Below are 55,592 nucleotides of genomic sequence, written 5' to 3'. Positions count from 1 at the left end.
TACGCGCCTGGGGAACGCATCAGGCAGGACGAACTGGCCGACCTGCACGGCGCCAGCCGCCTGCCCGTACGCGACGCGCTCCGCATGCTCGAGTCCGAAGGCCTCGTGAACCTCGTGGCGAACACGGGCGCTTGGGTGGCACGAATCAGCATGGACGAGTGCGAGGAGATGTACCGCATGCGTGAGCGGCTGGAGCCGCTCCTTTTGAGCATGAACGTCCCGCGGCTCTCCGCGGATGACGCCGACGGTCTGGAGCGTCTGGCGGAAGCGATGGAGAACTCCACCGACGTAGAGCGGTTCCTTCGCCTCGATCGCGAGTTCCACCTATCTTGCCTTCAGGCGATAGAGACGAGCGTGCTCGGCTCTACCGTTCTGAACCTCTGGAATCGCACGCAGCAGTACCGCCGAGCGGCGACGCGCCTGTTCTACCTAGAGGACGACCGAAGCGTTCATTACGACCATCACCTCATCGTCAACGCAATCAGACTGAGCGATGCCGACGAGGCCGAGCAGGTGCTGGCACGACATATTCGACGAAGCCGGCTCGAACTCGCTCGTCACCCGGAGGTGTTCAAATGATCCCCGTACCGAACGCACCCCGGCATCGCGACCGAGCGATCGGCGGACCCACTCACCGCATCGATGTTCGCGCGGCGACTGAACTAGGACCGGAACACACCTACACGTCCAGCAAGAAGCGAGCTCTCTGCGCAGCCTGTCAGACGTACCCGCGCGACCATTGCGTCTGGTGCTTGGCGTGCCCGACCACCCATCTGCGTAGCTGTCTCGTGAACTACGCCTGGAGCCTGGCCATCTGACACCGACGCGTTGCAAGTTCGGGGCAAACAGACCAGTGGTCAGCGGCACCGTGCCCGACAACTTCCAGCGAACTGGGGCCGCGTGGGCGACGATTTCCACGCGGACGCGGAGCTTGACCAAGCCGTCATCCGCCGTCGATCGGTGGCCGCCATCTGCCTGGTGGTCAGGTGCATTCGTTGGATAGCACAGTCCCACCGGCAGCGAGTGGCCCCGGATGAATCGGGTTGACCTTCGTTCTGTTCTTCAATCGGAGATCACCCCGCTGATGGGGCATCGTACGGATCAACTTCCGCGGATTTCCGGCCTTCTCGCGACACACCTCGCCACAGCACGCCATGGCTATGTGTACACCTATGTGTATACCTTGTTGCTACGATGCGGGCATGCCGAAGTCGCGTGAGCACGGCCAGGGAGCCCTGTACTGGGTGGAGAGCCGGAAGATGTGGCGCGCGGTCGTCGACGTCGGTTTTGACCCTGAAACCGGCACGCGCCTACAGAAGGCGCGGATGTCCAAGACCAAGGACGGGGCCGTCAAGAAGCTGAACCTAATGCTCCGGGAGCGCGACTCGATGGGCATGGTTCTTGATCGCTCCACGCGCGTCAGCGACCTGGCTCAGGCCTGGCTCGATGACGTCGCCGGCCGCACGAAGCCGAAGACGCTGACCGGATATCGATCCAACCTCAAGGCAAGCATCCTCCCGGTCCTCGGTCATCGCATCGCCGCCGACCTCACCCCGTCGACGTGCGACGCATGCACGCCACCGTCCGAAAACGCGGCGCCGGAGACGCCACCGTCGCGAGCGCGCATCGCACACTGGTGAGCCTGCTCGAGCATGCGAGGGCGGAACGCATCATTGCCGAGAATGTCGCCGCACTCACCCCTCCCCGACGTACTCGCCCAGGGAAGGCCCGATCCTCGCTCACACGCGAGGAGGCTCGCAGGCTGCTCGGAGCGGGCGATCCGCGTTGGACGCTCGCGCTACTCACCGGACTGCGCAGCGGCGAGGCACGTGCACTCCGCTGGGAGGACATCGAGCTTGATCGGGGCATAGCGAGCTTGTCATGGTCACTCACTGACGCAACATTCGCCCACGGCTGTGATGGCAACTGCGGTAGGAAGCGTGCAGGCAACTGCCCGCAACGCCACATCGAGCTCGCGGCAGACCTCGAGTGGGTAGCACTCGAGGATCGGCACGTGCTGGTGCGCCCGAAGAACATGCAGCCCCGCGAGATTCCCCTCACCGGCTCGGCGATCAAGCAGCTGCGCGCTCATCGCGACGCGGATCTCGGTCCGAACTCGCATGGGCTGATCTGGCATCGTGCGAACGGCTCGCCGAAGACCAACACCGACGACAACACCGACCTGCGAACGGCGCTGGCTCGCGCAGGCATCGACCGACCAGACGCGACCACGCACTGGTTCCGTCATTCGTACGTCACCCTTTCCGAGCACGCTGGAATCCCGTGGGCAGCGTCCGCGGGTGTCAGCGGTCACGGCAGCCCGGAGGCATCAGACCCCTACCGTCACGTGCTCACCGCCGAGGGGAGGAGGGCTGTCGAGACCCTCGCAGCGTGGGTCGACTCGCACGACGGCGAGCCCGCGGCGATTGTGGCTGACCGTGGGATTTGAACCCTTATGGGATCACATTTCCACCGTGCGCCAACGTTGACTTTCTGCGTCATCCCGCGGATCCCGACCTTTCGAGGCTGCACAGCGATGCACTGCTTCTTTCGTCGGTTTTTCCCACGAACTCCCGGCCCTCACCCGCAGCGTCTCAATGCGGTGCGTGGTACTCGGTCTCGCCGCCCTTCCAGTAACCCTTCACGATGATCTGATCGGCGCCCAGGCCCCAGCGTTCGAGCAGGAGAGAACGGCCGGGCTTGACGATGGACTGCTCTGCGGCAATGAAGCCGAACACCGAACCCTCGGGGCGGTCCGCCGCCGTCAGGGCATCCAGCCGCCCGGCCAAGGCGGTACCGCCAGCTGCGTAGCCGCGATGCACGTACTCGACCACGACTCCGCCGGGTGCCTCGATCGCGAGCTCGTGCGAGGCGTTCGTCACCTCCACAACGATCCGGCCCACTGCGGCAGCATCCATCGCCTGGGCGAACCGGCGGATGGCCGGCACGGCGGTCTCATCGCCTGCGAGGACCCACGCGTCGGGCCTTCCGGTGAGCACCCTCGACCCGCGCGGACCGCCTATCCCGGCGATCACGCCGAGCGGAGCGGTGGCGGCCCAGGCCGCGGCGACACCGGCCGTTCCCGCGGCGGGGTCGCCGTGGATCGCGAACTCGAGCTCGAGCCAGTCGTCGCCCCACGAGAGCGGCGTGTACTCGCGGCTGGGCGCAGCGCGCAGCTCCTGGATGGAGTCGGGGTTCCCGTCGGGAAAGAAAACGCGGATGTGATCGTCCGCGCCGAGCGACGCGAAGCCCTGGAGGTCCCCACCCTGGAGGCGCACTCGCACGTATGAGGGCGTCAGCCACTCGCGTGCGACGAGAGCGGTCTTGCGGAAGCGCAGCTCGAGGCCGGTCGGCTCGAGCGAGAATGCGTTGATGGTCATGGAATCTCCTTGTTCGGTCATTCCCACAGCACGATCGGGCGGCCGGCGATCGCGGCCACGCGTGCGGGAGTGTCGTAGAGGTCGGTGAGACGGTCCTCGGTGATGACATCGGCGACCGTTCCGTGGTGCACCACGCGCCCGTCCCGCATCGCGACGATGTCGTCCGCGTACTGAGCGGCGACGTTGATGTCATGCAGCACCACGACCACCGTCATCCGCTGTTCATCGGCGAGGCGGCGCACGAGCTTCATCAGGGCGACGCCGTGCCGCGGGTCCAGGTTGTTGAGGGGCTCGTCGAGGAGCAGATGGTCGGTGTCCTGGGCGAGAGTCATCGCGACGAACGCGCGCTGGCGCTGACCACCCGAGAGCTCGTCGAGGAAGCGGCTCCGCACCGCGTCGAGGTCCAGCAGCTCGATCGCTCGGTCGACGTGCGCGCGATCATCGGGAGTGCGACCCGAGCCGCCGTGCGGGAATCGCCCGTAGGCGACGAGATCGTCGACGCTGAGTCGGATCGCGAGGTGGTTGTCCTGACGAAGGACCGCCAGGCGACGGGCGAGCTCTCTGGATTTCGTCGTCGTCACGTCGAGACCGTCGACCGTGATCACGCCCGACTCCGTGCCGATGAGTCGTCCGATCGCGGCGAGCAGTGTCGACTTGCCGGCGCCGTTCGGACCGATGATGGCGGTGACGCCGGGGCGGATCTCGAGCGTGACGTCGTCGACGGCCACGAGGGATCCGTGGCGTTTGATCACCGACTCGGTGCGGATCATCAGCGGGCCTTTCCGGTCAGAACAAGAACGATGAAGAAGATGCCACCGACGAACTCGATCACGATGGGCAACTCGGTGCCGAACCCCAGGGCGCGTGCGAGCAGAAGCTGCCCGCCGACGAGCGCGATGATCCCGATCGCGATCGAAGCGGGGACGCTGCGGAGATGCCGGTGACCCACGGCTCCGTAGGCGAGGTTCGCGACGATCAGCCCGAAGAACGTGACCGGGCCGACGAGCGCGGTTGATGCCGCGACCATCGCGCCGATCGCGACGACGACGTGCATCACCACGCGGCGGTGATCGACGCCCAGCGAGATGGCGGTGCGCTCGCCGAGCGAGAGGACATCGAGTTCGTGACGGATGGGCCAGAGCGAGACGAGGGCGACAGCGACCAGCAGTCCGGTCGGCAGCAGCAGCTCGCGGTCGACGGAGGTGAAGCTCGCGAACGTCAGATCCTGCAAGATGGCGAACGTATCGGGGTCCAGCAGACGCTGCAGGAAGGCAGTGAGCGAGCGGCACATCACTCCGAGCACAAGTCCTGCCAGCACGATGACGTGCAGATCGAGCCGGCGTTTCTGGAACAGCCACCAGTACAGCAGCACGATCGTGCCGGCCATCAGCGTCAGCTCGACCGCCCACGAGGCGAGCGGTGGTGCTGAGACGAGCATCACCGGGCCGATCGCGAACGCGACGAGCGTCTGGATGACGAGGAAGATGGCGTCGAACCCCATGATGCCCGGGGTGAGGATCCGGTTCGCGGTGATCGTCTGGAAGAGGACCGTCGCGGTGCCGACGGCGGCCGCGGCGATCATCATGCCGGCGATCGTGCGGGTGCGAAGGCCCAGCGCGTACTCCCACTTACCCGGCAAGTCGGTGAAGACGAACACGAGGATGATCGCGACCGCGATAGCGGCGAGCGTGATCAGCGCGCCCGTCGGGTGCCGCAGCTGACCGGCCGCGCGTCTGGCGCCGTCGATGAAGGCCGTGGTCATCGGGTCTCGCCGATCACCGCGGTGGGACGGCGGCGGCGGCCAGAGGGCGGTGCGTCCACCGCGGTCGCTGTGCCGAGAAGCAGCCACAGGAACACGGCCCCGCCGAGCACGCCCATCACGAGCGAGATCGGCAGCTCGAACGGGAAGCGCACGAGCCGTCCGATGATGTCGCACAGAAGCACGATCGAGGCGCCGAGGAGCGCGACCAACGGCACGGCGCGACGCATGTTGTCGCCGATGAGACGGCTGACGATGTTCGGCGCGATCAGGCCCAGGAACGGCAGCGCGCCGGTGACGACCATCAGAATGCCGGTGACCACGGCGATGATCGTGACGCCGAGACCCATCACTGCACGCGTGTCGAGTCCCAGCCCTCGGGCTGTGTCGTCGCCGAGTCCGGCCAGGGTGAAGCGGTCGGCGGCGATCCAGGCGATCAGCGCCGCGACGGCGGCGAAGTAGAGGATCTCGTAGCGCCCGCGCAAGATGCCGGAGAAGTCGCCGACGCCCCAGCTCAGCAGCTCCTGCAGCATCTCCCCGCGGTAGGCGATGAACATGGTGACCGCACCGATGACGCCTGCGTAGAGGATGCCGACGATAGGTACGAGCACGCTCGAACGGGCGGGGATCCGACGGGCCAGCAGAAGGAATCCGCACACGCCGACCAGCGCGCCGATCGCGGCGAAGATCGCTTTCGCCCACAGCTCCAGACCGGGCGTGAGCAGGAGCACCGCGAGCAGCGCCAGGCTCGCGGCATCCGTCGCCCCAGTCGTGCCGGGCTCCACGAAGCGATTGCGCACCAGCAGTTGCATGATGAGCCCCGTGATCGCGAAGGCAGCCCCTGCGAGGACGAGTGCCACCGTGCGGGGAATACGGCTGGCGAACAGGATGAAACTGTCGAGCTCGGCCACGCCGATGAACAGCGAGATCGTCGCAAGGGCGGCCACGAGGGCCGCGCCTGCGACGATCCACAGAGAGGGGGACAGGCGATTCAGTGCTCTGCGCTCCCGGCCTCCCGGTGATGCGGCATCCGCATCAGCCCGCGACGGCCGCGTGCACCGAGTCCAGGACGTTCTCGATGGCGGTGAGGCCGTTGATGACGATGTACAGCTCGCTCGCCGGGAGGTACACGATGTTGCCCTCCTGCGCCGCGGTGGTCTGCGCGACCAGTTCGTTGTCGAGAGTCTCCTCGGCGCTGGAGCCTTCGCCGGTGGCCGCACCCCGGTCGAACGCGAAGATCCAGTCGGGGTTCGCGGTGAGGATGAACTCGTTGGTGACGGTGTCGCCGTGCGGCGAGCCTTCAGCGCCGGGGAGCGCGGCGGCGACGACGGCCGGGGACCAGCCGAGCTCATCGAAGAAGTAGCCGAACCGGGACCCTTCGCCGAACGCGCCGAACTCGCCGCCCGAGACCGACAGCACCAGCGCGTTCCCCTCGGCTTCGCCCTGGATCGTCGAGATCTGCTCCTCGATGCCGGCGGTGAGCTCGGCGACCTCGTCCTCCTTGCCGAAGATCTCGCCGAGCTGCGCGGCGCGGTCAAGCCCTGCGGCCGGGTCGAAGGTACCGGCGTATGCGCCCGTGAGGTCGATGGTCGTAGAGATCTCCGAGAGCTCGTCGTACTGACCCGTGCTGCGCGCAGCCGTCACGATGAGCTCCGGCTCCAGCTCTGCCACGGCCTCGAAGTCGGGCTCGAAGAGCGTGCCGACCTTCGGCAGATCTGCGTACGCGGAGAGGTACTCAGGCAGCACGACGTCAGGGATACCCACCACGGCCTCACCTGCGCCGATGGCGTCCAGTGTGTCGAGGGTCGCGATATCGAACGTCACGACTGAGGCCGGGTTGGCCGTAACCACCACGTCCTCGCGTGCGACCTCGGTGTCCTCCTGGTACGACGACTCCCCGTCCTCCTCGACCAGCACGAGGGTGGGCTTGGCGTTCTCGACGACGACTGTGGTGGAGTCAGCCGTTTCGGCGGTTTCTCCAGAGGCAGCGGGTGTCGCACAGGCGGTCAGGGCGAGAGCCGTGACGCTCAGAGCGGTGGCGGGCAGAAGCAGGCGGAATCTCTTTGGCATGTAGGTAAGGCTACCCTAACCATTTCGTCGGTTACGTTCGATGTAGCAGCGGGCTCCTCCGGCGACCGAGTGGGATGAGTGTGAACGCTAGGCAGACAAGGGTTGCGAGGTCCGTGCACTTCGCGCGTTGCCCGGTCGCCTCCGGCGCCCACGAACGCCCGAGTGTTTCGGGACCGGTTCTCCACTTGTACGCAACCGCCGCTCCGCACCAGGATGGTCGACGCAGGAGGGGTGCGACTCCTGGGGTCTCTCTGATGCGAGGCACTGGCCCTCCTGAGCGTTCAAACGCGGCTTCCAATCCGATGAGAGCGCTGCCATCAACGAGGATCCGGTGAAGAGACGTGACGTCACGGCGGTGCTGCGCCAAAGTCGCAAGTTCGCTGACTCCATACACCGCACCCCGCCGCCGTTGACCGGAAGGTCCGCAGCTTGCCTGTGCGCGGCACTCAGACCGCTGAGCCGTCACCGGGCTCACCTATGAGGAAGGCGAGGAGTTCGGCGAGGTGCGACGACACGCGGGTCGAATCCAGCTGCGTGACCTGCATGTGACAGCTGATTCCGTCGGTGAGCACGATCTCATCAGGATGGGCCGCCCTAAGCGCCGGTGCGAGGCGCCGACCTCTCGCTCGTGGATGCGTGGCGAGAGGACTCCACCAGCGGCCACAGGGGCCAACGCTTCGGGCCTGACTGAAAGCCGAATCATAAAACGGACCCGTCCGCTCGACTCCACCCGTGCCGACCGCGGCCTCGGCACGGGACTGAACTGGAGGCGCGGCGCGGGTAGCGGTTGGTCGATGCCGTCTTTGTGGAAGCGTGCCCGTCGACTCGGGTCTGCTACATGGGCCTCGCGACTGTTGAACGCACACGGCCTGACGAGATCGTGTGGCCGACACGGGTCGTGCCGGCCACACCGCTCTCACTTCTGGCGCAGCGGTGCCAACGCGTCGGCCCAGGCGATGACCTGGTCGAACAGTGCGGTCACACCGGGAAGCTGATACTCGCCCGGCCTGAAGACGCTGAAGTTCTCAAAGTCGTGGATCAACGACAGCGACACCTGCGCGCGCACCGGCGCGAGCATCAACTCGATCGCCACGAGCCGCAGGTGCTCCACCGCGCGGGTGCCGCCCACGGCGCCGTAGGAGACGAAACCGACCGCCTTGTTGTTCCACTCGGCGAACAGGAAGTCGATTGCATTCTTCAGAACACCCGACGTGCTGTGGTTGTACTCCGGGGTGACGAAGATGTAGCCGTCGAACGACGCGATCTTCTCCGCCCATTCCTTAGTGTGATCGTTCTGGTACTGGTTCATCGCCGGCGGCATCGGCTCATCGAGATGTGGCAGCGGGAACTCCGCCAGGTCGACGAGTTCGAACTCGGCATCGATTCGCTCCTGCGCCAGGCCATATACCCAGTCAGCGACGGCCTTTCCGTTGCGGCCCGGACGTGTGCTGCCGAGGATGATTCCGATTCGGGTCATTGTGACGTACTCCTGTCGTGTGGCTCGCGCCGTCAATCGCCGGACGCGGATCGCGGGAACGATTCCGCTCCCGCGATGGTTACTCAGAGTGCGTAACGGGCATCGAAGCGGAATAGTCCCGCTGTGGGACACGCACTTTGAGATGCGTTGCGAACATGAAAGGACGTATCGCGCTATGACCATGAACTCCGCCGAACCGGCTGTGGTCGAGCTTCCGCCGCCCTGCGCCGAGTCGACCCACGAACTCGTTCGCGACATGATCACTCGTGTCGCAGACAAGTGGACGATGCTCGTGATCGCGACACTCGCGGAGGGTCCTGTGCGATTCACCGCATTGCTCGATGCCATCCCGGGGATCTCTCACCGCATGCTGACCCGCACGCTCCGCTCACTTCAGCGCGACGGCATGGTGCTGCGTACCGCGTACGCCGAAGTGCCGCCGCGGGTCGAGTACACATTGACCGCCCTGGGAGCCACGCTCATCGGTCCGGTCGTGGCGTTCGTTGACTGGGCGGAGCGCCACCAAGAACAGGTCAGGGCCCACCGCGACCAATTCGATCACGTCGCGCAATAGCGGCCGCGCCGATCGCGCGGGCGACGCCGCCGGGAATAGATCCCGGAACCTGCGCTTGCCCCAGGTCATGACAACTACCACCCCGCGCGAGGCGCGCTCAGCGCATGTCGCAATGATCGGCGTCGGCGAAAAGGGCGGAGCGATAGCGCGCCATCGCAGCAGCTGGACTTGACGTGTTGATCGCGAACAGCCGCGGTCCGCAGAGTCTGACGGGTATCGGTGGGATGGCGCACTTGCACCCCGCGACGCTCCAGGAGGCTGGTCAGGCCGAGATCGTGATCCTCACGGTGCCGTGGCGCGCCGTCGGCTCGGTCCTTGGTGCGATGCCGGAGTGGAACAACCGGATCCTCATTGATGCCACCAACGCCGTCGACTTCCTCTCCCCCTGCTCGCCGGATGCCACCGATCCGGCCAACCCGCTCGGTCCGATGGGGTTGAAGGCTGTCGAGCTTGGAGAACCAGCCTCGAGCGCGCTCGTCGCCGAACTCGCTCCCGGCGCCGGCGTGGTCAAGACCTTCAACCACGTCGAACCGGCAGCCGTCGGCCAGCCGAAGACCGATGCCGGCCGCCTGGTGGTCTTCCTCGCAGGAGACGATTCCGACGCCCGCAGCCAAGTCGCAGGTCTGCTGCACAGCATCGGCCTGTTCCCCGTCGACCTCGGCCGGCTCGCTGTCGGCGGCCCGCTCATCGCCTTTCCCGGAGGATCGCTGCTGGGCTGGACCTGGTCAAGCCGTAGGGATCGCGACCAGGTGAAACGGTGCGGACTCCGGATGTCCCGGGGCCCGCACCGTTCGTTTCTCGAACGTCACTCTGCGCGCGAGGCCTCGGCGACCAGCGCGGTGTCGACGAACTGCTCGAATCGCACGATGAGCCCTCCGCGCACGATGAAGTGATGCGCGACGCGAACGTCGAGTCCCTTACCCGTGGCTCGGTTCGCCGCGGTGTATCGCGCGAGCACCACGACGTTCTCGCCGTCGACGACGTAGGCGTCGTCGTGTGCAGTCCATCCGTCCCAGTCACGACCAAGGACCTCCATCACGTTCGACGTGACGCCCTCCGGAGTGCGGTACGTCCCGGCCAGCGGGAAGCCGGCCATCTCGGTCCACTCCACGTCGGGCGCCATCGTCGCCCGCAGCGCCTCGAGGTCGCCTGCCGCAGACGCGAGATACTGGCGACGGACCACGTCTCGCGGTGATGTCGACGTCGCGAAGTCGACGCTCTCGTTCAGCCCCATGTCATCTCCCCCTTCGCGACCTTCGGCCCGATCTGGGCAGCGATCCGCATTCCCGAGTCAGGGTACTTCTCAACGAGCTCGGCCGTCACGGTCGCGCCGTCTGCAGCGCGACCGACAATCGCTTCGAACGCGCTCAGGTAGTCGCGGGTGTAGGCGATCGCCGAGGCATCGCTCGCGGTTCCAGGCAGGCGGTGGCCGGCGACCACCAGTTCGGGATCGAGCGCGGCCATCTGGTCGAGCAGCGCCACCCACGCTGCACGCTTCTCAGGTGTGGCGGTGTCTGCGGTCCAGACATGCTCCTGTTGGAACAGCAGCACGCCACCGACAATCGCCCGGTCTTCCGCGTTCCAGAGGTAGTGACGGTCGGGCAGGATGTCGCTGCCCCCGCGCAGCTCGAGCCGCTGGCCTTCCAGCTCGAGGAAGCCCGTGGTCAACGGCGAGATCTCGACGCGGCGCGTCGGCAGGTTCGCACCCAATACCGCCCACGCTGCGAGCTTGCCGTCGAACGACGCCGCGATGTGTTCGATCACCAGCGGGGTGGCGACGACGGTCGCCTCGGGGAACGCGTCGACGATGGCCTCGAGGCCGAAGTAGAAGTCGGGGTCGGCATGGCTCACGAAGACGGTGGTCAGTCGCTTGCCGGAGTCGAGCACAGCGGCGACGAGACGGTGCCCATCGGCGCGCGTGAATCCCGCGTCCACGAGAAGCGCATCGGTCTCGCCCGTGACAAGCACTGCGGTCTTGTTCGGCGAACCGACGGGGAAGTCGAGGTCGAAGACCTCATAGCTGAGAGACATCTGGAACCCTTCCTGACGAAGCCCCCGGTGACGGAGGACGACCGCGTCGATCGCGGCACCGAATACAAGAAGGCTGAGCAGTCAGCTATTCCCGTCTTCGCAGATCGGTGATCCGTTCGGGTCACGGCATGACGGGAAGGGCCGCAGCGGCATTCTTGCTGATAGCGCGTATGACCTCGGCGAACAGGGCACGCTGGTCGTCGGTGAGGACGTCGAGGAGATGCTTCTCGATGCCGCGAGCGTGGATGATGCTCGCGCGCCTCACGATCTCGCTGCCAGGGAGCGTCAGTTCCACCAGCTGCACACGCCCGTCAGTCGGAGAGTTCCGACGAGAGACCAGGCCCCTCGCGATCGCGCGCTGTACCAACCTGGTCGCGCCCCCGGAAGTCAGCACGCGCAACTGCGCGATGTCGCGCACGGCGATCCCTCCATCGCCTGCGCGGGCGACGATCAGGAGGAGCTCGTAGAGGCCGTGTTCGATTCCGACCTCCGCCTCCAGAGCGGTCCCGAGGAGGAACTCCAATCTGTTCGCGGCGCCGAGAAGCCGTCCGAAGACCAGGATGCGCGGATCGTTCGCGGCATCCGCAGGGGTCTCGAAGAGCTCCTCAGGTTCCACACCCCCACACTACGCAGACAGGTGCGAGCGCAGCGCTAGAGCGGCGTCCTCCATCGCGCTCAGCTGGGCCGGTGTCAGTGCATCGACGAACGTCTCCTGAATCGCTCGCAGATGCGGCGCGGATGCGCGCCGAAAGGTCACGGCACCGTCCTGCGTCAGGACGACATCAGCTCCACGACTGTCGGTGGCGCACTCCTCGCGGCCGATCAGACCGCGCTTCTCCATTCGACCGAGATGGTGCGACAATCTGCTCCGCTCCCAGCCCACCTGCTCAGCGAGGGCCGAGGAGCGAATTCGTCGGTTGGGAGCTTCAGACAGCGCGAGCAGTACACCGTAGTCCCCAGTGGAGAGGCCCGACTCGTCCTGCAAGCGCGACTCCATCGTTCTGCGCACCTGCTCCGCCGTCTCGATGAAGACACGCCACGACCGCAGCTGATCCGCGGTCGGTGACCGTCTACGCCTGCTCTGCGGAGCGGATTCGTTCACAGCATCTCCTCTGATTGACATATCTACAATATCGTCGCATCATTGACACGTCAATTATTTCGGCGAGGAGCCTGATCATGCAATCGCAACCGTTGGAGTTCGGTCTGAACTCGTTCGGCGATGTGCCGTCGCGGAACGGTGAGCTTCTGAGCGATGCCGAGACGGTGAGGCTGCTCATCACCGAGGCGAGGCTCGCCGAGGCGGTGGGCTTGGACATCTTCAGCATCGGCGAGCACTACCGCACCGGTTTCGTCGATTCGGCGACGCCCGTACTCCTTGCCGCGATCGCCTCCGCGACAGAGAAGATCAAGCTCGGCACGGCGGTCACCGTGCTCAGCACGAACGATCCGGTAAGGCTCTACCACGAGTTCGCAACCTTGGATGCCGTCTCCCACGGCCGGGCGCAGCTCATCCTGGGCCGCGCGTCTGCCACCGACTCGTTCCCTCTCTTCGGCTACGACCTCGCCGACTACGAGGAGCTCTTCGAGGAGAAGCTCGAGCTGTTCATGATGCTTCAACACCAGGACACGGTGACCTGGTCGGGCAAGACGCGGGCACCCCTCGATGAGCGGCGCCTGCACCCGCGGATGCCACAGGGTGGCATTCCGACCTGGATCGGAGTGGGCGGAAGTCCCGGCTCCGTCATCCGCGCCGCAAAATACGGTCTGCCGCTCATGCTCGCGATCATCGGCGGCAAGCCCGAGCGCTTCGCCGGGCACGTCGACCTCTACTTCCGTGCACTGAGCGAGGCCGGTCAAGCGGCGCAGCCGGTGGGACTTCACTCGCTGGGGCTCGTCGCTGATACCGACGGCGAGGCAGCCGCGACATGGTGGGATGCGTGGCAGCCCGCCGTGGCTTCCCTCGGCAAGGAGCGCGGGTTCTACCCGCCCACGCGCGAACGGTACGAGCACGAACTCGGCGAAGGTGCCCTCTTCGTGGGATCCCCCGAGACGGTGGCGCAGAAGATCGCCCGCATGGTCCGAGCCCTGCGGCTGAGCCGCTTCGACCTGAAGTACGACATCGCCGGTCTGCCCGTCGACGCCCGGGCCCGCAGCATCGAACTCCTCGGAACCCAGGTCGTCCCCCGCGTCCACGAACTTCTCACACAGGAGCCTGCACATGTCTGATCTCGAATTCGGCCTCGACACATTCGGCGACGTCCCGGAAGACGACGCCGGGAACATCACCTCCTACGGACGCGCCATCAGACATGTCGTGGACGAGGCGATCCTCGCTGACCAGATCGGTGTCGACGTCTTCGCACTAGGCGAGCACCACCGCCCGGAATTCGCCGTGTCAAGCCCCGAAACGGTCCTGGCCGGCATCGCGACCCGCACATCGCGCATGCGCCTCGGATCGGGCGTCACCGTGCTCAGCTCCGACGACCCCGTGCGAGTTTTCCAGCGCTTCGCCACCCTAGACGCACTGTCGGACGGGCGCGCCGAGGTCATCCTCGGCCGCGGGTCGTTCACCGAGTCGTTTCCGCTCTTCGGGTACGACCTGCACGACTACGACGTACTCTTCGAGGAGAAGATCGAACTGTTCGCCGAGTTGCTCAAGGAGAAGCCTGTCACCTGGTCGGGAACCACCCGGGCGGCGCTCGAGAACGCGGACGTTTTTCCGAAGACGGATTCGGGTCACCTCAAGACATGGGTCGGGGTCGGCGGGTCCCCGCAGTCCGTCATCCGCAGCGCGAAGTACGGTCTGCCACTCATGCTGGCCATCATCGGCGGCGCCCCCGACCGCTTCGCTCCGTACGTCGACCTGTATCGCCGTGCAGCAGAGCAGTTCGGCACCACCGCGCACCCGGTGGGCATGCACTCACCCGGATTCATCGCCGACACCGACGAGGAGGCAAAGGAGATCTTCTACCCCCGTTTCAAGGTGATGCGGGATCGGATCGGCGCCCTGCGCGGATGGCCTCAGATCCGTCGCGAAGAGTTCGAGAACGACGTTCTGCACGGTTCGATGTACATCGGATCCCCCGAGACCGTCGCGCGGAGGATCGCCGCGGCGATCCGCGCTCTGGACGTCGGACGGTTCGACATGATCTACTCCGCCGGCACCCTACCGATGAGCGCCAGGCTGCGCACCGTCGAGCTCTACGGGACCAAGGTCATCCCGATGGTGCGCGACATCCTCGCCAGCTCCGACAAGGGGCCGCGCTGACATGGCCACTGATCCACACGCGGTCCGCACTATCGGAATCCTCGGCGCCGGGAAGGTCGGCACCGTGCTCGCACGCCTAGCAGTCGCCGCCGGCTACCGGGTCCTCATCGCCGCATCCGGCGATCCCGCGAAGATCGCACTGACCGTGGACGTGCTGGCGCCAGGTGCGACCGCGGCGACAATCGAACGAGCGGTCGCCGACGCCGATGTCGTCATCCTGGCCCTTCCGCTAGGCAAGTACACGACGATCCCGGCCGACGCACTGGCGGGGAAGCTCGTCATCGACGCGATGAACTACTGGTGGGAGGTCGACGGCATCCGCGACGATTTCACCGATCTGCGGACTTCAACCAGCGAACTAGTCCAATCACATCTGGCGGCCGCGCGGGTCGTCAAGGCGTTCAACCACATGGGCTACCACGACCTCGATGAAGGCCCCCTACCCGCAGGCTCGCCCGAGCGGAAGGCCATCGCAATCGCCGGAGACGACCCGGGAGACGTAGAGGCCACGAGTGGGATCGTCGACGCCTTCGGATTCGACCCCCTGCCCGCCGGGCGCCTCGCCGACGGTGTCGCACTTCAGCCCGGAAGCGAACTGTTCGGAGCGAACTTCACCGCCGTTCAGGTGGCGGAAACACTCCGTCAGTTCGGGACGTCCGATCTCGGAAGGCAGGTCACGCTCGCCCGAGAAGACGATCTGCGCGGTGCCACGCGGGTCTGAGCGACATGTTCGCCCATGCTTCGGACCCAGACGCCGCCGCCACCCCAGCAGCGCGATCGAGCCGCGGCGATGCGCAGCTGTCCTCGAGGCCGTCAACAGCTCATAGCGGACTGCTCTGCTCGCGCCCGAGGACGATCGCAACACTCGCTGCTTCGAACACAGTTCAGACGACTTCCCAGTCCCTCCAACGAGAAGCGACAAGTTCGTGCCCGCCGAGAACTCAATGCTCCCGGGTCGCTCGACGGAGGCGAGGACCGGTTGCACCGCGCCATCGTGGGCTACTTTGCGCCCGGGACGTTTTCGCTGGACCGCGTCGTCCAGCCAGAGCCGGACGCCGTCCTCGCTGTCGGCCTGCAGCGTGTAGGTGTCGGCCTGCCGAAAAGTGATGAGGCCGGTCAGGCGGAAGGACCAGCCGTCCACTTCGATGCTGCCGCCGGGGGACGCAGTCGACCAGTTGCGGTCGACGCTTCCCCCGGTCCCGCCGATGCCGGGGGCGAACAGTGCGGGCTTGCGGCGAGGGTCTTGTTCGGATGGTAGGTGGCTTGCAGACCGTTCAGGCCGCCGTTGTAGACGGTGCTCGAGTGGGCGGGAAGGACCCCGCACCCGGAGGCGGCGACCGGGTTGGCGACGGGCCGCCGGTCGGTGCCGTAGCGGGCTGCGGGCGCGGGCCCGTAAACGTCGGTGGCGCGGTCGGTGGCCGGGTCGTAGATCGTGGTGGTCTTGCGGCCCAGGCTGTTCGTCGCCGACAGCACCAGGTCTTTGGCGGCGTTCCTCTCTTGGGTGGCGGTCACGCCCATCGCGGACGCGGCGCTCCGCTGCCGCCAGGCAATGTCGTAGGTGACGGTGTCGGGTTGCCGGTCAGCCCGGCGACCTGCACGGTCGTCGCGGTGCCGTCGACGTGCCTCCGGAGCCGTGTGGGCCAGAGCGGATGCAGGGGGGGCAAGCCCGGCGTGCGGGTGTGGGCATGGGTGTGTTGGAACGACGGCCCAGTGGAGCAGAATCTCGACCGTCGCGAACGGTTGGAAGACCGTGTGGTCGACATCACCCGTCCCGGCGGATTCCCCACCGTCTGGCGCAGCGCTGTCCGCCACTGCTCGTAGGCTCAGGGACGGTGGGCGTCCATAGTGCACGACCTACCTCGGTAGAGAGGCGTCCCGGCCTCCGACTGCAGCTCGCGGATGTCGGATGCGAGATGGCGAAGTGTTCACCGACTCTCGGCGCGCCACGTTTGAGCGCCCGGTGACGCGCAGGCCTCTGTAGCGGCGAGCACTGCGGCTTCGAGCGCCTGCTCCATACCGCGTCCCGCCGCGATTGCTCCGGCGAGTGTGCCCGCGAAGCTGTCGCCCGCTCCGGTGGTATCTATCGCTGTGATGGCCGGTGGCTGCACGTGCAAGTTCCGCCAGGTCGCTCCGCGTGGTCCAAGCGTGGTCACCAGTGCGCCCTCAGCGAGCCCTACTGTGAGTGCTGCCGCTTCGATCTCGTTGACGATGACGATGTCAGCCATGCTGAGGGCCTCGACCGCGTCTTCCCGCCAGGGCGACGGGTTGAGGATGATGGTTGCACCAACGCGGGCCGCATACCGCATCGCGGAGAGCACCGTTTCATACGGGAGCTCGAACTGCACAACAACGACGTCGCCGGGTTCGAGACCGATCGTTGAGAGGTCCACCTGTGTCAGGCATGCGTTAGCGCCAGGAGAGGTAATGATCGAGTTGTCGCCGTCTTCGGAGACGATAACTACAGCCGCTCCAGTCTGTACTTCGCCGTGACGCGCAACATGCTCCGTGTTAACCCCACTGGCTTCGAGGTGACGGATGTAGCGGTCTCCGTCGTGGCCGACCGCAGAGACGAGCGAGACTCGTGCGCCTGCGGTGGCGGCCGCGACAGCTTGGTTGCTCCCCTTTCCGCCCGGCGCGGAGCCGCTCGACGTTGCAGAGACCGTTTCGCCGACTGCGGGGTGTTTCTTGACGTTGAGAATGGTGTCGATGTTGATACTGCCTACGACGACGACGCGGCTCACGCGAGCGCTCCTTTGAAGGTGTCGATGTAACGGTTTGCATCGACCCCGGTTACCACTTCGACGGTGCATTCGGCGTGGCTGGTGTAAGTGCCACCCGCGCCCAATCCGGTGCGAAAGTCGACGACGGTGCGGCCCCGTGTGAGCGGGTCTAGCAAAGAAACGGCCACCGGTGCCCGTCGAGTGTGGGTGCTATGGGGAAGGATCGCTGCGCACACAGCACCCGCATCGCCAATGGCTGCACCACCGATTTCCTGGACGCGGGATTCAGTGACGGTCGTTTGAGCGAGATACGACAACAGTGCGCCCGCGGTGGATGTCACTGGGGATGAGGCCGCCCTTAGTTGGTTGATCTCCTCGGCGGTGCAGGCGACTCTGTAGAACGGCTCCAGTCCATACATTGTGAGCAGGACGCCGCTTCGCAGCACGATGTCCGCCGCCTCCGGGTCGTGCCAGATGTTGAACTCGGCCGACGCGCTGGCGTTGCCTTGTCCTACGGCACCTCCCATGAAGATGATCCGCTCGATCCGCGGAACTACTTCTGGGTACATCAGCAGCAGGGTGGCGATGTTGGTCATCGGGGCGAGGGCGATGATCGTGATTGCGTGCTCGGCTGACATGATCACGTCGCGCAGAAGAACTACCGCATGCGCGTCGACGGCGCGGATACCTGGCTCCGGCAGGTCGATGTCTCCAACCCCATTCTCGCCGTGGATATAGCTGGCATCGCGGGGGACACCTAGCATGGGGCGACGCATTCCGGCCGCCACAGGCACGTCCTCCCGCTCCAATAGGGTCAGCAGGCCGAGCGTATTCGTCACCACCTGCTCCAGATCTACGTTCCCCGCGACGCATGAGATCGCGCGGACGTCGAGCGCCGGGTGTCGAACCGCGAGGAGGATGGCAAGTGCGTCGTCAACGCCGGTATCGACGTCGAGGATGACCGGGATGGGGTTACTCACTTGCCAGCACCGTCTCCGCGTATTCAATGAGGTCGTCGGCTGCCGCGTGCACCGTCATCGTGACGTTGCGAAGGCGGCTGTAGTCCATCGCGAACGGCGGTGTGATCGCGGTACTAAATGTCGTACCCACAATATGGGCGACATCAAGACCCCAGAAGGAGAGATGACCCGACACGCGAGGAATGACGCCGTCGGCACGCGTGACGCCGTCAACGGTCAGTGACACGCGAGCGGAACCATCGTGACAAGTTCGAAGCTGGAACCCGGCAATCCGCGCGTCAGGAGCGAGGTCAGCGGTGATACACACCTGTTCACGAAGATGGCTGTGCTCGAAGACGAGGCGTGAATCGACCACATAGAGCAAGTAGCCGCCTTGCACGTTCCCGCTGGACACGATGACGCCGTCCGCGGGGCCAGATCCCGTCGCGAATTCCGCCAGGACGTCGACATTCCGGTTAGATCCGGTGATTGCGCTGGCAAACGGAACATGCGATTGGCCCGGCCAAAGGGTGATGCGCTCCTCCGCGAAGAGGCCGATCGGACCGCGTTCAGCGATTAGGTCTCTGAGCGGCCGGTCGTCCAGCGGGAAAACGTCATTACGGCCGGCTTCCCTCCACCACTTCTGCTGGAGCTCCTGCAACTTCACCGGGTGCTCGGCCGCGAGGTCGTGCGCCTCGGAGAAGTCTTCAAGGGTGTTGTAGAGACGCCAGGTGTCGGTGTCGTAGCTCGCGCCCGGGGTGTGGCTCGTGACCGCCTTCCAGCCATCGCTCCAGATCGCCCGGTGCCCGAGGGTCTCCCAATACTGCGCGTTGCGCCCGGCCCTGGCTTCAGAATTCGTCAAGTTCAGAGCCACGCTTTCGCCATCCATATCGGACGAGGCGTCGACTCGCAGCAACTCGAGTAGCGTGGGCGCGAGGTCGACGACGTGGACGAATTGGTCGCGAATTCCCTGGGCGGCTTGGGGTGCGCCCGTCCAGGACAGCAGGAGTGGTGAACGGACTCCGCCGAGGTCGACAAACTGTTTGTAGAAGCGGAACGGAGTGTTGCCTGCCATGGCCCACCCTTCGGGATAGTGCGCGCCACTGGTGGCAGTGCCCAGTTCACTCAGCAGTGGCAGCTGTTCTTCCGCCTGGCGGCGAACACCGCTGTAAGGGGCGTTGGTGTCCACATCCCCGAACGGCCCGCCCTCCCTGCTCGCCCCGTTGTCGGAGAGAGCTAGAACGATCGTGTCGTCGAGCACACCCAGTTCGGCGAGAGCGTCCAGCACCCTGCCGATCTGGGCATCGGCATGTTCCAAGAAGCCGCTGAAAGCCGCCTGCAGCGCCGTGAACACAGTCTGTTCGTCGCCGGTGAGCGAGTCCCAAGCCGGAACGCCGTCCGGCCTGTCCGTCAACTCTGTGCCCGTCGGCACCAGCCCCATCGCGATCTGACGCTTCAGCCGATCCACACGGGTCTGGTCCCATCCCTTGGTGAAGACCGGAATGTACTTGTCGATGTACTCGCGGGGAGCCTGGAACGGGGCGTGGGTTGCGCCGAAGGCAAGCTGAAGGAAGAAGGGGGCTTCGCTGCGGTAGGTCACGTGGTCGCGAATGTAGGAGATCGCTTTGTTCGCCAGGTCCTCGCTGAGGTGATAGTTGTCGCTGGCAGGCAGGGTGACCGCATGGTTGTCTTCGAACAGTTCGGGCGCATATTGATCGGTGCACCCGTCGAGGAATCCGTAGTAGCGATCGAACCCGCGCGCTAGCGGCCAGTTGGTATATGGTCCCGCTGGTGTCACCTCGTGAAGCGGCGCAAGGTGCCACTTCCCGACCAGATACGAGCCGTAGCCTTCCGCACGAAGGATCTGCGGAAGGAGGGGCACATCTTGCCGGATGCTTCCCCGCGAGTTCGGGAAGCCCGTGTCAGTGTCGGCAAGGAAGCGCATACCGATTGCATGATGATTCCGTCCGCTGAGCATGGACGCGCGCGTGGGAGAGCACAGGGGCGTGACATGGAACTGATTGAATCGGACGCCCGTCTCGGCGAGGCCGTCGAGACATGGGGTGGAGATCTCCGAGCCGAAGCATCCGAGATCGCTCCACCCCATGTCATCAAGGACGACGATCAGCACATTCGTTCGGCGGTCCTGACTGCTCGACCGTGTCGGCCACCAGGGCTGCGAGTCCGCGATGGTGGTGCCAATCTTGCCCGGGGGGCTGCTGGTCGTTGTGTTCATGTACTGCTGTCCAAATCCGTGATGCGCGTGGCGTGTGGTTGTTACTTGGTGTTTTCGCCGGTGGCTAGCGTCTGCTCCGCGTGTGCCCCGTACCCGGCCTTAACCAGCTGGGTCGCAACAAATGCGACCACCGCGACCAGCACCATGTATAGCGAGACGGGCCAGGTACTTCCTCCAGCGGCCGTCGTCAGGGCCTGTGCGATCAGGGGTCCGAAGCCGCCGCCGATGACGGTGCCGATCTGGAATCCCAGCGACATCCCGGAGTAGCGCACCTCGGGAGAGAAGAACGACGCGAAGAGCGTTGCCTGTCCGGAGAAGAGCCACCCGACCAGCACACCGCCGACACCCACCGCGAGGAACAGGCCCCCAACTGTTTCGGTTCCGATCAGGAGGAACATCGGGAACGCCCACAGGGCGAGTCCCACCAGACCTATCGATACGACACGCTTCTGTCCGATTCGATCGCCGAGGGCACCGGCCAATGGCGTTGTGATCAGGTTAGTCACCGCCGCGAACACGTTGGCGAGCAGCACGACGGTGGGGTCCATCCCGAGGACACCGGAGGCGTACCCGAGGACGAAGACGCTCTGGATGAGCCCGAGGGTCGTGTCGCTGGTGTGGATGAGGATTGCGGTCACGATCTGGCCGGGGTAGCGACGGATCGCTTGCCAGACGGGGACCTTCACCTGAGCGCGACCTTCTTTCAACCTGTCGAACTCAGGCGTCTCCGTCACCTTCCAGCGGAGGAAGAGCCCGACGATGAGCAGTAGTGCGCTGGCGAGGAAGGGCAGGCGCCAGCCCCAGGCGACAAGTTGTTCCCGAGTGAGAGTGGCAGTCAGCAGAGCGACCACGCTGGAGGACAGGATGACGCCCACCGGCGCTCCGGCTTGGACGAGGCTCCCGTAGAGACCCGTCTTCTTGGCCGGCGCGTGCTCAACGGCCATGAGCGCGGCACCACCCCATTCACCGCCGATCCCGATTCCCTGGAGGATGCGAAGGAAGACCAGCAGAAGCGGTGCCGCCAGTCCGATCTGCGCATAGGTCGGCAGCAGTCCGATAAGGACCGTGACGATACCCGTGAGCATGAACGTGAACAGCAGAAGTGGCTTGCGGCCGATGCGGTCGCCGAAGTGGCCGATGATGATGCCGCCGAGCGGCCGGGCCATGAAGCCCAAGGTGAACGTGAGCAACGCAAGCAGCGAAGAAACCGCCGGAACATCGGTGGGGAAGAAAATCTCCCCGAACACGAGGGCAGCCATCGTGCCATACACGAAGAAGTCGTAATACTCGAGAATCGAGCCGATCGTGCTTGCAGCGACAGCGTTTCGGGCAGACTGCGCCCGTTGCCGGGTGACCCCGGTCAGAGTAGTAGAACCGTCCATTGTTCCTCCTTCAGCGGGTATTCGTCGGTGAACGGAATCGATTCTGGAATCGATTCTGGAACACTACTTCATCGACGCTGATTCGTCTACAGGCTTCCCGCGGCGTCAAGCTCGGGACCGGCACACGGTGGGCGAAGCGTCCGCGAGCGGCGCCTGGGTCGTCGTGCGAACGCGACCTGGCGGGCCGCGCTCAGCCACCTTCGATCCCGTCGGTGATCCCAAGACGAGCTAGAAGTCTCGAACCCTGGGACCCGTCCGCGGTCGCTCTGTATGACTGAGGCTCAGGCCACTGCGGAGGGTGCGGCGAGGACTTTCACCGGCTCACGGACGGTCCCGCGCTCCCGAAGCACTGGCGTGATGATCGGCGCCCGTGACGACACTCCCGAGAAGGCCTCGGTCAGCAGCAGCAAGATCTCGGCGCCGTTGGTGTCCGCATCAACTGCGACTGTTGTGATCGGTGGATAGGCCATGCCTGCCAGGCTCACTTCCTCGCAAGCAATCACCATGAGGTCGTTCGGTATCGCAAGGCGCCGCGTCTCAGCGGCGCGGATGAGACCAAGGGCCATCGGAACAGTTGCGGCAACGACGCCATGCGTCGCATCGAGATCCCTGCCGTCGAGCCAGTGGCCGGCAACCTCGAGCGCCTCGTCAAAGTCGTAGCTGCTCTTCACGACTGTCGGCTTCGCTCCCTGCCCACTCAACTCAACGCTCGCGCCAGCTATCAGGGCGGCGGCTAGTGGACTGTAGTCCGAGTTGACGAGCAAGGTGATGTCGCTGCTGCCCGCCTCGAGCAGTCGTCGGGTAGCGAGCATGCCTTCGGCTGCGTGGTCGACGTTCAGCGCAATGCTGCTCCTGATCTCGGGGCGAGGGAGAGTCGTAATCAATGGGATCCGGTGGTCCTCAAGAGCATTCAAAGCCATGAGCGTCTCAGGATCTTCAAGCGGGTCCGCTGTGGCGAGTATGACTCCGTCAACACCCTGTTGCGGGAGACGTCCGACCGCTTGACGAAGCCGATCCTCGCTATGGCCAAGGTCGTAGAGCATGACGCTCATGCCTCTGGATTCTGCCTCCCGTGAAATCGCACGTGCGAGGCCACCGTGGAACGGCTGCGAGATATCACCTACCAGGAGGGCAAGGGTTCCCGTTCTGCCGTTTCGAAGCGTCCTAGCCGCTGGACTGGGGGAGTAGTTCAGTTGCTCGACGGCGCGGCGGACTTGTTGCACTGTGGCGGGGGGAACACGGTCGGGCTCGTTCAGTACTCGAGACACGGTGGTACGGGAGACGCCGGCCAGCCGCGCGACATCGAGAATGGTCGCCTTGCGTGAGGCCATGGGACCGATCCTCTGGTTGGGGTGTCTGAGTGTCTCCCCGTTCAGCCTACGAGGCTCTGTCGTCATGTTAAGCCCTTGTTAAAAACCTGGCGCGGACTTGTTGCATTCTCGGCATCCGGCGTATCGTCACCAGAATCGATTCCGGAATCGATACCTAGCTTAGACGCGAAGGAGCACCATCATGGGCATTGTCCGCGCCGCCCTAACCCAGACAACCTGGACCGGCGACAAAGAAACGATGATCCGGAAGCACGAAGAGTTCGCTCGCCACGCCGCCGCGCAGGGCGCCCAGATCATCTGCTTCCAAGAGCTTTTCTACGGGCCCTACTTCGGGATCACCCAGGATCAGAAGTACTACCGCTACGCCGAGCCGGCTGACGGTCCGATCGTGCAGCGGTTCGCCGCGCTGGCCAAGGAACTCCACCTGGTCATGATCCTGCCGATCTACGAGGAGGCGGAGGTCGGTGTCTACTACAACACCGCGGTCGTCGTCGACGCGGACGGCACGATCCTGGGCAAGTACCGCAAGCACCACATCCCGCACCTGGACCGGTTCTGGGAGAAGTTCTACTTCCGCCCTGGCAACCTCGGCTATCCCGTTTTCGAGACAGCCGTCGGCAAGGTGGGCGTGCACATCTGCTACGACCGCCACTTCCCGGAAGGTTGGCGCGAGCTGGGCTTGAACGGCGCGCACATGGTTTTCAACCCGAACGCGTCCAAGCCCGGTGCGTCCAACCGGCTGTGGGAGCTGGAAGGCCCCGCGGCCGCCGGCAACAACCAGTACTTCGTGCTGGTCCCCAACCGTGTGGGCCGCGAAGACAACGAGTACGGCGCGCTCGCCGTCGATTTCTATGGCACCTCGTACGTCGCGGATCCCCGCGGCAACTACGTCGGCGACCTCGGCTCGAGCCAGCACGAAGAGCTGCTGATCCGCGACCTGGACCTGGACTTGCTGCGCGAGGCCCGCGACGACTGGCAGTTCTACCGTGACCGTCGCCCTGACGCCTACGACGAGCTCGTCGCCCCCTGACCTCCATGCAGACCACCCTCATCACCGGCGGCACCGTCGTCAGCGCCACCGGGCGCAGCCAGGCCGACGTCCTCGTAGACGGCGAGACCATCGCGGCGGTCCTCCAGCCGGGCAGCGTGCTGCTGGGCAGCGACCTCACCGCGACCGTCAACACCATCATCGACGCCACCGGCAAGTACGTCATCCCCGGCGGCATCGACGCCCACACCCACATGGAGATGCCCTTCGGCGGCACCAGGGCATCCGACACGTTCGAAACCGGCACCCGCGCGGCGGCGTGGGGAGGCACGACCTCCATCGTCGACTTCATCGTGCAGTACCCCGACGAGAACCCACTCGAGCAGTACAACGCCTGGCAGGAGAAGGCCGCGGGAAACTGCGCCATCGACTACGGCTTCCACCAGATCCTCTCCGACGTGCAGGATTCCTCGCTCACGGCGATGGATGAACTGATCGCCGAAGGGGTGACCAGCTTCAAGCTGTTCATGGCCTACAAGGGCGTCTTCCTGTCGGACGACGGGCAGATCCTCAAGGCGTTCCAGAAGGGCGCCTCGAACGGGGCGATGATGATGATGCACGCCGAGAACGGCGCCATCATCGACGTCCTCGTGCAGCAGTCACTGGCCGCCGGCAACACCGCGCCGTTCTACCACGGCACCACCCGGCCCTGGCAGGCGGAAGAGGAGGCCACCCACCGCGCCATCATGATCGCCGACCTGACGGGCGCACCGCTGTACGTGGTGCATGTATCGGCGAAGCAGGCGGTGGAGCAAATCGCCGCTGCCCGCGACCGCGGTCTTAACGTCTTCGGGGAAACCTGCCCGCAGTACCTCTACCTCTCGCTCGAGGACCAGTTGGCAGCGATCAGCGAAGAGTGGGGCGTGCTCGAGGGCGCGAAGTGGGTCTGCTCGACGCCGCTGCGCTCCAAGCACCAGGGCCACCAGCAGCACATGTGGCAGTCGCTGCGCACCAACGACGTCCAGATGGTCTCCACCGATCACTGTCCGTTCTGTATGAAGGACCAGAAGGAGCTCGGCCGCGGCGACTTCTCGAAGATCCCCAACGGCATCGGCTCGGTCGAGCACCGCATGGACCTCATGTACCAGGGCGTGGTGTCCGGTCAGATCACTCTCGAACGATGGGTCGAGCTGACCTCCACCACTCCGGCGCGCATGTTCGGGATGTACGGCAAGAAGGGCGTCATCCAGCCCGGCGCTGACGCCGACATCGTCATCTACGACCCGAACGGCCACACCTCCATCGGGCTCGGCAAGACCCACCACACGAACACGGACTACTCCGCATGGGAGGGCTTCGAGATCGACGGGCACGTCGACACCGTGCTCTCTCGCGGCCGCACCATCGTCACCGACGGCGCCTACCTCGGCCGCCCCGGTGACGGCGGCTACATCAAGCGCGGGCTGAGCCAGTACCTCATCTGAATCGAAAGGACAGACTTCATGGATTTCGGTGTCGTTCTGCAGGTCAACCCACCTGCGCCCCGCATCGTCGGACTCGCCAAGCGAGCCGAGGAACACGGGTTCGACTACTTCTGGACCTATGACTCACACGTGCTGTGGCACGAGCCGTACGTCGTCTTCTCCCAGATTCTGAGCAACACCACTCAGATCAAGGTGGGGACCATGGTGACCAATCCCGCGACACGGGATGCGACCGTCACCGCATCCACATTCGCGACGCTGAACGCCTACTTCGGCAACCGCACCATCTGCGGCATCGGCCGAGGCGACTCGGCGGTGCGAGTCACCAACGGTAAGCCGACCACGCTGCGCGAGCTGCGCGAGTCGGTGCACGTGATCCGCGAACTGGCGAACTCCCGCAGCGTCGATATCGAGGGCTCGACGATCCGCTTCCCGTGGAGTCGCAACTCCCAGCTGGATGTCTGGGTCGCCGCCTACGGTCCGCTGGCGCTGAAGCTTGCCGGCGAGGTGGGCGACGGATTCATCCTGCAATGCGCCGACGTCGACATCGCCAAGTGGATGATCCAGACCGTGCGCACCGCCGCGGAGAACGCCGGCCGCGACCCCGACGTGAAGATCTGCGTCGCAGGCCCGATGTACATCACCGACGGCAGCCCGGAGGGGAAGGCGCATGCGATCGATCAGTGCCGCTGGTTCGGCGGAATGGTCGGCAACCACGTCGCCGACATCGTCGCCAGGTACGGGACCGAAAGCGACGTCCCGCATGCCCTCACCGCCTACATCGCCGGCCGGCAGGGATACGACTACAACGAGCATGGCAAGTCCGGCAACAGCCACGTCGACTTCGTGCCCGACGAGATCGTGGAGCGGTTCTGCATCATCGGCACCGCCGAAGAGCATCGCGAGAAGCTCGCGATGCTCAAGGCGCTCGGCGTCACCCAGTTCGCGGGCTACCTGGACCACGACAACAAGGAGGAGACCCTTCGCGTGTATGGCGAGACCGTCATCCCGGCCGTTCGCGACCACTACGCAGCGAAAGTCTGAGCACAATCATGACATTGACCACTTCCAGTACCGCCACCAACGCGACGGTGGCCGCCGCCGATCTCGTCCACGTTCCACGCCTCTGGTCGGCCCAGAGCACACTGGCACCGTTGGCTATCGCTGGCGGGTCGGGCAGCACCGTCTGGGAACACGACGGCAACCGCTATCTCGACTTCTCGGTAACGCCGTGAACCTCAAGCCTTCGGAGAAGGACCCGTCCGCGGCGCTGTGGCTCGCGGCGCTGTGGCAGGAAGCCGGGTTTCGACGGCCGCAACTACTGGGTGGATGGCCACGAGGACGGGTTCTTCTTCGGCCCCACCTTGATCGACGATATCCCCGCCACGTCGCGGGCGTACCGGGAGGAGATCTTCGGGCCGGTCCTCGCCGTCGTCCGGGTGCAGTCGTACGACGAGGGCCTCGACCTGATCAACAGCGGCCAGTTCGGCAACGGCACCGCGATCTTCACCAACGACGGGGAACTGCCCGCCGGTTCCAGAACGAGGTCGAGGTCGGCATGATCGGCATCCACGTCCCGATCCCGCTCCCCGTCGCATACCACTGGTTCGGCGGGTGGAAGGCCTCCATGTTCGGCGATGCGAAGGCCTATGGCGTCCACGGGTTCGACTTCTCCACCCGTGAGAAGGCCATCACCAGCCGCTGGTTCGACCCGGCCACGCACGGCGGCATCAACCTCGGCTTCCCCCAGAACCGAGTGCGTCGTGCTATGGATAGCGTTCTGGACATAGTGGTGCGGTGATGAAGGCTGACTTGCGTATATTGCGGACACTCATCGCCGTTGTCGATTCGGGCAGCATCATTGCTGCTTCGCGGGTGAGGGGGTATTCGGCTGCGGCAGTTTCACGACAGATGGGCGGTCTGCAGTCGCGATTAGGGGTTCAACTGTTCACGCCCGAGGGCCGATCGATCGCACTCTCGACGGCAGCGATTGAGCTTGCAGCCCGAGCGCGCGACGTTGTCGCCGCCGCTGACGCGTTCGAGTCATACTCGGAGAGCATCTCCGGTACTCAGCCAAGCCCACCGCTGCCGCGGATACCTGCCTCCGGGCGCCATCCGTATGAACAGCCATCGTGGCAACCAAGTATGACTGGCACACCTCGCGTGACCGCTGCCAACGAGGTCCCGACATCCGCGAATCGACTCTCAAGTAAGGCGCAGTGAAGTGGCGACGGAGAAGGACAACTGCCAGGGGCAGTGCGCCTGCCGCCCGCCTGATCGAGGTCGTTTTCCGTCCATCGTCCCGCTGGTGCTCGCAGGCACCCGTCCCATCGGTGATGGCGTGCACCGCCTTGAGCAGGCGCACATCCCATGCGGAACGTTCATCACGGGTGACTCGAGCGGCGAGCGCAACGAGGGCGACGGGGAGGTGCCCGAGCATCCTGTGACGCTCAACGGGTTCGCGATCGACGCCACCACAGTCACCAACGACGCCTTCACGCGGTTTGTCGAGGCGACCGGGTACAAGACGGACGCAGAGAAATATCGATTCTCCGCCGTATTTCACCTTGCTGTGTCAGCTCCGCCAGACGTCATCCTCGCGCGGCCTGTCGGCACGCCCTGGTGGGCCGCGGTATCGGGTGCGGACTGGCGTCGTCCAGGCGGTCGAGGCTCCCACATCGATACCCTCGGCGATCACCCCGTCGTTCACGTCAGCTGGAACGATGCGGCCGCGTATTGCGAGTGGGCGAGTCGCCGCCTGCCCACGGAGGCGGAGTGGGAGTATGCGGCACGTGGTGGCATCAACCAGGCCAAGTATCTCGTTTTGTAAATTCCCACCGAAGATGTCAAATTCTCACTGAACTTGTCTCGGGATGTCATTTTGGACATGTCTATCCGCAGGGTGCGCACTATTCGGCTCGAATCGCACCGATGCGTTTCAGAAGGGCGCCCCGGCCTCCGGTCGAGGTGGAAGACCGGATTGACCCAACGCGGTTGCGGCTCTCCCAGATAGGTAACCGGTAGAACACCCCCAGGAGCGTGAGCATGATCAGCCGGATCAGCGCGATGGTGTACCCAGCCGAGGCGCCATGGTATGCAAGGACGAAGCCGTTCGCGCTGGTCAGTGTCGCCTGCCCAAGGACGGACCCGCTGCCCACGAGCGTCATCACGGTGGCGCTCCGCCCCGCGGGAGCCAGGTTTGCGGCGAGTGTGAACAACGTGACTAGCACCGGGCCAATACCCACGCCGACCGTGAAGTAAAAACATCCCAGCCAGGACCGGGTCGCTTACGCCGATGAGCGGGACTGCGCACGCAGCAGCAATTGCTCCGCCGCCGATCCACTTCCACGCCGAGGTCACCCTCCGCGGTAACGCCCCGGAGATCAAAGCGGTGACAGCTGCGCTCGCCCCCATCGCTCCGTAGATAAACCCCGCAGCCCCGACGTGCCCGTCGCCTCCGGCAAGCTCGGTGACGGTGGTGAGCATCACACCCCCAAAACATTCCCATCACCGTCATTCCGGCGATGACCATGACCAATTGTCCACTGAGGAGCCTGCCCACCCGCGTCGCACCGGGTTCGATGCGCGGAGCATGCGCGTGCGTGGGGTGCATCGCAAACCCCAGAGCAAAGAGCAGCACCATCACCGCGGCGACGACGAGGGGAGCTGCGGGATTTATCAGTGTGGTGATGGAGGCCACCAAGAGTGGGCCCACAATGAAGCTGACCTCATCTGTCATCGATTCCCACCCCATTGCGGTAGCCAATGACTTACTTTTACCGCCGCGTGCCGCAAACAACCCCATCCAGCGTGCACGTCCCATCGGACCAATCTGCGGCGAGCTCGCTCCAATGAACGCGGCCATCACGAGCACAGCCGACATTGGCACGTTTGCTGCTACGGCGGCCAACAAGCCCGCCAGAGCTAGCGCATTAACGATGGACACAGGGATCAAAACCTTCCGCTGCCACCACCGGTCAGTTGCTTGCCTGATCGGGGGGCCAACGAGTCCGGACGCAAGACCGAGAGCGCCGGAGGTGAGGCCGGCCGCAACAATCGACCCCCGTTCGTGGGTGCAGCCCGAGCACACCGACCAAGGTCATTGCCAGCGGCAGCTTCGCGACAAACTCGACAGGGAAGAACGCGGCTCCCACAGCCCGGACAATGCTGGCGAACGGCTTCTCATCCAACGTCATGTTCTCGCTCACGCACGCTCGCTGAGCATGACTGTGACCGCATCAGCGAGATAGCGGGCGGTTTCCGCCGCGGCAGCGCGACGCCGATCACCGCGACCGACGTCACTGCGTGCGTCGATGTATGCCTTCAGCTTTGGTTCGGTTCCCGACGGGCGAACGATGACCCGCCCGCCGCGCTCCAGGTCATATCGCAAGATGTCGCTGGCCGGGAACTGGTCGATGCCGTCGCGGTAGTCGCGGATTCCGGTCACCGCGAGGTCTCCGATCTGAGTTGGCGGGTCCTGACGGAGCGAGGCCGTTAGCGCGGCGATCAAGCTGATGTTCTCCACCCGGGCGGAAACCTGCTCTGACGCGTGCCCGCCGAACAGGGACGCGAACCGGTCCAAGCTCTCCTCGATACTCACACCTCCAGCCTTGAGTTCCGTAGCCAGGGCGAGGAACTCTCGAGCGGCGGTAATCCCGTCTTTATCACGCACCCCTACCGGATCCACCAGAAACCCGAGCGCCTCTTCGAACCCAAACAACAGATCGGGGACACGGGAGATCCATTTAAAGCCGGTGAGCGTTTCGACGTACCCCAGACCGAACGTGCGGGCAACAGCCTCAAGTGCCGGTGAGCTGACGAGAGATGTCGCAAGAACCGCAGGCGGCGCGGGGCGGCCGCGAGTGGTGGTGTGCTTGACCGCGGCGCGCCAGCCGAGGAGTGCGCCGATCTCGTTGCCTGTGAGGCGTCGCCACCCGTCGCGGAAAGGGGCAGCAACGGCGAGGCGGTCGGCATCCGGGTCGTTAGCGATGATGAGGTCGGCTCCGCTGTCAGCGGCTGTGCGAATCGCCAGATCCAGCGCTCCGGGCTCCTCCGGGTTGGGAAACGCGACAGTAGGGAAGTCCGGGTCGGGGTCGTTCTGCGCCGCCACCCCGATTGGTTCGCTGAAGCCGGCGCGGGTGAACACCGCCCGCGCGGTCTCCCACCCCACCCCGTGCATGGCGGTGTACACGTAGCGAAGTGACGCGTCATCAGTTGTGTGAGTCTCCGTGGCCCGCACAATGTACCGCTGCACCAGCTCATCACCGCCGACGGAATACTCCTCCGATCGCGCGTAGGTGACGATACTCTCGGACGCCGCCTCATCGATGCGGGCAGCGATAAGCGCGTCCTGCGGCGACACGATCTGTGCGCCGAGGTTGGCGCCTCCCAGGTACACCTTGTAGCCGTTGTCCTGCGGCGGGTTGTGGCTTGCTGTGACCATCACCCCGGCACTTCGATCGATGCTGCGCACAGCGAACGCCAGCACCGGGGTGGGTAGCGGGCGAGGAAGCAACAAGGTCTCGATCCCGTGACCCGCCATGATCTCCGCCGTATCTTGAGCATATTGAGCAGAATTGTGGCGCGCGTCATAGCCGATCACGATGCTGGGCGAAGGGCTGGAGTCAGTGAGAAATCGGGCCAGGCCTTCGGCCGTTTGTGCGACCACAACCCGGTTCATCCTGTTCGGCCCTCCCGCCTGGCGACCGCGGAGCCCGGCGGTGCCGAACTCCAGGCGCGTGTGGAACCGGTCCCGAAGCTCCTCGACCGCGTCGGCGTCACCGATGACGGCCTGTTCGAGCATCCCGACCAAATCGGCCCGGGTCACTTCGTCGGGGTCCTGACTTACCCACGCCTGCACCGCGTCGCGCAGCGCGGCGAAGCGTTCCCCGTCGCTGCTCACCGGCTGCTACTCACTGCGCTGATGATTCTTGCTAGCAGCGGCCCGAGTGTCGCCTCAGCATTCTTGCCGGTGTCTAGAACCTCCTGGTGGCTCAGCGCTCCCTGCTGGATACCTGCGGCGAGGTTGGTGATCAGCGATAGGCCGAGGACCTCCATTCCCGCCTCACGGGCGGCGATGGCCTCCAGCGCGGTGGACATACCCACGATGTCGCCGCCGAGACCGCGAAGCATCTTCACCTCGGTCGGGGTCTCGTAATGCGGGCCGGTCAGCTGCATGTAGATCGCTTCATCGAGGTCCGGGGCGACGCTATGGGCGACATCGCGAAGGCGCTGCGAATACAAGTCAGTTAAGTCTATGAAGGTTGCACCCACCAGCGGAGACTGCGCGGTGAGGTTGATGTGGTCCTTGATAAGGATGGCGTCCCCCGGTGTGCGCTCGGGATCTACGGACCCGGCGCCATTGGTGAGGATCATCGTCTTGACGCCTGCGGCGGCCGCAGTACGCACGCCGTGGACCGTGGCGGCGACGCCATGGCCCTCGTAGAAGTGGGTGCGTGCTCCAACAACGAGCACGCGGGTGCCGTCATCCATCCGAACGGAGCGGAGGGTGCCGGTATGGCCCTGGACCGGGGAGGTACGGAAGCCTGTTACCTGCTCGGCGGGGATCTCGGCGACCGTGGTGCCGAGGTGTTCGGCGGCTCTTCTCCAGCCGCTTCCAAGTGTCACAGCGATGTCGTGTTGGTCTACGCCGGTGAGGTGGGCGATATCTCGCGCCGCGGACGCGGCAAGTTCAGTCGGGGTCTGGTCAAACACGAGGAACCTTTCGAAGTGTGAGTGAGGATTGCGCGACGCGTTCCTTCGTCGGCGGGAAGGCGCTAGCCGCAAAGAGCCGCCTGCGCGATCGAGCGCTACGGCATGCCAGCGCTTCAGGGGTCGCGGTCGACTGTGGCTGAGCTGTCATTTCACTCCCGCGTGAGGGCTCATACGATTCCAACAGGTTGGACATCTAGATGTCCAACCTTTAGCCTAGTATGGAAACGCGATTTCGGAAGCCAAAGATTGCAGCACCGTCTCTGACATCAAGCGCTCGCGCAGGAACGCCAGCTGTCGAAGGGAGCGGGTGCACTTGCCGCGGCTCTCCGTGCAACTCCAGCGCCTGCTGCTACCTGGGTCCGTCGTCGCGAAAGAACTCTGAGCCACCCTCGAGAAAGGTCACATCCATTGGCCGCCGAGCATCGCCGATCCTCACGAGGGACCGGCATCGTGGAGACCCCATCATCCCCCGTGCCCCGCGCGAGAAGGAGATACATCAATGATCGTTTCGAACATTGGCATCAACGTCCCAGACTGGTTGCTCGCGCGCGTTGCGGAGCTGCCCACACATCTCCCTGACACGGACGAGCTGATGGCGGTGCTCAATGAGTTTGCCGCTCGCAACGTGGCCGAGGGCACAGGCGGGCCGTTCGCTGCCGCAGTCGTAGAGACCGCAACCGGGGAGGTCGTATCGATCGGCACCAACCTCGTGCTCTCCTCCAACCTGTCCCTCGCCCATGCGGAGATTGTGGCGCTCGGGCTCGCACAGACGCGACTCGGACTGTGGGATCTCTCTGGTGACGGCGTGCACCGCACCCTGGTCGTCAACGCCCAGCCGTGCGCGATGTGCGGCGGAGCGGTCGTGTGGTCCGGCATCCACGGCCTCGACTTCGCAGCGACCGGAGCGGATGTCGAAGCGCTCACCGGATTTGACGAGGGCCCCGTTTCCTCGGACTGGAAGGAACAACTCGAAGCCCGCGGCATCTCCGTCCAAGTCGGCCGCGGGTCTGAGGAAGCCTGCAAGGTCCTCCGCGACTTCGGCCGCCAAGCGCAAAGCGGCGAAGCGACCCTCTACAACGCGCGTTCATGACCGGAGAGCCATGATCGGGTGGGTCTATCGGGACGGCGTGGATCCGGATCCGCGGTTCACGCTGGCTAATGAGCGCACCTTCCTCGCGTGGATCCGCACGGCGTTGGCTCTCGTCGCTGGCGGCGTGGCGCTGGAAGCGCTCGGCCTTCCTCTTCACCCAGGGTTGAGGCTTGCCGCGTCGCTTCTTCTGCTCGGGGCTGGCCTGATCATCCCCGTGCTGGCATGGATCGGATGGGGACGTGCAGAGCGGGCTATGCGACGACAGACTCGGCTACCCGCAGCTGTCTTCGCGCTCCCGCTCGCGATCGTGTTGACGGCGGCGACGGTTCTGATCGTCCTTGGGCTGCTATTCGTATGACAGCCGAATGATGACGGAACTGTTCGATCCGGGGCTTCAACCCGAACGTACACTCCTGGCGTGGAGGCGGACGATCCTTGCGGTGGCGGTCGCCGGGCTCGTGGGCCTTCGGCTGTTGCCGATGACTTTGGGTGTGTGGTCTTTGCCGCTACCGCTCATCCTCCTCATGGCTGCTGTCGCTCTGCACATGGCGAGCGAGAGACGTCTCCGTCGCGTTTACTCGGCTCTGACGGCTACGCGGCCGCTGCCCTCAGCCGGCCCGCTTACCCTCGCGTTGACCGTCCTGGTCTCAGTTTGCGCGTTGACCGGCATCGCATCGGTGCTCCTGCTCGCCGATCAAGCCCCCAACGTCGTCAACACGGAAGGATGGCACCCATGATTGACGCCCGCGATGAAGGCTCATGCGGCGTGAACTGCGCATGCGGAGCACCCAATCGGGACGCGTTCCTTGCGCTACCCACCCCCCGACGACAGTTTGTTGAACCGAAGGGCATCCCGATGCACACAATCGCGCAGGTCTCGCTACCCGCGGGGAGGTTTCTGATGGGTGACTCATCTGGTGATCAAAACCCCGGCGACGGTGAAACCCCGGTCCACGAGGTAAAGTTGCCCGCGTTCGACATGGACGCAACCGCCGTGACAAATGAGGCCTTCGCCACTTTTGTGGAGGCCACCGGGTATGTGACGGAAGCGGAGACCTACGGGTTCTCAGCCGTATTCCACCTCGCGGTGGCCGCACCGCAGAGCGACATCCTAGGCCAGTCACCAGGGACGCCGTGGTGGATTGGCGTGGCGGGCGCGGACTGGCGGCATCCCGGCGGGCGCGACTCTACGCTGGATGACCTCAGGGACCACCCGGTCGTGCACGTGACCTTCAACGACGCGGTCGCATACTGCGGTTGGGCGGGGCGTGCGTTGCCGACGGAAGCGCAGTGGGAGTATGCCGCCCGTGGAGGTCTGGAATCGAGAAAGTACCCGTGGGGGGATGAGGAGCCGGACGTCGACGAGCCACGGGCGAACATCTGGCAGGGCGTGTTCCCCCAGGTGAACACCCTCGAGGATGGGTATCTGACGACCGCCCCTGTCCGCTCCTACACCCCGAACGGATACGGGTTGTGGCAACCAATCGGCAACGTATGGGAATGGTGCGCCGACTGGTTTGATCCCGCCTACTACGCGATCTCGCCTCAAGAACACCCACACGGCCCTGCGCGAGGCGATGGGCGAGTTCTGCGGGGTGGCAGCTACCTTTGCCACATCTCCTACTGCAACCGCTATCGCAACTCCGCACGGTCTCAGAACACACCCGACTCTTCAATGGGCAATGCCGGGTTCCGCACGATCTCCCGCATCTAATGTCCGGCGCGAAGCATCGGAGGCGAACCGTGCGGGACGCTCCGGAAAGAAGAGGCCCCCCGACCTTTCGGTCCGGGGGCTTCTTAGCAGGGTCTTCTACTTCTGAGCATCCTGCTGAACTGTCTCATCGATGACCGTCGCCACATCCGGCAGCCCGGTCGCACCGCCGGCTTCGAGGCTTGGATAAACCTTGTCCTGCACGAACTGAGGGTCCAGCCAGAACAAGCCGTGCTCGTCAGAGGAGTCAGTGCGGATGAACGGGATCTGAGCCTCGAGGACCGCGGTCTGCTGCTCGGGGTTCAGGCCTTGCTCGCCGGCGTAGGTGCTGGTGGTTAGTTCGGCTGCGGCACTCGGGTCGTCCATGGCCTTTTCCCAACCTTTCGCGGTCGCCTTGAGGAAGTTCACGACGACGTCGCGGTTCTCCTCGAGGAATGGGCGGGACACGATGATGGCGTCGGCGAGCAGGTGGTAATCGAGCTTGTCGAAGGTAGTGAAGTAGAAGTCCTCATCCTCTTTCAGGCCCTGCTGCTCGAGTGCGATGGGCTGGTTGGTCGCGAAACCCAGCAGCGCGTCACCTTGCCCGCCCTGCAACGCGCCAATGTCGGCACCGCCGGGCACGAAGGTCCAGTCCGTCACGTCGTTGATGGCCATGAGCGCGTCGAGCGATGATCGGTTGGGCGCGCCGGCGATGATGACAGACCCGGTGAGATCGTCCGCGCTAGTGATCGGCTTGTCTTTGAGGGAGAGGAGACCGTTGGGCGAGGTTTGGAACGTCCGGCCGATGACGACGATGTCGTCCTCCTCGGTGAGGTAATTGAACAAACGACTGGTGTTGCTCTCGTATGCAATCTGCGCCTCACCAGATGCGATCGCGACCTCTGGGGCGGGAGCATTCGGCCCGCCCGGGACGAAGCTCGCCTCGATGCCGACCTCGGCGTAGTAGCCCTCGGCGTCGGCGACAAAGTTGCCGGCGAACTCGACGGTGGGAAGGAATCCGAGCGCGACACTGACAGGGGTGACTTCCCCCGAGTAGGGCGTGTTGCTGGGGGATGCCTCTGGAGCGGCGGCCTGCGGGGCACAACCGGTGGCGAGCACCGCGAAGGCGGCGATAGCGACGACGGCGGCCCCAAGGCGGCGTCGTCGAGTGATGTGAGTCATTCTTTCTCCTGGTTCAGTTGGTGCGGGTGATTTGTTGGGAGGGGGTTCTCAGCGCCAGCGGGCGATGGCGAATTTTTCGACCTGGTTCGCTCCGAGATAGGCGATGACGCCTACGGCAATGGCACACAGGGATGCGCCCCACAGTTGGGTCATGTTCAGACGGTCGAGAGCGTTGGCGAGGACTAAGGCGAGCCCTTCAGTGCCCATCAGGAACTCGCTGATGAGCGCGGCAGCGAAGGCGGCGGCTGCGGAGATTCGCATTGAGGTGGCCAGCGCTACCGTGGAGGCCGGCACCGCGAGCAGCCGGTAGCGGTTCCAGCGGGTGGCGCCGTTCACGTCGAACAAGTCGTCGCCGTTGGCCGGGACATCTTTGAGTCCCGTGCCGACGAGTACGAACGTCGGGAAGAAGCAGACCATCGCGCAGATGATCCACGCCGTGGTGTCGGAGTACCCGAAGATACGCGCGAGAACGGGAATCAGCGCAACGAACGGTACCGCGCGGATGACCAGGGCCAGTGGCGTCAGCGACGCTCCGAAGACCGGCCACAACCATGATAGAGACGCGAACAAATACCCAGCGCCAACACCGACCACAAACCCAATGACCGCGGTGCGCAGAGTCAACAGCAGCGGGAAGAAGAAATCCCCCGGTGCCCCGGCGATGGTCTGCACGATCGACACCGGGCCAGGTAAGAGGAACGGGTTGACGTTGAGCGCGATGATCAGCAACTGCCATGCGATGAGGATCGCGATGACCGCCCACCACCGGCTGATGAAACGAGTCACGATTGTCATGCGAACCGCCTTGTAGCCATCTGCTGCAGCAGAGCGAAAACGCCGAACCCGACCATTGCCATCAGCGTCGAAAGAAGAGCGCCGGCCCACAACAAAGGGATGTCGTAGTTCTGCGAAGAGGACAGGATGATGAGCCCAACGCCGCGCGGGGCGCCGAACCATTCGCCGAGAACGGCGCCGAGTACGGCCCCGGGGGCGGCGAGCTTGAGTGCGTCAGCCAGCCCGGGGATCGCTGCTGGGAGCTCCAGGCGCAGGAGCCGGTCACCGCGGCTGCTGCCGAGCACAGAGAAAAGATCCTGGGTGGCCGCCGTCGCGGCGGCGAACGCGCGGGTGGCCGCCGCGTAGGCGGGAAAGAATGCAGCGATGGCAGAGACAGCAACGGGGGCATTCTCCCTGCCGACGAGGACGATCATCACCGGCGCGATGGCTACCTGCGGAATCGCATGTATCACCGCGGCGAACCGGTCCAAGCCGGGACGAGTCACCAGCAGCGCCTGCCGGGCTGCGGCGATCACCACGCCAAGCCCCCCGCCGATGATGAGCCCGAGCAGTGCGGAGGTCGCGGTGGCGCCCACGGCTCCCAGCAGCAAATTCGCGCGGAACGGGGCGAAGATGGTCGCGACCACCGTGCTGAGGGCGGGGAATGCCGGCCCGAAGACCTGGAATCTGCCGAGCAACTCCCACCCAATGCAAAGGATGATGGCGCCAGCGACGATCTGCAGGGACTGGGCTCGAGAAGTTCTCACGATTCGACCTTCTGCTCGTCATGGTCAAGGAGGCGGATCAGCTCGCTGCTGAGTTCGGTGAAACGCGCGGACTCCATCGACTCCGTGGTCCGAGTGCGAGGGATGTCGACGGTGATCTCTTTCACGATGCGGCCAGGGCGGGTGCCCATGACGATGACTCGGTCAGCGAGTAGGAGCGCTTCGTCGACGGAGTGAGTGACCATGACGGTCGTCACGCCGGTTTCCGCCCAGATACGTGCAAGCTCGAAGTTGAGGCGGCGGCGAGTGATCTCATCCAGCGCACCGAATGGCTCGTCCAGCAGCAGCAAGTCGGGTCGCAGAACCAGCGAGCGGGCGATGGCCACACGTTGACGCATGCCACCGGACAGCTGCTTGGGCCGGGCATTCTCGAAACCTCTGAGACCGACGAGGTCGACAAGCTCCTGCACGCGGGCGGAGTCGGACTGGAGGTGTGCGAGACGGTAGGGCAGCGCGATGTTTTCGCTGACGGTCGCCCACGGCAGTAGCGCATGCTCCTGGAATGCAACGCCCAGGCGGTGCTCCTTGATGAGGCTGGCGGGCGGGCGACCTCCGACTGTGGCTGTGCCTTCGGTGGGATCTTCAAGGCCGGAGATGATGCGCAACAGAGTGCTTTTGCCGCAGCCGGACGGGCCGAGCAGTGCGACGAACTCGCCGTCGGCGATGGTGGCCTTGACGTGGGAAAGCGCGGTGAGGGATTCGTTCCGGCGTATCTTGAAGGTCTTGCTGACGTCGCGCAGTTCGATGGCTGCGGAACCGCCTGCGTCGTTGCGTTGCGGGGTGCTCATTGCGTCCTTCCGGGTGCGTGGGGCGTGGGTGCTCATTCGTTCGCCTCCAAGTTGTGTGAGAGATGGGTGAGGTGCTCAGCGGCTGAGTCGAAGAGCACGGTGATCTCCTCCAACGCGCGGGTGGGAAAGTTTCGGCCGGGACGTCCGTTCGCTAGTGTCCGTGCACTGCGGTCCCTTCCGATATCGAGCCCGTAGAAGGCCAGTTGCATCGACGTGGTCGGCAGGTGTCCACTTCCGGCGCCTTGCCCGTCGATGATGAGTTCGATGTCTGCTGCGTCGAGACCTGCGTGCTCAGATGCTTGCGGCGTCTGCAGGTTGTTGTACGGGCCGATCACATTAGTTGTCCCCAGCTCGCGGCCGTCGCCTGCGGCGCCGTTATCGGAGAACACCGCGATGATGGTGTTCTCCATTTGCCCAGCGTGCTCAAGCCACTCCACGAGCCGGCCGATCTGCGCATCGGTGTGCTCGAGGAATCCGGCGTATGCCTCTTGAGCGCGCGCGGCCAAGGCGCGCTGGTCCGCGGTGAGGTCATCCCACACAGGCACGGTGTCGTCGCGTCCGGTGAGCTGGGTTCCTGGCGGGGTGACGCCGAGCTCTTGCTGGCGCGCATGGCGGCGGGCGCGGGTCCGGTCCCAGCCATCGTCGTACCGCCCGCGGTACCGGTCGACCCATTCGCCTGGCACCTGCAACGGCGCGTGGGTGGCTCCGAACGCGAGCTGCAGGAAGAACGGGTCTTCTGCGCGGTAGCCGACGTGGTCGGTGAGATAGCCGATGGCGTTGTCGACGAGGTCGGAGCTGAGATGGTATTCCGGGTCGCACTCTCCGGTGGCGGGGCTGTTGGTCCCGGTACAGCTCTGGTAGGTATCGATCCGAGGCGCCGCCAAGGAACCCGTAGAACCGGTCGTAGCCGCGGGCGAGGGGCCAATTGTGGAAGGGGCCGGCGGGTCCGAGCTCGTCCTGCGGCGCGAGGTGCGACTTTCCGACCATGTACGTGCCGTAACCGCGTCCGCGGAGCACGGACGGCACGGTCTGCATGTCGCGGGGCAGCTCACCGCGAGCATTGGGGAACCCGCTGTCGCCGACAGCGAGGAACCGAATCCCGACGCTGTGGTGGTTTCTGCCGGTGAGCAAGCTGGCCCGGGTCGGAGAGCACAGCGGCGTCACATGGAAGGTGTTGAAGCGGACTCCTGCGCGAGCCAATGCATCGATATGCGGTGTACGGATCTCCGACCCGAAGCAACCGAAGTCTGACCATCCGGTGTCATCGAGCAGCACCACCACGATGTTGGATGCGCCCTCCATACGCGGTGTCTTCGGCTCCCACCACCGTTGGGACTCGGCTGCGGTTGCTGCGATGCGACCGGTCATGATGCGTCGACCCCGGCACCGGCGGCGGCGCGACGCTCCTGGATGGAAGCTTCCAACGCGTCCAGCCACGCGTGACTCGACGAAATGGTGGCTGGAGTAGCGTCCCGCCACGCCTCATCAACGTTGTGGCGAGGCTGCTCAAGCACCCGGGTGCCGGCGGTCTCCGGCTTCTCATACCTGCCGAAGTAGTCATCGATTGCGGCAGAGAGCTCCAACGTCAGCGACGCGTTATCCGGATAGTCGATGACATTCGTCGTCTCCCGGGGGTCCGCGCGCAAGTCGAACAGCTGGTCAGGGCCTTCCGGATATCTGCGAACGAGTTTATGTCGCGGAGTGCGCACCATCCGCAAGTTCCCATACTCCACAAACACGTCCTCACGGGCACCGGGGAACCGTTCGCCTGTCAACGTATCTGCGTAGCTGCGGCCCGGGTACGGGGTATCGATACTCTCCGGCGTCTCACACCCGGCGATATCGAGGATGGTCTGGAACGTGTCGGTGTGATTCACGTTCTCGATGCGGCGCTGGCGCCCGAGCATGTGGCCGGGCCGGTTGACGATGAGGGGAATGCGAATGGACTCGTCCAACACGTTGTACGGGAGCGTCGCGTTCCCCTTCCCCCACAGGCCATGGTGCCCAGCGTTCAGGCCGTGGTCGCTCGTGTAGATGACCGCGGTCGACTCGCGCAGCCCGAGCGCGTCGAGCTCATCCAGGACTCGCCCGACCTGCTCATCGATGTCGGTGACAGCGCCGTAGTACTGCGCCAACGCTTCGCGCGGGTCATTGCGGGACGAGTAAAGAGACTCAGAGCGCTGACGACCAAACGGGTAGGTGACATCCTGGGGAATGTCACGGAACGTCGCGTCACGGTACTGGTCGACGAGGCGGTCAGGCACATCGGTCCACGGACTGTGGGTCGCCAGATGGCCAATAACCAGGAAGAACGGCTGCTCCCGGTCGTGCTGGCGGAGGAACTCAACGCCGTGGTCCGTGATCGCCTGACGATTGTAGGCACGCTCGGCCGAAGGGGTGAGGGGCCACGGCGATCGGTACGCGGACGCCTCTGAAACCGGTGCGGACCTGCAGTACCAATAGTCGAAGCCGCGAGGGACCTCTTCTTCACGGCCGAGATGCCACTTGCCCGACAAGGCGGTGACGTATCCATTTCCCTGCAGCACCTCAGGAAGAAGGTTCTCCCCCGCCAGCCACGACACATCCCGCACCTCGGGGTCCGCGGAGGACAGGTAATCATGTACCCCGTGCTGCGAGGGTAGACGTCCGGTGAAAAACGACGCACGTGCGGGCGAGCACACCGGGCTTGTGGTGTAGGCGTTCTCGTAGACCACGCCAGTGTTCGCCAAGTGATCGAGCGTTGGCGTGCGCAGTTCCGAGTTGCCATAGCAGCCCGCAGCCCACTGCGCGTGATCATCCGTAAGAAAAACCACGATGTTCGTTCTCATAAGTCCCTCTCCACATCGATGAGTTGAACGATAGAGTAAAGGTTGGACATCTGGATGTCCAACCCATTTCAAGCTTGTTTCGGTTCTCAAGCTCCGCGACAAGGCTGCTGATCGAAGGATCAACGATGATGAGCGTTATGGCTTTTAGAACTGGGAAGGCGACATGGCGATGAAGACGATGCGCACGCAGGCGGTTGACGCGTTGCGCGAGATCATCCAGGAGCAGTATCGGCCGGGCGAAAAGCTGCCTGCGGAACCGGACCTTGCCAAACAGCTGAGCCTCAGCCGTAACACCATCCGCGAAGCCATCGCCCAACTCGTGCATGAGGGCCGCTTGGACCGCAAGTGGGGGGTCGGCACCACAGTTCTTTCCCCAAGAGCACAGGCGGCGTTCAGCGTGACCGATGTCGGACCCATCCGCCAGATCATCGAAGCATCCGGACACCAGCCTGGCCTGCTGCGGTTCCACACCGAGGTGGTGGACGCAACGGATGACGTCGCCGCCGAACTCGAACTCGAACACAACGAGAAGGCACTGTATATCGAGCGGCTCTTTGCGGTCGACACAACACCCGCTGTCTGGCTGCGCGATTGGTGTCGCACCCACGTCGGCGACACAGCCATCGACGTCTCCGCTCTTGAAGACATCAGCGTGGACCTGCCGACGCTCTTCCGTGAGCAGACTGGACAGGTGTTGGACCGATTGGAGGGCCGCATTGACGCAGTAGCGCGTTCCGGGGACTTCGCCACCGCTGGGCATCTGGACACGCCGCTCGTGCAAATATCTCAAAACGTCGTTACCAGCGACGATCTGTCCCTGGTCTACTCCATCGTCCAGTTCGACACCGCCGTGGTCGACCTGAACATCCACCGGCAGTTCGGCCGCCGCTAACCCACCTGACGGGGCACTACAGCGCGACGTCCTCACATGCCGCAGAGGTACCGCCGCGGTAGGGCGCTGCCAGTATTCGCGCCTACCGCGCGCAGCGGCTGTCGCAGAGGGTGCGAGGGTCGACTGGTGCCGCGAAGGGCGGCCGCGCGAACGTCGTGCCTGAACTTGTCCGCCATCCGGCGAGGCGGCGGAACATGTCAACACACCATCGGCAGCTCGGTGCGCGGACTCCGGTTAGCGGCCGACCGACGTCGACGGCGTCCGAACGCGGCTCGCTCGCGCGGACTCGCTTCGATTTGATTGACACATCAATCTCAACGGCTATATGGTTGACGCGTCAATCAAAAATACGCAGGCATAGTCAAGAGGAGCAGATCCCATGCAGTTCGGCATTTTCGGAATCGCTGACATCGCCCCCGACCCACACACGGGTTATACCCAGTCGGAGCATGAGCGGATCAGTAATGTGGTGAAGATCGCGCAGCGCGCGGATGAGCTCGGCTTGGACGTGTTCGCATTCGGCGAGCACCACAACCCGCCCTTCGTGGCGTCTTCTCCGTCATCGATGCTGGCCCACGTGGCGGCCCTGACGGAGAACATCATCCTGTCCACGTCGGTGACGCTGATCACGACGAATGATCCTGTCAGGCTCGCCGAGGACTACGCGTTCGTGCAGCATCTGGCCAAGGGGCGGCTGGATCTCATGCTCGGGCGAGGGAACACGGTGCCGGTGTATCCGTGGTTCGGGAAGAACATCCAGGACGGCATCCCGCTCGCGCTGGAGAACTACAACCTGCTGCACCGGCTGTGGCGAGAGGACGTGGTGGACTGGGAGGGGCGATTCCGCACGGCGTTGCAGGGCTTCACCGCGACTCCGCGTCCGCTCGACGATGTGCCGCCGTTCGTCTGGCATGGGGCGATCCGCACGCCGGAGATCGCCGAGCAGGCCGCGTTCTACGGCAACGGATACTTCGCGAATCACATCCTCGCCCCCAACTTCCACTTCAAGCCCCTCGTCGATTTCTACCGGCAGCGGTTCGAGCACTACGGGCACGGCCCCGCCGCGCACGCGATCGTGGGTTTGGGTGGGCAGGCGTACATCGCAAAGAAGTCCCAGGACGCCTACGACCGGTTCCGGCCGTACTTCGAGAACTACCCCATGTTCCGTGGCAGCAAGCTCGAGGACTTCGCCACGCAGACTCCGCTGAGCGTGGGGAGCCCTCAGGAGATCATCGACAAGACGCTCACGTTCCAGGAGGGATTCGGGGACTACCAGAGGCAGCTGTGGAATGTCGACGCGCTGTCTCTGCCGCTTGACATGGTGCTGGAGCAGGTCGAGCTGCTGGCCACCGAGGTCGTGCCGGTGCTGCGGAAGGAGATGGAGTCCCGCCGAGCACCGGGAACACCGGGTGCGCCCACCCACGCGTCTTTGGTGAAGGCGAAGTACGGTGCCGCCGAACCCCGTCAGCCACGCCCGAACCCGAACCGCGGCGACAACCTCTCCGGAACGTCCCCCTACCAGGACAGCGACCCTCTGGTACAAGCGCGCTTCCCGCTGGCGGTCTGACGTGAGCAGCGAACACACCGAACCGGCCGCTGCGCGACTCGTGGTGATCAGCTCCGGGGTATCCGATCCCTCGACGACGCGGATGCTCGCCGAGCGGATCGCTCAGGCGGCCATCGATCACATCCGCCGTTCGGGCGGGCAGGCGACCGTGTCCTTCATCGACCTGGCACCGATCGCTGCGGACATCGCACGCTCGATCGTCATCGGGACCCCCACCGAACCGGTCCAGAAGGCCATCGAGCAGGTCGCGGCGGCCGACGCGCTCATAGTGTCCACACCGACATACAAGGCCGGAATCAGTGGACTGTTCAAATCGTTCATCGACGTGCTCGACAACGACTTGATCGTCGCAACCCCCACGATTCTCGCGGCCACCGCCGGAACCGCCCGGCACGCGATGGTCGTCGACGAACAGCTCCGGTCACTGTTCGCATTCCTGCGAGCCCTACCGGTTCCGACATCGCTGTTCGCCGCACCCGAGGACTGGGCAGACCCCGCCCTCGGAAAACGCATCAACCGAGCCGCAGCAGAACTGGCACAACTCGTACGGCTCGGGGCCCGAGACGCCATCGCAAACGCCGGATGGGACGGCTACAACCACCAGTTCGACGGTAACGCAACCCGCGCGGACCGAACCGCGAACGACGTGGACTTCGACACCGATCTCATGCGACTCGCCGCCGGCGGACGCTGACACCCCTGCTTCACACCAGCAACCGCAAGAACGGAACCCACTCCATGATCGTCATCACCTGGATCATCACGGGCCTCGTCGCCGCCGTCAACCTCGCCGCCGGAGCCGGCAAGATCTTCACCCCATGGGAGAAGTTGTCCGCGCAGATGCCCTATACAGAGACAGTCGGGAAGGGCCCAACCCTCCTCGCCGGGTGGGCCGAGGTCATCGGCGCGATCGGCCTGGTTGTGCCGAACATCCTCGCTCACACCGTCCCGGGATGGGAATGGGCGAAGTGGGTCTCGTTCGCTGCCGCTATCGGCCTGGCCCTCGTGCAAAGCCTGGCAATCGGCGTGCACCTCAGACGCAACGAGAAGATCACCGCGAACATCATCCTGCTGCTCGCTGCAGTCGTTGCTGCGGTACTCATCGCCCTGACCTGATCACCGCCCTCAGCGCTGCGGACGCCCCCACCGCGACCGTCGTCGGCGCCGACCAACCCCAGCCGCTCCGCAGGCTTCTACTTGAGGCAACGGGTTTGCCAGCGCACTGCCGGACCCCGCCCCGGAACGCAGCTTCATTCTGTTGGACGCCACCGCGGTACCAAGAGGCGCATGGCAGCACTGATGGAAATCGTTGACGGCGGCCACCGTCTTCTCGCCGCCATCGTGCACTGTCGCAGGCGATGAGAACGGGGTGGGCTCCGGCGATGCCGGGGCCCACCCCCTCGTCTTCTCGACGTCAGTCGGCGCGTGCCGCCTCGGCGACCAGCGCGGTGTCGACGAACTGCTCGAATCGAACGATGAGCCCGCCTCGCACGATGAAGTGATGCGCGACGCGGACGGCGAGGTGCTTGCCCGTGCCACGGTGAGTGGCGGTATAGCGGGCGAGCACGACGACGTTCTCGCCGTCGACGACGTAGGCGTCGTCGTGTGCAGTCCATCCGTCCCAGTCACGACCAAGGACCTCCATCACGTTCGACGTGACGCCCTCCGGAGTGCGGTACGTCCCGGCCAGCGGGAATCCCGCCATCTCGGTCCACTCGACGTCGGGCGCCATCGTCGCACGCAGCGCCTCGAGATCGCCTGCCGCAGACGCGAGATACTGGCGGCGGACCACGTCGCGCGGCGATTCGGATGCCGCGAAGTGGACGTTCTCGTTCAGCCCCATGTCATCTCACCCTTCGCGACCTTCGGCCCGATCTGGGCAGCGATCAGCATCCCGGAATCGGGATACTTCGCAACAAGCTGGGCGGTGGCGGCCGCGCCGTCCGCGGCAGCGGCGACGATCTCCTCGAACGCGTGCAGGTAGCCGCGCGTGTAGTCGATCGCCGAGGCATCGTTCGCGGTGCCTGGGAGACGGTGGCCGGCGATCACCAGTTCGGGGTCGAGCGTGGCCATCTGGTCGAGCAGCGCCACCCACGCTGCGCGCTTCTCAGGTGTGGCGGTGTCTGCGGTCCAGACATGCTCCTGCTGGAACAGCAGCACTCCGCCGAGGATCGCCCGGTCTTCCGCGTTCCAGAGGTAGTGACGGTCGGGCAGGATGTCGCTGCCCCCGCGCAGCTCGAGCCGCTGGCCTTCCAGCTCGAGGAAGCCCGTGGTCAACGGCGAGATCTCGACGCGGCGCGTCGGCAGGTTCGCACCCAATACCGCCCACGCTGCGAGCTTGCCGTCGAACGACGCCGCGATGTGTTCGATCACCAGCGGGGTGGCGACGACGGTCGCCTCGGGGAACGCGTCGACGATGGCCTCGAGGCCGAAGTAGAAGTCGGGGTCGGCATGGCTCACGAAGACGGTGGTGAGTCGCTTGCCGGAGTCGAGCACAGCGGCGACGAGACGGTGACCGTCGGCGCGCGTGAATCCGGCGTCCACGAGAAGCGCATCGGTCTCGCCCGTGACAAGCACTGCAGTCTTGTTCGGCGAACCGACGGGGAAGTCGAGGTCGAAGACCTCATAGCTGAGTGACATCTGGAAGCCTTCCTGTCGGAGCCCCCGGTGACGGAGGACGACCGCGTCGATCGCGGCACGGAATACAAGAAGGCTGAGCCGTCAGCTATTCCCGGGGCGGGACACAGTGGCGAGATCAGATCACGGCATGACAGGAAGGGCCGCAGCGGCATTCTTACTGATGGCGCGTACGGCTTCAGCGAACACTACGCGCTGGTCGGCGGTGAGGACGTCGAGAAGATAACGTTCGATGCCGCGAGCGTGGATCACGCTGACGGTCGTCACGATCTCGCTGCCATGGGGCGTCAGTTCGATAAGCTGCACCCGCTTGTCGGTCGGACAGGTCCGGCGCGAGACCAGACCCTTGGCTACCGCGCGCTGCACCAGCCTGGTCGCACCCCCTGAAGTCAGCACACGCGACTGCGCGATGCCGCGCACGGCGATCCCCCCATCGCCTGCGCGGGCGACGATCAACAGGAGCTCGTAGAGGCTGTGATCGATCCCGGCCTCCGCCTCGATCGCTGCCCCAAGGATGAACTCCAGTCGATTCGCCGCGCCGAGCAGTCGTCCGAAGACGAGGATGCGCGGATCGTTCGCAGCGTCTTCAGGGGTCTCGAACCGCTCTTCTGGCTCCACGCCCCCACACTACGCAGTCAGGTGTGAGCGCAGAGCTAAAGCGGCGTGCTCCATCGCACTCAGCTGAGCCGGCGTCAATGCATCGACGAAGGTCTCCTGAATAGCCCAAAGATGAGGTGCGGAAGCTCGCCGAAAGGTCGCTGATCCGCCTTCCGTCAAGACAGCTTCTGCACCACGACTGTCCGTCGCGCACTCTTCTCGGCCAATCAGCCCGCGCTTCTGCATCCGACCCAGGTGATGTGAGAGCCTGCTCCGTTCCCACCCGACCTGCTCGGCGAGTGCAGAGGAGCGAATGCGCCGCCCGGGGGCTTCCGACAGGGCAAGGAGGACGGCGTAGTCCCCGGTGGAGAACCCGGACTCTTCCTGCATGCGGGACTCTATCGCACTGCGCACCCGCTCCGCGGTCTCGATGAAGACCCGCCATGACCGCAACTGATCCGCTGTCGGTGAGCGTCGCCCACCGGGTTTCGAAACAAGAGCGTCCATGAAATCTCCTTCGGTTGACACATCAACGGTATCATCACATTATTGACACATCAATTAAATCGATCCGGAGCTGGAACGTGGAATCGCAGCCTTTGGAGTTCGGTTTCAATTCGTTCGGCGACGTGCCGTCGCAAGGCGGTGTGCTTGTCGGTGATGCAGAGGCCGTGAGACTGCTGATCGATGAGGCGCGGCTCGCGGAGTCGGTGGGGCTGGACATCTTCAGGGTCGGGGAACGATACCGCACGGGTCTCGTTGATTCGGCGACGCCGGTGCTGCTGGCCGCGATCGCCACGGCGACGACGATCAAGCTCGGGACGGCCGTCACTGTCCTCAGCACGAACGCTTCCGCCGTGAGGAACAGTGCCAGCAATCACGCGAACCTGGAGTCCCGGCCTCGCGCCTGAAGCATCACGGGGAATCTCGCCCCGCTGACGAATGGCCCCCTCCGCGGCGAGGAGTTCGATCGCGCGGCCGCGGTTGCATCGGGTGTTAGGTCGGAAGGCGGCGCACTGATTCAGCAAGTCTCGACTACGCGCCGGCGTGAAGTCAGAACTCCCCGATGGCGAGTCCGAGGCGGAGGTAGAGGTCGGTCACGGCTTCGTTGTTCACGCGGTACTTGACCCAGATACCCTTACGAGACTCGCCCGCCGTCATCGGCGGGTCGGCGATGACGAGGCCGGCGGCTTCGAGTTCGTTCAGTCGGGGCTGGATGGTGGTGGGTCCGAGTTCGAGGGCGTCGCAGATGGGGCCGACGGTGACGTCGGGGTGGGCGCGGAGATAGCGGAGGATCGCTGCTTTGACGAGGTTGCCGAGGAGTGCGATGGGGTCCTGGGCGTCTTCGGAGCCCGCTGGTTGCGCGAGTCGGGGCATGGATGCAAGTCTGGCGCACGGTTGCCCACGAGTCCAGGAAGCCACCCGACTTAGTTGTTTACATTGAACCCACACTGTTATAACGTGTGGACATGATTCGGACGGGCGCCGCTGTTGGACAACGTGCGAGTTTCGTGCCGTCAACCTTGTCCCCCAAACTGCCGACAGACAAGATCCTGATGATGGGGATAAAATCTCCGCCCACTGGTCCGGACTCGACCGGATCCTCCACAACAGCTAGTTTCGGGCGAGTTATCCACAACCTGGCGCTCGAACCTTTTCCAGCATCGTGGAGCGTGCGTAGGATTCGGTCACGGCGACCGTGGCCCAAGCTGTTCCGTCCGTGCACGGTGGCTGTCCTGAAGGATCGGGAGGGCTGAACCGTCATGAGCCAGACTTCCGGGCGACGCGGACTGCTGTGGGCGATCATCGGCGGTTTGGTGCTGATCGCGGGGATCGTGGCGATCATCGTCGCGTCGTCCCTGGCGCAGCGGGAGCCAGGGCCGACTCCGACCTCCGACGGCGGCTCGACGGCGCCCGCACCGACCGTGAGTGAGGGGCGGGCCGGCGAGTTCGTTGATCCCACGGCATCGGGGGCGGGCTGGGTTCCAGAACCGATCACGACGGATGCCGACATCTATATCCGCGCCGCGCTCGAAGCCGCCTCCACGTTCGACACGACGAAGAGCGCCCGTGAGGAATGGCTCGACTACATCAACGCCTGGTTTACACCCGACACCCGCTACACGTCCGCGGGTGATAAACAGGCGGCAATGGAAGCGTCCCAAGTGGAACTGCGCCAGGGTGTTGTGCTTCCGCAGGAGGAGTGGGATTCGCTTGCCCGTGAGGAAGGCAGGGTTGTGGCGACGGCGGCGGGGGATCTCGCCTACGTCCCTGTTACTGACGACTCGTCGGGGGACATGTCGATCGGGACTTCGGATGTGACGCTGACCTTCACCCGCAGTGACGGGGACGGTGGCGAGACGTCGTATGAGGAGCAGGTGCGAGTGAGCGTGCAGGTTCTCTGCGGGCCCGGCTCGGTGCCGACGCCGGGTTCGGCGCAGCGGGCCGGGGATTGCAAGGTGGTCCGCTTCTTCACGGAGCCGTTGGAGCCCTGACATGGGAGCCCCGGTGATCGCCGCCGCAGCCCTCAACTCGAGGACTGGCCGGAAGATCCTGGCAGGGGCGTTGATCGGCTTCACCGTTGTGATCGCCTTCTTGGTGACGCCGTTGATCGCCGTTCCGTTCGCGATCGCGGGCAGCGCATCGGCCGGCACGGTCACACAGGTGGATGCTGCACCTCAGGTGTCTGGCGAGTGGGGGCTTCCGCTGGCCGGCGGATACTCCAAGGGCCGCGGGTTCGGGTACAACCCGGTGCAGGGCTGCGGCTACTGCTCGACGAACCATCAGGGCTACGACATGGCCCAAGGCTGCGGCGCCACCGTCTTCGCCGCGGGACCCGGTGAGGTGATCACCGCGGGGTCGTATCAGGGCTACGGGAATACGGTGCGCATCAACCACGGGGGTGAGATCGTCACGCTGTACGGGCACATGCAGTGGGAGTCGCTCCGCGTCTCCCTCGGCCAGCAAGTCATTGCCGGCACGCCCCTGGGCGCGGAGGGCAACACCGGCAAGTCGTTCGGCTGTCACCTGCATTTCGAAGTCCGTAAGTCCGGAACTGCGGTAGCTCCGGAGCCGTTCATGGCCGGTCTCGGCCTTCCTCTGAAGTAGTCCACTGAGCAAGGAGCATGACCATGTCCCCACGCACCGTCCCGGTTGATGTCGACGTCCCCGACATCCAGCCGGACTTCTCCGCCCCGTTCTTCCAAGGCTTCCAAGTCATCGCGTCCTATGTCCTCGCAGGCGCGATGCTGGTGGTGCTGATCATGCTGATCATCGCGGGCGCCGCCCTCGCGTTCCGGGGGCTCGCGTCCGACAGGGTCCGCACGTGGGCGGGCGAGAACATCCTGTGGATCTTCATCGCCGCCGCGGTCTTGGGCGGCGCGTCCGGCTTGTTCGCGTGGTTCGTCAACTTCGATTTCGGCTTCTGATGAACCTGCAGCGCGCCCTTCGCCTGGGCATCGCCGTGGGTTTTGTGCTGGTGCTCGGCTCGGGCGGCGCGGCACAGGCGACGACTACGGATCCCGGCACTCCCGTGCCGATGGCGGCGGTCGGCGGTGAGCCATGGTCGGCGCCCGCCTACCCGGTGGATTGCCAGAGCGCGAGCGCACAGGTGACCTGTACGCCAACCGATCCCGGCAAGGTGACCGCGCAGCAATGCTTCATGGCTGTCTCGATGGCTGGGCAGAGCGCCACTGTGTGCACTACGTACGAGGGTCATGTGCAGGCGATCCAGGCAGACGGCGGCCGTCCGCTTCTGGTGAAGTACGGCTGCAGTCTCGGGGATGTCGTGTGCGCCACGTTTGAGAACGCGGGCCGGGGCATGGCGTTGTCGGCGACGGGGATGATGTTCCTGGTTGCGGACAATATGCGGTTCGATACCAGCACGTTGCTGTGGTCGGCGGCGGTGGAGCAGTGGTCGTTCTGGCAGTGGGCGATCTTGATCATTACGTTCGGGGCGATGGTGTGGGCGATCGCCGCTGCCGTGGTCTCCGGTGACCGGGCTGAGCTTGTGGGCGCGCTGGTGCGGTCGTTCATTGCGGTCCCGGCGGTGGCGATCACGTTGTGGTTGACCGGGCACCTGCTGAACGCGGTCGATGAGATGACGTGGTACATCCTGAACGGTGAGGGTGCGTCGAGTATCTACTCCACCTTGCAGTCGGTGATGTGGGCTGGTGGGCAGGCGAATTACTTCTTCGCGTTCCTCATCCACGGGCTGCTCATGCTGGGGATGCTGTTGCTGATGCTGGTGTTCGCGTTCCGCAACATCGTGCTCGCGGCACTGATCATGGTGGGCCCGGTGGCGTGGATGCTATTTCCGGTGCGGAGCATCGGCCCGCAATGGGTGGTCCGGTACGTGTCCGCCGTGATCGTGCTGCTGCTGACCGGGCCGCTCACGATCGGCTTCGTCACACTGATCGTCAACGGGCTGGCGAGCGTGAAGACGATCTGGAACCCGCAGTCCTGGCCGCTGCTGGTCGGTCTGGTGTTGGTGGCGTTCGCGCCGTTCGCGATCTTCGGACTGTTCAGCTTCGCCGGCGCCGTCGCCGCCGACGGGGTCGGGTCCCGACTCGGCGCGCACGGCGGCCGGATGGCGAGCAACGCCGCCCGCGGCGCCGCCCGCATCCCCACCCGGCTCGGCGGCCTGCCCTCCGGTATCCGCCCCGCCGGCAACCACCCGTCGACCACCGGACCATCCGCGAAACCCGCCACCACGCGGCCGGCCTCCACCGGTGCACCTGCCGGTGCGCCGAAGCCGGCGCAGTCCCGCTCGACCGGCCCGAACGAGACGCGCACCGCGACCTCGACGCAGCAGACGCCCGCGCGCCCGCCGTCACCTGGAGCGGCGGCTCCGCAACCGCCGAAGACCGATAGGAGTTCGTCATGACCGCCACCCCCGAGTACGCGCGTCCGGTGCGATTGCCGCGTCGGTCACGGCAGGGAGTTGTGATGGGCATGGACCCGTGGCAGATCGCGTTCCTCACCACCGCCGCGCTGGTTCTGCTGGTGTTCGTGAACCGGTTCGGGCCGCTCGGGCTGCTGTATGGGGCGCCGTTGTACCTGCTGTTCGGGATCACCGCGCTGACCAGCATCCGCGGCGTCTCGACTCCCCGGATGGCCGGGCTGTGGCTGATGAAGCACGCCCGCCACACCGTCGGCGCCACCACCCACACCTTCCGTCCGGAGCGTCCCCGACTAGTCGGCACCCTGAACCTGCCTGGCACCCGGGCGTCGATCCAGTTGTGGGAGGAGAACCACGTCGCCGCGGTCTACAACCCGCACGACCGGTCGGTGTCGGTGATCGCCGAGCTGGAGGTGCAGGGGTTTCTGATGCACGATCTGCCGGAGCGGTTCGATCTCGCCGAGCAGTTCGACCGGGTCCTCGGCCCGTTCACGCAGCGGCCCGGCATCAAACGGGTGACGTTGCAGGAACGAACCCTGCCGACCACGATCCGCGCCGCCCGCGAACACTACGACACCGTCCGACGCCTCCGCGCTCTCAACCCGGACTCGCCGGTCGCCCACAACTATGAGGAGGTGATGGACCGGTCGGAGCGGTTCGAGGTCGCCCACCGCAACTACCTGATCCTCACCCTGGATCTCCTGGCGCTCGGTGCGCAGTTGAAGGCGCTCGGCGGCGGGAAGGACGCGATCATCGCGCTCGCGCAGATCGAGGGCGGCAACCTCGCCGACGCGCTCACCGCCGCGAAGATCACGGTGCGCCGCTGGCTGTCACCCCGCGACGTCACCGCGCTGGGCCGGTTGGCGTTTGACCCCGAGTTCGCCGCGAACGTGCAGAACCGGCCCGACGAGGTCGCCGGGGTGGACCCGGCCGGGATCGGTCCGATGTACCTGGACGAGCCGAAGGGCCGCAACGGGATCGTGGTGACCGACTCCGCCGTGCACACCACGATGTGGGTGCACGAATGGCCCCGCTCCGACTCCCCCGTCGGGTTCCTGTCCCCGGTGGTGTTCGCCCGCCACCCGCACACCGGGGACGCGATCACCCACATCTTCTCCATCGTCCTCACCCCCGTCCCGGTCAGTAAGGCGCTGAAGCGGATCCGGGATGAGAAGAAGGTGTGGCGCGGCAACGAGAAGCTGCGCGCGAAGCGGGGTGCGGACGGGTCGGCGGCGGATGCCGCGGACTGGCGGGCGTTGGAGCAGCAGGAGCAGGAGATCGCCAACGGGCACGGCGAGTTCCAGTACGGCGCCTACCTCACCATCACCGCCCCCGACGAGGAACGCCTCGATCAGGCGATCGCGGGAATGCGGAACGCCCTGTCACGGGCCGGCATGGAGGCGCAGATCCTGTACTGCCAGCAGGCCGAAGCGCTGATGGTCAACGCTCTCCCGGTCGGGTTGGGGATGAAATGATGACCCGCCACGCCGCCACCTTCACCCCCGCCGGGCTCACCCGCCGGCAGAAACGCGACCTGCAACGCGAGATCACCCGCGCCTCGCAGGAGGAGAAGCCGCCCCGCTCGACCCGGCGGGACCGGGGATTGCCGGAGCCGGCGGTACCGGGACCGTTCGGGCCGGGCATCACGCAGGGCGGGTACTGGAATCTGGCGAAGACGTGGATCCCCGCCCATCAGGCCACCTCGCAGCACATCGCCGGGATCTACCCGTTCGTCGCCGACAGCGGCCTCGGCCACCGCGGCCCCATCCTCGGCGTCGACCTCAACGCCGACGCACTGTGGCATTTCTCACCATGGGAGGCGTACGTCGACACCACCGAACGCGGCACCTTCTCCACCAACATCCTGGTGCTCGGCGCCTATCGGGGTGGGAAGTCAGCGACAGTGAAGACCCTCGTCACCCGGTCCATCGCGTTCGGCCACCAGGTCGTGGTGCCGTCCGATCCGAAGGGGGAATGGGTGGCGGTCGCCGAAGCGATCCCCGGCGGCCGGGTGATCCGGCTCGGCGGCGGCACCGGCTCCCGCCTCAACCCGCTCGACCGCGGCCCCCGGCGTACCGACACCAGCGATGAGCAGCACGAGCAGATGGTGCATCAGCGCCGCATCGGCACCCTCATCGCGCTCATCGAGATGACCCTCGGCGGCCGGCTCACCGCCGTCGAACACGCCGCCATCCTCGACGCCCTCGACCGCTGCATCACCCGCACCGGCGACCACCCCACCCTCCGCGGCGTGTATGAGGAGCTCGGACACTTGGCCGGGGACACGGAGGCGGCGTTCCGGGCGGCGGAGGGGGCGATCCAGCCACGGTTCGTGCTGCGCCGGTTCGTGGAAGGCGACCTGTCCGGGCTGTTCGAAGACGCCTCCACCGTCGAGTTCGACCAGGACGCCCCTATCGTCGTCACCGACACCTCCGAACTCTTCGCCCGCGGTGACCTGGCCGCGCAGCTGACGCAGGTGTGCTCCACCGCCTGGATCCAAGCCGTCATCTCGGATCGGGCCGCCCGCCGCACCCGGTACGTGGTCCGCGAGGAAGGCTGGCGGGACATGACGAGCCTGGCGTCGCTGCAGATGTTCCAGCAGTGGCTGAAACTGTCCCGGCATTACGGGATCAGCAACATCGTCATCCTGCACAAGATGGGCGACTTGGACGCGGTCGGCGACGCCGACTCCCTGGAACGGTCGCTGGCGTATTCGATCGTCGGTGACATCGAGAACAAGTTCATCTTCCGCGTCAACCACCAAGAGCAAGCCGCGCTCCGGGCCCGGCTGAACCTGCCCGCCCCGCATGTGGAGATGGCCCGGCAGCTGCGCAAGGGCGAGTTCCTCGCCTACGTCGGCCAGTACTCCTACCTGGTCGACTGCTTCGCCACCTCCACCCCGTGGGAGTACGCCCTGTTCGCCACCGACGACGCCGTCTCCCCCGCCGACCGCGACGACACCACCGTCCGCGTCCTCGACTCCGGCGCCCTCGACGAGTACTGGCCGGAACCGGCCGACCAGTCCGTCGACGGGTGGCTGAGTACCGAGTCCGGCGACCTGACCGAGGAGCTGTGATCATGACCACCGTCATCCCGCCGCGCACCTACGCGACCGTCACCGGCCCGCACGCCACCTTCGTCACCCTCGACGGCCACGCCGAACCCGTCACCGCCACCGCCGGTGAAGACATCCGGCAGGCCATCGTCCGCCGCGCCGCCGACGAAGCCCGCCGCACCGGCACCCCGATCGAACTGGTCACCTCCGGCGACCGCGGCGCCCACCGTCTGCTCGTCGACCCCGCCGGCGACCTCACCCCACTCCCCGCCACCCCTGACGCCGACGCCAATCCCGACGACGACGGCGGGCTGGACCTCGGCCCCTACCTGGACGTGCATGACGCGACCATTCCCAGCCGTGGAGAGGAGGTGAGGGAACGGGCTCCGCAGCCGACCGAGCACCGTGCCGGCGGTGCGGCGGCTGCGGAG

Annotated in this window: 58 protein-coding genes and 4 pseudogenes (1 of these 62 running past the window's edge); 31 read left to right on the top strand and 31 right to left on the bottom strand. The window is 65.3% G+C overall.

Features of this window, described 5'->3' with window-relative positions:
• The 3 genes from ACI3KX_RS04420 to ACI3KX_RS04410 all read left to right on the top strand — a co-directional run.
• A protein-coding gene (locus ACI3KX_RS04420) for a GntR family transcriptional regulator (protein ID WP_404908033.1) crosses the window boundary here: on the top strand, positions 1-579 show its 3' portion. The gene continues 78 nt to the left of window position 1, outside the view; the window shows 579 of its 657 coding nt (coding positions 79-657); its start codon lies off the left edge, out of view; the stop codon is at positions 577-579.
• A gap of 623 nt (positions 580-1,202) precedes the next feature.
• The gene (locus ACI3KX_RS04415) at positions 1,203-1,640 is read left to right on the top strand and encodes a hypothetical protein (protein ID WP_404908030.1); all 438 of its coding nucleotides are present in this window, start codon (positions 1,203-1,205) and stop codon (positions 1,638-1,640) included.
• On the top strand, positions 1,571-2,449 hold the full coding sequence (locus ACI3KX_RS04410; protein WP_404908029.1) for a tyrosine-type recombinase/integrase: 879 nt from the start codon (positions 1,571-1,573) through the stop codon (positions 2,447-2,449). The genes ACI3KX_RS04415 and ACI3KX_RS04410 overlap by 70 nt, the downstream gene beginning before the upstream one ends.
• 145 nt (positions 2,450-2,594) lie before the next feature.
• On the opposite strand, the gene ACI3KX_RS04405 is transcribed toward ACI3KX_RS04410, so the two are convergent.
• From ACI3KX_RS04405 to ACI3KX_RS04380, 6 genes are all read right to left on the bottom strand, one after another.
• The gene (locus ACI3KX_RS04405; protein ID WP_404908026.1) at positions 2,595-3,380 is read right to left on the bottom strand and encodes a siderophore-interacting protein; all 786 of its coding nucleotides are present in this window, start codon (positions 3,378-3,380) and stop codon (positions 2,595-2,597) included.
• Positions 3,381-3,397: 17 nt separating this feature from the next.
• The gene (locus ACI3KX_RS04400; RefSeq protein WP_404908024.1) at positions 3,398-4,150 is read right to left on the bottom strand and encodes an ABC transporter ATP-binding protein; all 753 of its coding nucleotides are present in this window, start codon (positions 4,148-4,150) and stop codon (positions 3,398-3,400) included.
• Entirely contained in the window at positions 4,150-5,142 is a 993-nt protein-coding gene (locus ACI3KX_RS04395) for an iron chelate uptake ABC transporter family permease subunit (RefSeq protein ID WP_404908022.1), read from the bottom strand. The genes ACI3KX_RS04400 and ACI3KX_RS04395 overlap by 1 nt, the downstream gene beginning before the upstream one ends.
• Positions 5,139-6,086 (bottom strand): ABC transporter permease, encoded by a 948-nt coding sequence (locus ACI3KX_RS04390; protein WP_404908020.1) that lies wholly within the window; start codon positions 6,084-6,086, stop codon positions 5,139-5,141. The genes ACI3KX_RS04395 and ACI3KX_RS04390 overlap by 4 nt, the downstream gene beginning before the upstream one ends.
• 88 nt (positions 6,087-6,174) lie before the next feature.
• A complete protein-coding gene (locus ACI3KX_RS04385; RefSeq protein WP_404908018.1) occupies positions 6,175-7,209 on the bottom strand; it encodes a siderophore ABC transporter substrate-binding protein in 1,035 nt (344 codons plus the stop codon).
• 916 nt (positions 7,210-8,125) lie between these two features.
• Positions 8,126-8,686 (bottom strand): NADPH-dependent FMN reductase, encoded by a 561-nt coding sequence (locus tag ACI3KX_RS04380; protein ID WP_404908016.1) that lies wholly within the window; start codon positions 8,684-8,686, stop codon positions 8,126-8,128.
• 175 nt (positions 8,687-8,861) lie between these two features.
• Between ACI3KX_RS04380 and ACI3KX_RS04375 the strand changes: the two genes are divergently transcribed.
• Both ACI3KX_RS04375 and ACI3KX_RS04370 read left to right on the top strand, forming a co-directional pair.
• Positions 8,862-9,260, top strand: a complete 399-nt coding sequence (locus ACI3KX_RS04375; protein ID WP_404908014.1) for a winged helix-turn-helix transcriptional regulator — start codon at positions 8,862-8,864, stop codon at positions 9,258-9,260.
• 152 nt (positions 9,261-9,412) lie between these two features.
• Complete coding sequence (locus ACI3KX_RS04370) at positions 9,413-10,153, top strand: NADPH-dependent F420 reductase (protein WP_404908160.1); 741 nt, start codon at positions 9,413-9,415, stop codon at positions 10,151-10,153.
• On the opposite strand, the gene ACI3KX_RS04365 is transcribed toward ACI3KX_RS04370, so the two are convergent.
• From ACI3KX_RS04365 to ACI3KX_RS04350, 4 genes are all read right to left on the bottom strand, one after another.
• Positions 10,066-10,494: a nuclear transport factor 2 family protein gene (locus tag ACI3KX_RS04365; protein WP_404908011.1), complete on the bottom strand. Its 429-nt coding sequence runs from the start codon at positions 10,492-10,494 to the stop codon at positions 10,066-10,068. The genes ACI3KX_RS04370 and ACI3KX_RS04365 overlap by 88 nt on opposite strands.
• Positions 10,485-11,291, bottom strand: a complete 807-nt coding sequence (locus ACI3KX_RS04360) for an MBL fold metallo-hydrolase (RefSeq protein ID WP_404908009.1) — start codon at positions 11,289-11,291, stop codon at positions 10,485-10,487. Before ACI3KX_RS04360 ends, ACI3KX_RS04365 begins: the two co-directional genes overlap by 10 nt.
• A gap of 121 nt (positions 11,292-11,412) precedes the next feature.
• Positions 11,413-11,907: a MarR family winged helix-turn-helix transcriptional regulator gene (locus ACI3KX_RS04355; RefSeq protein ID WP_404908006.1), complete on the bottom strand. Its 495-nt coding sequence runs from the start codon at positions 11,905-11,907 to the stop codon at positions 11,413-11,415.
• A gap of 9 nt (positions 11,908-11,916) precedes the next feature.
• Entirely contained in the window at positions 11,917-12,393 is a 477-nt protein-coding gene (locus ACI3KX_RS04350; RefSeq protein ID WP_404908003.1) for a MarR family winged helix-turn-helix transcriptional regulator, read from the bottom strand.
• Between the two features lie 77 nt (positions 12,394-12,470).
• On the opposite strand from ACI3KX_RS04350, the gene ACI3KX_RS04345 reads away from it, so the two are divergent.
• The 3 genes from ACI3KX_RS04345 to ACI3KX_RS04335 are packed head-to-tail and all read left to right on the top strand — an operon-like array spanning position 12,471 to position 15,283.
• Positions 12,471-13,520, top strand: a complete 1,050-nt coding sequence (locus ACI3KX_RS04345; RefSeq protein ID WP_404908000.1) for an LLM class flavin-dependent oxidoreductase — start codon at positions 12,471-12,473, stop codon at positions 13,518-13,520.
• Positions 13,513-14,562 (top strand): LLM class flavin-dependent oxidoreductase, encoded by a 1,050-nt coding sequence (locus ACI3KX_RS04340; RefSeq protein ID WP_404907997.1) that lies wholly within the window; start codon positions 13,513-13,515, stop codon positions 14,560-14,562. Before ACI3KX_RS04345 ends, ACI3KX_RS04340 begins: the two co-directional genes overlap by 8 nt.
• A gap of 1 nt (position 14,563) precedes the next feature.
• Positions 14,564-15,283 carry an NADPH-dependent F420 reductase gene (locus ACI3KX_RS04335; RefSeq protein ID WP_404907995.1) on the top strand — a complete coding sequence of 240 codons (720 nt, stop codon included), beginning with the start codon at positions 14,564-14,566 and terminating at the stop codon, positions 15,281-15,283.
• A gap of 369 nt (positions 15,284-15,652) precedes the next feature.
• Here the strand turns inward: ACI3KX_RS04335 and ACI3KX_RS04330 are convergent.
• The 7 genes and pseudogenes from ACI3KX_RS04330 to ACI3KX_RS04300 all read right to left on the bottom strand — a co-directional run.
• Positions 15,653-15,703, bottom strand: a pseudogene (locus tag ACI3KX_RS04330) (hypothetical protein); the annotation flags it as partial.
• Positions 15,679-16,074, bottom strand: a complete 396-nt coding sequence (locus tag ACI3KX_RS04325) for a hypothetical protein (RefSeq protein ID WP_404907992.1) — start codon at positions 16,072-16,074, stop codon at positions 15,679-15,681. The gene ACI3KX_RS04325 and the pseudogene ACI3KX_RS04330, both read right to left, overlap by 25 nt.
• Positions 16,075-16,487: 413 nt before the next feature.
• Positions 16,488-17,303: a ribokinase gene (locus ACI3KX_RS04320; RefSeq protein ID WP_404907990.1), complete on the bottom strand. Its 816-nt coding sequence runs from the start codon at positions 17,301-17,303 to the stop codon at positions 16,488-16,490.
• Positions 17,300-18,262, bottom strand: coding sequence for a nucleoside hydrolase (locus ACI3KX_RS04315; RefSeq protein ID WP_404907986.1), 963 nt, complete (start codon positions 18,260-18,262; stop codon positions 17,300-17,302). The genes ACI3KX_RS04320 and ACI3KX_RS04315 overlap by 4 nt, the downstream gene beginning before the upstream one ends.
• Positions 18,255-20,477, bottom strand: coding sequence for an arylsulfatase (locus tag ACI3KX_RS04310; protein ID WP_404907984.1), 2,223 nt, complete (start codon positions 20,475-20,477; stop codon positions 18,255-18,257). Before ACI3KX_RS04310 ends, ACI3KX_RS04315 begins: the two co-directional genes overlap by 8 nt.
• Positions 20,478-20,518: 41 nt before the next feature.
• Positions 20,519-21,859 (bottom strand): MFS transporter, encoded by a 1,341-nt coding sequence (locus ACI3KX_RS04305; protein ID WP_404907981.1) that lies wholly within the window; start codon positions 21,857-21,859, stop codon positions 20,519-20,521.
• A gap of 281 nt (positions 21,860-22,140) precedes the next feature.
• Positions 22,141-23,190 (bottom strand): LacI family DNA-binding transcriptional regulator, encoded by a 1,050-nt coding sequence (locus tag ACI3KX_RS04300; RefSeq protein ID WP_404907978.1) that lies wholly within the window; start codon positions 23,188-23,190, stop codon positions 22,141-22,143.
• A gap of 181 nt (positions 23,191-23,371) precedes the next feature.
• Here ACI3KX_RS04300 and ACI3KX_RS04295 point away from each other — a divergent pair, with 181 nt between their 5' ends.
• The 7 genes and pseudogenes from ACI3KX_RS04295 to ACI3KX_RS04265 all read left to right on the top strand — a co-directional run bounded on the left by ACI3KX_RS04295 (position 23,372) and on the right by ACI3KX_RS04265 (position 28,492).
• Entirely contained in the window at positions 23,372-24,220 is an 849-nt protein-coding gene (locus ACI3KX_RS04295) for a nitrilase-related carbon-nitrogen hydrolase (protein WP_404907976.1), read from the top strand.
• Between the two features lie 5 nt (positions 24,221-24,225).
• Positions 24,226-25,662, top strand: a complete 1,437-nt coding sequence (gene hydA, locus ACI3KX_RS04290; protein ID WP_404907973.1) for a dihydropyrimidinase — start codon at positions 24,226-24,228, stop codon at positions 25,660-25,662.
• Positions 25,663-25,680: 18 nt separating this feature from the next.
• Entirely contained in the window at positions 25,681-26,706 is a 1,026-nt protein-coding gene (locus tag ACI3KX_RS04285) for a TIGR03842 family LLM class F420-dependent oxidoreductase (protein ID WP_404907971.1), read from the top strand.
• 8 nt (positions 26,707-26,714) lie between these two features.
• Positions 26,715-26,897 carry a hypothetical protein gene (locus tag ACI3KX_RS04280; protein ID WP_404907968.1) on the top strand — a complete coding sequence of 61 codons (183 nt, stop codon included), beginning with the start codon at positions 26,715-26,717 and terminating at the stop codon, positions 26,895-26,897.
• A 72-nt stretch (positions 26,898-26,969) separates the two neighbouring features.
• Positions 26,970-27,463 (top strand): annotated as a pseudogene (locus ACI3KX_RS04275) (aldehyde dehydrogenase family protein); the annotation flags it as partial.
• Entirely contained in the window at positions 27,463-27,885 is a 423-nt protein-coding gene (locus tag ACI3KX_RS04270) for a LysR family transcriptional regulator (RefSeq protein WP_404908158.1), read from the top strand. The pseudogene ACI3KX_RS04275 and the gene ACI3KX_RS04270, both read left to right, overlap by 1 nt.
• A 1-nt stretch (position 27,886) precedes the next feature.
• Positions 27,887-28,492, top strand: coding sequence for an SUMF1/EgtB/PvdO family nonheme iron enzyme (locus tag ACI3KX_RS04265; RefSeq protein WP_404907966.1), 606 nt, complete (start codon positions 27,887-27,889; stop codon positions 28,490-28,492).
• Positions 28,493-29,866: 1,374 nt separating this feature from the next.
• On the opposite strand, the gene ACI3KX_RS04260 is transcribed toward ACI3KX_RS04265, so the two are convergent.
• Positions 29,867-31,564, bottom strand: a complete 1,698-nt coding sequence (locus ACI3KX_RS04260; protein ID WP_404907963.1) for a phospho-sugar mutase — start codon at positions 31,562-31,564, stop codon at positions 29,867-29,869.
• Positions 31,561-32,376 (bottom strand): purine-nucleoside phosphorylase, encoded by an 816-nt coding sequence (locus ACI3KX_RS04255; RefSeq protein ID WP_404907961.1) that lies wholly within the window; start codon positions 32,374-32,376, stop codon positions 31,561-31,563. Before ACI3KX_RS04255 ends, ACI3KX_RS04260 begins: the two co-directional genes overlap by 4 nt.
• 499 nt (positions 32,377-32,875) lie before the next feature.
• Here ACI3KX_RS04255 and ACI3KX_RS04250 point away from each other — a divergent pair, with 499 nt between their 5' ends.
• Genes ACI3KX_RS04250 through ACI3KX_RS04235 form a run of 4 tightly spaced genes read left to right on the top strand, consistent with a single transcriptional unit; the run spans position 32,876 to position 35,180 of the window.
• Positions 32,876-33,466, top strand: a complete 591-nt coding sequence (locus ACI3KX_RS04250) for a nucleoside deaminase (protein ID WP_404907958.1) — start codon at positions 32,876-32,878, stop codon at positions 33,464-33,466.
• Between the two features lie 10 nt (positions 33,467-33,476).
• Positions 33,477-33,824 carry a YidH family protein gene (locus ACI3KX_RS04245; protein ID WP_404907956.1) on the top strand — a complete coding sequence of 116 codons (348 nt, stop codon included), beginning with the start codon at positions 33,477-33,479 and terminating at the stop codon, positions 33,822-33,824.
• Positions 33,825-33,831: 7 nt separating this feature from the next.
• Positions 33,832-34,203, top strand: a complete 372-nt coding sequence (locus ACI3KX_RS04240; RefSeq protein WP_404907955.1) for a DUF202 domain-containing protein — start codon at positions 33,832-33,834, stop codon at positions 34,201-34,203.
• Positions 34,200-35,180 carry a formylglycine-generating enzyme family protein gene (locus ACI3KX_RS04235; RefSeq protein ID WP_404907952.1) on the top strand — a complete coding sequence of 327 codons (981 nt, stop codon included), beginning with the start codon at positions 34,200-34,202 and terminating at the stop codon, positions 35,178-35,180. The genes ACI3KX_RS04240 and ACI3KX_RS04235 overlap by 4 nt, the downstream gene beginning before the upstream one ends.
• A 96-nt stretch (positions 35,181-35,276) precedes the next feature.
• Here ACI3KX_RS04235 and ACI3KX_RS04230 read toward each other — a convergent pair whose 3' ends face one another.
• The 7 genes and pseudogenes from ACI3KX_RS04230 to ACI3KX_RS04200 all read right to left on the bottom strand — a co-directional run bounded on the left by ACI3KX_RS04230 (position 35,277) and on the right by ACI3KX_RS04200 (position 41,513).
• Positions 35,277-36,338 (bottom strand): ABC transporter substrate-binding protein, encoded by a 1,062-nt coding sequence (locus tag ACI3KX_RS04230; protein ID WP_404907951.1) that lies wholly within the window; start codon positions 36,336-36,338, stop codon positions 35,277-35,279.
• Between the two features lie 48 nt (positions 36,339-36,386).
• Positions 36,387-37,133: an ABC transporter permease gene (locus tag ACI3KX_RS04225; protein WP_404907949.1), complete on the bottom strand. Its 747-nt coding sequence runs from the start codon at positions 37,131-37,133 to the stop codon at positions 36,387-36,389.
• Positions 37,130-37,879 carry an ABC transporter permease gene (locus tag ACI3KX_RS04220; RefSeq protein WP_404907947.1) on the bottom strand — a complete coding sequence of 250 codons (750 nt, stop codon included), beginning with the start codon at positions 37,877-37,879 and terminating at the stop codon, positions 37,130-37,132. Before ACI3KX_RS04220 ends, ACI3KX_RS04225 begins: the two co-directional genes overlap by 4 nt.
• On the bottom strand, positions 37,876-38,721 hold the full coding sequence (locus tag ACI3KX_RS04215; protein WP_404907945.1) for an ABC transporter ATP-binding protein: 846 nt from the start codon (positions 38,719-38,721) through the stop codon (positions 37,876-37,878). Before ACI3KX_RS04215 ends, ACI3KX_RS04220 begins: the two co-directional genes overlap by 4 nt.
• Positions 38,718-39,569, bottom strand: coding sequence for a sulfatase-like hydrolase/transferase (locus ACI3KX_RS04210; RefSeq protein ID WP_404907943.1), 852 nt, complete (start codon positions 39,567-39,569; stop codon positions 38,718-38,720). Before ACI3KX_RS04210 ends, ACI3KX_RS04215 begins: the two co-directional genes overlap by 4 nt.
• A 22-nt stretch (positions 39,570-39,591) precedes the next feature.
• Positions 39,592-39,987 (bottom strand): annotated as a pseudogene (locus ACI3KX_RS04205) (sulfatase-like hydrolase/transferase); the annotation flags it as partial.
• Positions 39,988-40,049: 62 nt separating this feature from the next.
• Positions 40,050-41,513, bottom strand: a complete 1,464-nt coding sequence (locus tag ACI3KX_RS04200) for a sulfatase (RefSeq protein WP_404907940.1) — start codon at positions 41,511-41,513, stop codon at positions 40,050-40,052.
• A 163-nt stretch (positions 41,514-41,676) separates the two neighbouring features.
• Here ACI3KX_RS04200 and ACI3KX_RS04195 point away from each other — a divergent pair, with 163 nt between their 5' ends.
• From ACI3KX_RS04195 to ACI3KX_RS04180, 4 genes are all read left to right on the top strand, one after another.
• Positions 41,677-42,405, top strand: a complete 729-nt coding sequence (locus tag ACI3KX_RS04195; protein ID WP_404907937.1) for a GntR family transcriptional regulator — start codon at positions 41,677-41,679, stop codon at positions 42,403-42,405.
• A gap of 379 nt (positions 42,406-42,784) precedes the next feature.
• Positions 42,785-43,972 carry a CE1758 family FMN-dependent luciferase-like monooxygenase gene (locus ACI3KX_RS04190; RefSeq protein ID WP_404907935.1) on the top strand — a complete coding sequence of 396 codons (1,188 nt, stop codon included), beginning with the start codon at positions 42,785-42,787 and terminating at the stop codon, positions 43,970-43,972.
• Positions 43,854-44,666 (top strand): CE1759 family FMN reductase, encoded by an 813-nt coding sequence (locus ACI3KX_RS04185; RefSeq protein WP_404907933.1) that lies wholly within the window; start codon positions 43,854-43,856, stop codon positions 44,664-44,666. Before ACI3KX_RS04190 ends, ACI3KX_RS04185 begins: the two co-directional genes overlap by 119 nt.
• Positions 44,667-44,710: 44 nt before the next feature.
• Positions 44,711-45,088, top strand: coding sequence for a DoxX family protein (locus ACI3KX_RS04180; protein ID WP_404907930.1), 378 nt, complete (start codon positions 44,711-44,713; stop codon positions 45,086-45,088).
• 298 nt (positions 45,089-45,386) lie between these two features.
• Here ACI3KX_RS04180 and ACI3KX_RS04175 read toward each other — a convergent pair whose 3' ends face one another.
• The 4 genes from ACI3KX_RS04175 to ACI3KX_RS04160 all read right to left on the bottom strand — a co-directional run bounded on the left by ACI3KX_RS04175 (position 45,387) and on the right by ACI3KX_RS04160 (position 47,596).
• Positions 45,387-45,815 (bottom strand): nuclear transport factor 2 family protein, encoded by a 429-nt coding sequence (locus ACI3KX_RS04175; RefSeq protein WP_404907928.1) that lies wholly within the window; start codon positions 45,813-45,815, stop codon positions 45,387-45,389.
• A complete protein-coding gene (locus ACI3KX_RS04170) occupies positions 45,806-46,612 on the bottom strand; it encodes an MBL fold metallo-hydrolase (protein ID WP_404907926.1) in 807 nt (268 codons plus the stop codon). Before ACI3KX_RS04170 ends, ACI3KX_RS04175 begins: the two co-directional genes overlap by 10 nt.
• Positions 46,613-46,732: 120 nt before the next feature.
• Positions 46,733-47,227 (bottom strand): MarR family winged helix-turn-helix transcriptional regulator, encoded by a 495-nt coding sequence (locus ACI3KX_RS04165; protein ID WP_404907924.1) that lies wholly within the window; start codon positions 47,225-47,227, stop codon positions 46,733-46,735.
• Positions 47,228-47,236: 9 nt separating this feature from the next.
• Positions 47,237-47,596, bottom strand: coding sequence for a MarR family winged helix-turn-helix transcriptional regulator (locus tag ACI3KX_RS04160; protein WP_404908156.1), 360 nt, complete (start codon positions 47,594-47,596; stop codon positions 47,237-47,239).
• 194 nt (positions 47,597-47,790) lie between these two features.
• Here ACI3KX_RS04160 and ACI3KX_RS04155 point away from each other — a divergent pair, with 194 nt between their 5' ends.
• The gene (locus ACI3KX_RS04155) at positions 47,791-48,117 is read left to right on the top strand and encodes an LLM class flavin-dependent oxidoreductase (protein WP_404907923.1); all 327 of its coding nucleotides are present in this window, start codon (positions 47,791-47,793) and stop codon (positions 48,115-48,117) included.
• A gap of 142 nt (positions 48,118-48,259) precedes the next feature.
• Here the strand turns inward: ACI3KX_RS04155 and ACI3KX_RS04150 are convergent, their stop codons facing one another.
• A complete protein-coding gene (locus tag ACI3KX_RS04150; RefSeq protein ID WP_404907920.1) occupies positions 48,260-48,583 on the bottom strand; it encodes a winged helix-turn-helix domain-containing protein in 324 nt (107 codons plus the stop codon).
• Between the two features lie 437 nt (positions 48,584-49,020).
• Here ACI3KX_RS04150 and ACI3KX_RS04145 point away from each other — a divergent pair, with 437 nt between their 5' ends.
• The 7 genes and pseudogenes from ACI3KX_RS04145 to ACI3KX_RS04115 all read left to right on the top strand — a co-directional run.
• Positions 49,021-49,701 (top strand): hypothetical protein, encoded by a 681-nt coding sequence (locus ACI3KX_RS04145; protein ID WP_404907917.1) that lies wholly within the window; start codon positions 49,021-49,023, stop codon positions 49,699-49,701.
• A 13-nt stretch (positions 49,702-49,714) separates the two neighbouring features.
• Complete coding sequence (locus ACI3KX_RS04140; RefSeq protein WP_404907915.1) at positions 49,715-50,314, top strand: M23 family metallopeptidase; 600 nt, start codon at positions 49,715-49,717, stop codon at positions 50,312-50,314.
• A gap of 23 nt (positions 50,315-50,337) precedes the next feature.
• Positions 50,338-50,634, top strand: a complete 297-nt coding sequence (locus ACI3KX_RS04135; RefSeq protein WP_404907913.1) for a hypothetical protein — start codon at positions 50,338-50,340, stop codon at positions 50,632-50,634.
• Positions 50,634-52,091, top strand: a complete 1,458-nt coding sequence (locus tag ACI3KX_RS04130; RefSeq protein ID WP_404907910.1) for a hypothetical protein — start codon at positions 50,634-50,636, stop codon at positions 52,089-52,091. The genes ACI3KX_RS04135 and ACI3KX_RS04130 overlap by 1 nt, the downstream gene beginning before the upstream one ends.
• Positions 52,088-53,581: an SCO6880 family protein gene (locus ACI3KX_RS04125; protein WP_404907908.1), complete on the top strand. Its 1,494-nt coding sequence runs from the start codon at positions 52,088-52,090 to the stop codon at positions 53,579-53,581. The genes ACI3KX_RS04130 and ACI3KX_RS04125 overlap by 4 nt, the downstream gene beginning before the upstream one ends.
• On the top strand, positions 53,581-55,182 hold the full coding sequence (locus ACI3KX_RS04120) for a hypothetical protein (RefSeq protein ID WP_404907906.1): 1,602 nt from the start codon (positions 53,581-53,583) through the stop codon (positions 55,180-55,182). The genes ACI3KX_RS04125 and ACI3KX_RS04120 overlap by 1 nt, the downstream gene beginning before the upstream one ends.
• Before the next feature lie 2 nt (positions 55,183-55,184).
• A pseudogene (locus ACI3KX_RS04115) lies at positions 55,185-55,592 on the top strand (hypothetical protein); the annotation flags it as partial.

The sequence above is a fragment of the Microbacterium sp. ZW CA_36 genome (assembly GCF_044987475.1).
Taxonomy (GTDB): domain Bacteria; phylum Actinomycetota; class Actinomycetes; order Actinomycetales; family Microbacteriaceae; genus Microbacterium.
This window is presented reverse-complemented; position numbering and strand designations above follow the sequence as displayed.

Coding starts and splice junctions, on each gene's coding strand:
- ACI3KX_RS04285 (WP_404907971.1), top strand. CDS start 25,681: ATGGATTTCGGTGTCGTTCTGCAGGTCAACCCACCTGCGCCCCGCATC.
- ACI3KX_RS04295 (WP_404907976.1), top strand. CDS start 23,372: ATGGGCATTGTCCGCGCCGCCCTAACCCAGACAACCTGGACCGGCGAC.
- ACI3KX_RS04400 (WP_404908024.1), bottom strand. CDS start 4,150: ATGATCCGCACCGAGTCGGTGATCAAACGCCACGGATCCCTCGTGGCC.
- ACI3KX_RS04225 (WP_404907949.1), bottom strand. CDS start 37,133: ATGACAATCGTGACTCGTTTCATCAGCCGGTGGTGGGCGGTCATCGCG.
- ACI3KX_RS04170 (WP_404907926.1), bottom strand. CDS start 46,612: ATGTCACTCAGCTATGAGGTCTTCGACCTCGACTTCCCCGTCGGTTCG.
- ACI3KX_RS04235 (WP_404907952.1), top strand. CDS start 34,200: ATGATTGACGCCCGCGATGAAGGCTCATGCGGCGTGAACTGCGCATGC.
- ACI3KX_RS04310 (WP_404907984.1), bottom strand. CDS start 20,477: ATGAACACAACGACCAGCAGCCCCCCGGGCAAGATTGGCACCACCATC.
- ACI3KX_RS04120 (WP_404907906.1), top strand. CDS start 53,581: ATGACCCGCCACGCCGCCACCTTCACCCCCGCCGGGCTCACCCGCCGG.
- ACI3KX_RS04200 (WP_404907940.1), bottom strand. CDS start 41,513: ATGAGAACGAACATCGTGGTTTTTCTTACGGATGATCACGCGCAGTGG.
- ACI3KX_RS04125 (WP_404907908.1), top strand. CDS start 52,088: ATGACCGCCACCCCCGAGTACGCGCGTCCGGTGCGATTGCCGCGTCGG.
- ACI3KX_RS04190 (WP_404907935.1), top strand. CDS start 42,785: ATGCAGTTCGGCATTTTCGGAATCGCTGACATCGCCCCCGACCCACAC.
- ACI3KX_RS04380 (WP_404908016.1), bottom strand. CDS start 8,686: ATGACCCGAATCGGAATCATCCTCGGCAGCACACGTCCGGGCCGCAAC.
- ACI3KX_RS04365 (WP_404908011.1), bottom strand. CDS start 10,494: ATGGGGCTGAACGAGAGCGTCGACTTCGCGACGTCGACATCACCGCGA.
- ACI3KX_RS04340 (WP_404907997.1), top strand. CDS start 13,513: ATGTCTGATCTCGAATTCGGCCTCGACACATTCGGCGACGTCCCGGAA.
- ACI3KX_RS04245 (WP_404907956.1), top strand. CDS start 33,477: ATGATCGGGTGGGTCTATCGGGACGGCGTGGATCCGGATCCGCGGTTC.
- ACI3KX_RS04305 (WP_404907981.1), bottom strand. CDS start 21,859: ATGGACGGTTCTACTACTCTGACCGGGGTCACCCGGCAACGGGCGCAG.
- ACI3KX_RS04280 (WP_404907968.1), top strand. CDS start 26,715: ATGACATTGACCACTTCCAGTACCGCCACCAACGCGACGGTGGCCGCC.
- ACI3KX_RS04375 (WP_404908014.1), top strand. CDS start 8,862: ATGACCATGAACTCCGCCGAACCGGCTGTGGTCGAGCTTCCGCCGCCC.
- ACI3KX_RS04415 (WP_404908030.1), top strand. CDS start 1,203: ATGCCGAAGTCGCGTGAGCACGGCCAGGGAGCCCTGTACTGGGTGGAG.
- ACI3KX_RS04150 (WP_404907920.1), bottom strand. CDS start 48,583: ATGCCCCGACTCGCGCAACCAGCGGGCTCCGAAGACGCCCAGGACCCC.
- ACI3KX_RS04240 (WP_404907955.1), top strand. CDS start 33,832: ATGATGACGGAACTGTTCGATCCGGGGCTTCAACCCGAACGTACACTC.
- ACI3KX_RS04395 (WP_404908022.1), bottom strand. CDS start 5,142: ATGACCACGGCCTTCATCGACGGCGCCAGACGCGCGGCCGGTCAGCTG.
- ACI3KX_RS04410 (WP_404908029.1), top strand. CDS start 1,571: ATGCACGCCACCGTCCGAAAACGCGGCGCCGGAGACGCCACCGTCGCG.
- ACI3KX_RS04335 (WP_404907995.1), top strand. CDS start 14,564: ATGGCCACTGATCCACACGCGGTCCGCACTATCGGAATCCTCGGCGCC.
- ACI3KX_RS04160 (WP_404908156.1), bottom strand. CDS start 47,596: ATGCAGGAAGAGTCCGGGTTCTCCACCGGGGACTACGCCGTCCTCCTT.
- hydA (WP_404907973.1), top strand. CDS start 24,226: ATGCAGACCACCCTCATCACCGGCGGCACCGTCGTCAGCGCCACCGGG.
- ACI3KX_RS04135 (WP_404907913.1), top strand. CDS start 50,338: ATGTCCCCACGCACCGTCCCGGTTGATGTCGACGTCCCCGACATCCAG.
- ACI3KX_RS04230 (WP_404907951.1), bottom strand. CDS start 36,338: ATGACTCACATCACTCGACGACGCCGCCTTGGGGCCGCCGTCGTCGCT.
- ACI3KX_RS04180 (WP_404907930.1), top strand. CDS start 44,711: ATGATCGTCATCACCTGGATCATCACGGGCCTCGTCGCCGCCGTCAAC.
- ACI3KX_RS04250 (WP_404907958.1), top strand. CDS start 32,876: ATGATCGTTTCGAACATTGGCATCAACGTCCCAGACTGGTTGCTCGCG.
- ACI3KX_RS04300 (WP_404907978.1), bottom strand. CDS start 23,190: ATGGCCTCACGCAAGGCGACCATTCTCGATGTCGCGCGGCTGGCCGGC.
- ACI3KX_RS04130 (WP_404907910.1), top strand. CDS start 50,634: ATGAACCTGCAGCGCGCCCTTCGCCTGGGCATCGCCGTGGGTTTTGTG.
- ACI3KX_RS04175 (WP_404907928.1), bottom strand. CDS start 45,815: ATGGGGCTGAACGAGAACGTCCACTTCGCGGCATCCGAATCGCCGCGC.
- ACI3KX_RS04195 (WP_404907937.1), top strand. CDS start 41,677: ATGGCGATGAAGACGATGCGCACGCAGGCGGTTGACGCGTTGCGCGAG.
- ACI3KX_RS04270 (WP_404908158.1), top strand. CDS start 27,463: ATGAAGGCTGACTTGCGTATATTGCGGACACTCATCGCCGTTGTCGAT.
- ACI3KX_RS04360 (WP_404908009.1), bottom strand. CDS start 11,291: ATGTCTCTCAGCTATGAGGTCTTCGACCTCGACTTCCCCGTCGGTTCG.
- ACI3KX_RS04215 (WP_404907945.1), bottom strand. CDS start 38,721: ATGAGCACCCACGCCCCACGCACCCGGAAGGACGCAATGAGCACCCCG.
- ACI3KX_RS04385 (WP_404908018.1), bottom strand. CDS start 7,209: ATGCCAAAGAGATTCCGCCTGCTTCTGCCCGCCACCGCTCTGAGCGTC.
- ACI3KX_RS04405 (WP_404908026.1), bottom strand. CDS start 3,380: ATGACCATCAACGCATTCTCGCTCGAGCCGACCGGCCTCGAGCTGCGC.
- ACI3KX_RS04345 (WP_404908000.1), top strand. CDS start 12,471: ATGCAATCGCAACCGTTGGAGTTCGGTCTGAACTCGTTCGGCGATGTG.